38 protein-coding genes and 2 pseudogenes are annotated in these 42,858 nt (G+C 56.2%); 13 read left to right on the forward strand and 27 right to left on the reverse strand.

Going from position 1 to position 42,858, the window contains the following annotated elements; genetic code table 11:
• Nucleotides 1-140: 140 nt before the first annotated feature.
• From ACSZPU_RS03810 to gpmM, 3 genes are read right to left on the reverse strand one after another with little or no spacing between them, the layout of a single operon-like run.
• Nucleotides 141-1,073 (reverse strand): divergent polysaccharide deacetylase family protein, encoded by a 933-nt coding sequence (locus tag ACSZPU_RS03810; protein WP_498995631.1) that lies wholly within the window; start codon nucleotides 1,071-1,073, stop codon nucleotides 141-143.
• A 3-nt stretch (nucleotides 1,074-1,076) separates the two neighbouring features.
• The gene (gene envC, locus ACSZPU_RS03815) at nucleotides 1,077-2,342 is read right to left on the reverse strand and encodes a murein hydrolase activator EnvC (protein WP_498995634.1); all 1,266 of its coding nucleotides are present in this window, start codon (nucleotides 2,340-2,342) and stop codon (nucleotides 1,077-1,079) included.
• 9 nt (nucleotides 2,343-2,351) lie between these two features.
• Nucleotides 2,352-3,896, reverse strand: a complete 1,545-nt coding sequence (gpmM, locus tag ACSZPU_RS03820) for a 2,3-bisphosphoglycerate-independent phosphoglycerate mutase (protein WP_498995636.1) — start codon at nucleotides 3,894-3,896, stop codon at nucleotides 2,352-2,354.
• 246 nt (nucleotides 3,897-4,142) lie between these two features.
• On the opposite strand from gpmM, the gene ACSZPU_RS03825 reads away from it, so the two are divergent.
• The 5 genes from ACSZPU_RS03825 (at nucleotide 4,143) to cysE (ending at nucleotide 7,431) form a co-directional block, all read left to right on the forward strand.
• The gene (locus ACSZPU_RS03825; protein ID WP_498995638.1) at nucleotides 4,143-4,574 is read left to right on the forward strand and encodes a rhodanese-like domain-containing protein; all 432 of its coding nucleotides are present in this window, start codon (nucleotides 4,143-4,145) and stop codon (nucleotides 4,572-4,574) included.
• A 17-nt stretch (nucleotides 4,575-4,591) separates the two neighbouring features.
• A complete protein-coding gene (gene grxC / locus ACSZPU_RS03830) occupies nucleotides 4,592-4,843 on the forward strand; it encodes a glutaredoxin 3 (protein WP_498995641.1) in 252 nt (83 codons plus the stop codon).
• A gap of 97 nt (nucleotides 4,844-4,940) precedes the next feature.
• On the forward strand, nucleotides 4,941-5,408 hold the full coding sequence (gene secB / locus ACSZPU_RS03835) for a protein-export chaperone SecB (protein WP_498995644.1): 468 nt from the start codon (nucleotides 4,941-4,943) through the stop codon (nucleotides 5,406-5,408).
• Nucleotides 5,408-6,427: an NAD(P)H-dependent glycerol-3-phosphate dehydrogenase gene (gene gpsA / locus ACSZPU_RS03840; RefSeq protein ID WP_498995646.1), complete on the forward strand. Its 1,020-nt coding sequence runs from the start codon at nucleotides 5,408-5,410 to the stop codon at nucleotides 6,425-6,427. Before secB ends, gpsA begins: the two co-directional genes overlap by 1 nt.
• A gap of 182 nt (nucleotides 6,428-6,609) precedes the next feature.
• A complete protein-coding gene (gene cysE / locus ACSZPU_RS03845; protein WP_498995648.1) occupies nucleotides 6,610-7,431 on the forward strand; it encodes a serine O-acetyltransferase in 822 nt (273 codons plus the stop codon).
• A 104-nt stretch (nucleotides 7,432-7,535) separates the two neighbouring features.
• On the opposite strand, the gene trmL is transcribed toward cysE, so the two are convergent.
• The 4 genes from trmL to ACSZPU_RS03865 form a co-directional block, all read right to left on the reverse strand.
• On the reverse strand, nucleotides 7,536-8,009 hold the full coding sequence (gene trmL, locus ACSZPU_RS03850; protein WP_498995651.1) for a tRNA (uridine(34)/cytosine(34)/5-carboxymethylaminomethyluridine(34)-2'-O)-methyltransferase TrmL: 474 nt from the start codon (nucleotides 8,007-8,009) through the stop codon (nucleotides 7,536-7,538).
• Nucleotides 8,010-8,190: 181 nt separating this feature from the next.
• Complete coding sequence (gene lldD, locus ACSZPU_RS03855; RefSeq protein WP_498995654.1) at nucleotides 8,191-9,378, reverse strand: FMN-dependent L-lactate dehydrogenase LldD; 1,188 nt, start codon at nucleotides 9,376-9,378, stop codon at nucleotides 8,191-8,193.
• The gene (gene lldR, locus ACSZPU_RS03860; RefSeq protein ID WP_498995656.1) at nucleotides 9,375-10,151 is read right to left on the reverse strand and encodes a transcriptional regulator LldR; all 777 of its coding nucleotides are present in this window, start codon (nucleotides 10,149-10,151) and stop codon (nucleotides 9,375-9,377) included. Before lldR ends, lldD begins: the two co-directional genes overlap by 4 nt.
• A gap of 307 nt (nucleotides 10,152-10,458) precedes the next feature.
• Nucleotides 10,459-10,821 carry a YibL family ribosome-associated protein gene (locus ACSZPU_RS03865; RefSeq protein WP_498995658.1) on the reverse strand — a complete coding sequence of 121 codons (363 nt, stop codon included), beginning with the start codon at nucleotides 10,819-10,821 and terminating at the stop codon, nucleotides 10,459-10,461.
• A gap of 137 nt (nucleotides 10,822-10,958) precedes the next feature.
• On the opposite strand from ACSZPU_RS03865, the gene ACSZPU_RS03870 reads away from it, so the two are divergent.
• On the forward strand, nucleotides 10,959-11,189 hold the full coding sequence (locus ACSZPU_RS03870) for a hypothetical protein (protein ID WP_498995661.1): 231 nt from the start codon (nucleotides 10,959-10,961) through the stop codon (nucleotides 11,187-11,189).
• Nucleotides 11,190-11,200: 11 nt separating this feature from the next.
• Here ACSZPU_RS03870 and mtlR read toward each other — a convergent pair whose 3' ends face one another.
• The 3 genes and pseudogenes from mtlR to ACSZPU_RS03885 form a co-directional block, all read right to left on the reverse strand.
• The gene (gene mtlR / locus ACSZPU_RS03875; RefSeq protein WP_498995714.1) at nucleotides 11,201-11,788 is read right to left on the reverse strand and encodes a mannitol operon repressor MtlR; all 588 of its coding nucleotides are present in this window, start codon (nucleotides 11,786-11,788) and stop codon (nucleotides 11,201-11,203) included.
• On the reverse strand, nucleotides 11,788-12,936 hold the full coding sequence (gene mtlD / locus ACSZPU_RS03880) for a mannitol-1-phosphate 5-dehydrogenase (RefSeq protein WP_498995664.1): 1,149 nt from the start codon (nucleotides 12,934-12,936) through the stop codon (nucleotides 11,788-11,790). Before mtlD ends, mtlR begins: the two co-directional genes overlap by 1 nt.
• 210 nt (nucleotides 12,937-13,146) lie before the next feature.
• Nucleotides 13,147-15,057 (reverse strand): annotated as a pseudogene (locus ACSZPU_RS03885) (PTS mannitol transporter subunit IICBA).
• 533 nt (nucleotides 15,058-15,590) lie between these two features.
• On the opposite strand from ACSZPU_RS03885, the gene ACSZPU_RS03890 reads away from it, so the two are divergent.
• The 4 genes from ACSZPU_RS03890 to dbpA all read left to right on the forward strand — a co-directional run bounded on the left by ACSZPU_RS03890 (nucleotide 15,591) and on the right by dbpA (nucleotide 21,127).
• Nucleotides 15,591-16,199, forward strand: a complete 609-nt coding sequence (locus ACSZPU_RS03890; RefSeq protein ID WP_498995667.1) for a glutathione S-transferase — start codon at nucleotides 15,591-15,593, stop codon at nucleotides 16,197-16,199.
• Between the two features lie 95 nt (nucleotides 16,200-16,294).
• Nucleotides 16,295-17,683, forward strand: a complete 1,389-nt coding sequence (gene selA, locus ACSZPU_RS03895; RefSeq protein WP_498995669.1) for an L-seryl-tRNA(Sec) selenium transferase — start codon at nucleotides 16,295-16,297, stop codon at nucleotides 17,681-17,683.
• Nucleotides 17,680-19,521: a selenocysteine-specific translation elongation factor gene (selB, locus tag ACSZPU_RS03900; protein WP_498995670.1), complete on the forward strand. Its 1,842-nt coding sequence runs from the start codon at nucleotides 17,680-17,682 to the stop codon at nucleotides 19,519-19,521. The genes selA and selB overlap by 4 nt, the downstream gene beginning before the upstream one ends.
• A gap of 232 nt (nucleotides 19,522-19,753) precedes the next feature.
• Nucleotides 19,754-21,127, forward strand: coding sequence for an ATP-dependent RNA helicase DbpA (dbpA, locus tag ACSZPU_RS03905; RefSeq protein WP_498995672.1), 1,374 nt, complete (start codon nucleotides 19,754-19,756; stop codon nucleotides 21,125-21,127).
• Nucleotides 21,128-21,218: 91 nt separating this feature from the next.
• Here the strand turns inward: dbpA and ACSZPU_RS03910 are convergent, their stop codons facing one another.
• Nucleotides 21,219-23,192, reverse strand: coding sequence for a glycoside hydrolase family 127 protein (locus tag ACSZPU_RS03910; protein ID WP_498995716.1), 1,974 nt, complete (start codon nucleotides 23,190-23,192; stop codon nucleotides 21,219-21,221).
• Complete coding sequence (locus tag ACSZPU_RS03915; protein ID WP_498995675.1) at nucleotides 23,179-24,579, reverse strand: MFS transporter; 1,401 nt, start codon at nucleotides 24,577-24,579, stop codon at nucleotides 23,179-23,181. The genes ACSZPU_RS03910 and ACSZPU_RS03915 overlap by 14 nt, the downstream gene beginning before the upstream one ends.
• Before the next feature lie 263 nt (nucleotides 24,580-24,842).
• Between ACSZPU_RS03915 and ACSZPU_RS03920 the strand changes: the two genes are divergently transcribed.
• Nucleotides 24,843-25,661, forward strand: a complete 819-nt coding sequence (locus ACSZPU_RS03920; protein WP_498995678.1) for an AraC family transcriptional regulator — start codon at nucleotides 24,843-24,845, stop codon at nucleotides 25,659-25,661.
• A gap of 20 nt (nucleotides 25,662-25,681) precedes the next feature.
• On the opposite strand, the gene araD is transcribed toward ACSZPU_RS03920, so the two are convergent.
• From araD to ACSZPU_RS03980, 12 genes are all read right to left on the reverse strand, one after another.
• Nucleotides 25,682-26,377 carry an L-ribulose-5-phosphate 4-epimerase gene (gene araD, locus ACSZPU_RS03925; protein ID WP_498995681.1) on the reverse strand — a complete coding sequence of 232 codons (696 nt, stop codon included), beginning with the start codon at nucleotides 26,375-26,377 and terminating at the stop codon, nucleotides 25,682-25,684.
• Complete coding sequence (locus tag ACSZPU_RS03930) at nucleotides 26,371-27,231, reverse strand: L-ribulose-5-phosphate 3-epimerase (protein ID WP_498995684.1); 861 nt, start codon at nucleotides 27,229-27,231, stop codon at nucleotides 26,371-26,373. Before ACSZPU_RS03930 ends, araD begins: the two co-directional genes overlap by 7 nt.
• A gap of 2 nt (nucleotides 27,232-27,233) precedes the next feature.
• Entirely contained in the window at nucleotides 27,234-27,887 is a 654-nt protein-coding gene (ulaD, locus tag ACSZPU_RS03935) for a 3-keto-L-gulonate-6-phosphate decarboxylase UlaD (RefSeq protein WP_498995686.1), read from the reverse strand.
• On the reverse strand, nucleotides 27,884-29,389 hold the full coding sequence (locus tag ACSZPU_RS03940; protein WP_498995688.1) for an FGGY-family carbohydrate kinase: 1,506 nt from the start codon (nucleotides 29,387-29,389) through the stop codon (nucleotides 27,884-27,886). Before ACSZPU_RS03940 ends, ulaD begins: the two co-directional genes overlap by 4 nt.
• A 54-nt stretch (nucleotides 29,390-29,443) precedes the next feature.
• On the reverse strand, nucleotides 29,444-30,766 hold the full coding sequence (locus ACSZPU_RS03945) for an MFS transporter (protein ID WP_498995691.1): 1,323 nt from the start codon (nucleotides 30,764-30,766) through the stop codon (nucleotides 29,444-29,446).
• 53 nt (nucleotides 30,767-30,819) lie between these two features.
• A complete protein-coding gene (locus tag ACSZPU_RS03950; RefSeq protein ID WP_498995693.1) occupies nucleotides 30,820-31,755 on the reverse strand; it encodes a DUF4862 family protein in 936 nt (311 codons plus the stop codon).
• Between the two features lie 45 nt (nucleotides 31,756-31,800).
• The gene (locus tag ACSZPU_RS03955) at nucleotides 31,801-32,268 is read right to left on the reverse strand and encodes a NanQ anomerase/TabA/YiaL family protein (protein WP_498995695.1); all 468 of its coding nucleotides are present in this window, start codon (nucleotides 32,266-32,268) and stop codon (nucleotides 31,801-31,803) included.
• Nucleotides 32,269-32,279: 11 nt separating this feature from the next.
• Entirely contained in the window at nucleotides 32,280-33,278 is a 999-nt protein-coding gene (gene yiaK / locus ACSZPU_RS03960) for a 3-dehydro-L-gulonate 2-dehydrogenase (RefSeq protein WP_498995696.1), read from the reverse strand.
• 111 nt (nucleotides 33,279-33,389) lie between these two features.
• On the reverse strand, nucleotides 33,390-34,253 hold the full coding sequence (locus ACSZPU_RS03965; RefSeq protein WP_498995698.1) for an SMP-30/gluconolactonase/LRE family protein: 864 nt from the start codon (nucleotides 34,251-34,253) through the stop codon (nucleotides 33,390-33,392).
• A gap of 1 nt (nucleotide 34,254) precedes the next feature.
• Complete coding sequence (locus tag ACSZPU_RS03970) at nucleotides 34,255-35,322, reverse strand: ABC transporter substrate-binding protein (protein WP_498995718.1); 1,068 nt, start codon at nucleotides 35,320-35,322, stop codon at nucleotides 34,255-34,257.
• A gap of 63 nt (nucleotides 35,323-35,385) precedes the next feature.
• Nucleotides 35,386-36,456, reverse strand: a complete 1,071-nt coding sequence (locus ACSZPU_RS03975; RefSeq protein ID WP_498995700.1) for an ABC transporter permease — start codon at nucleotides 36,454-36,456, stop codon at nucleotides 35,386-35,388.
• 13 nt (nucleotides 36,457-36,469) lie between these two features.
• Complete coding sequence (locus tag ACSZPU_RS03980; RefSeq protein WP_498995702.1) at nucleotides 36,470-37,990, reverse strand: sugar ABC transporter ATP-binding protein; 1,521 nt, start codon at nucleotides 37,988-37,990, stop codon at nucleotides 36,470-36,472.
• A 223-nt stretch (nucleotides 37,991-38,213) separates the two neighbouring features.
• On the opposite strand from ACSZPU_RS03980, the gene yiaJ reads away from it, so the two are divergent.
• Together yiaJ and ACSZPU_RS03990 are read left to right on the forward strand one after the other, a co-directional pair.
• Nucleotides 38,214-39,029 (forward strand): IclR family transcriptional regulator YiaJ, encoded by an 816-nt coding sequence (gene yiaJ, locus ACSZPU_RS03985; RefSeq protein ID WP_498995704.1) that lies wholly within the window; start codon nucleotides 38,214-38,216, stop codon nucleotides 39,027-39,029.
• A 123-nt stretch (nucleotides 39,030-39,152) separates the two neighbouring features.
• Entirely contained in the window at nucleotides 39,153-39,626 is a 474-nt protein-coding gene (locus ACSZPU_RS03990; RefSeq protein ID WP_498995707.1) for a 4Fe-4S dicluster domain-containing protein, read from the forward strand.
• Here the strand turns inward: ACSZPU_RS03990 and ACSZPU_RS03995 are convergent.
• From ACSZPU_RS03995 to ACSZPU_RS04005, 3 genes and pseudogenes are all read right to left on the reverse strand, one after another.
• Nucleotides 39,618-41,336: pseudogene (locus ACSZPU_RS03995) on the reverse strand (ShlB/FhaC/HecB family hemolysin secretion/activation protein). The gene ACSZPU_RS03990 and the pseudogene ACSZPU_RS03995 sit on opposite strands and share 9 nt — an antisense overlap.
• Before the next feature lie 95 nt (nucleotides 41,337-41,431).
• The gene (locus ACSZPU_RS04000; protein ID WP_498995709.1) at nucleotides 41,432-41,926 is read right to left on the reverse strand and encodes a collagen-like triple helix repeat-containing protein; all 495 of its coding nucleotides are present in this window, start codon (nucleotides 41,924-41,926) and stop codon (nucleotides 41,432-41,434) included.
• Nucleotides 41,904-42,233 (reverse strand): collagen-like triple helix repeat-containing protein, encoded by a 330-nt coding sequence (locus ACSZPU_RS04005; RefSeq protein WP_498995711.1) that lies wholly within the window; start codon nucleotides 42,231-42,233, stop codon nucleotides 41,904-41,906. The genes ACSZPU_RS04000 and ACSZPU_RS04005 overlap by 23 nt, the downstream gene beginning before the upstream one ends.
• Nucleotides 42,234-42,858 lie beyond the last annotated feature (625 nt).

A 42,858-nucleotide genomic window follows, 5' to 3' on the forward strand; every position in this document is an offset into this window, starting at 1 on the left:
CAAGAGCGGGCATCGTGAAAAGTCTATGTCAAAGAAAGGGTTATGTTCTCATAATTGACGATTAAATCGCACCTTCCTTATAACGGCCACAGCGAGGAAAAAACCGTTGTGGCCGAAGAGAAGAAAAACACCCGCACGGTTTAGGGGTGTTTTTTCCCCCAGCCTTGCCACTCATTCGTGACATATTTCACCAGCGTGCTCTCACTGATGCTGTCCTTCACGACCGTAAAGAAGCGGCTGGCATAGACCGGTTCAGGTTTATGCGGCGCTTTGCACAGTTTCACGCCCCGGAACGGGTTACGCGGTGGCTGATTAGGCGGCGTCTGGCCCGGCGTTGAGGTGTCGACCTGTGGTTCATTCAACAGACTTCCCGCACGCACGAGAGTGATATCCGCAGGCAGGTTGTAGAGCATTTGTTGCAGCACGCGCACGGTTGTCGGGTGCGGGTGGCCGATGGCAATGGCAGAGCCGCTACGCCGCGCTAAATCCACGGCACGATTAAACTGATAGCGAATGTCGCTCTCGTTTTGCGTGTCATCAAGAAACACTTTGCGTTTGATGACTTTCACGCCCGTGCCGTTCGCGGCACGCATCGCCTGGCTGTTGCCGATGGTCATGCTGTCCAGAAAGTAGAGATCGTAGTGTGCCAGAACCTGCATCACCTTCTGCATACCAATCAGGCTGGAGGTCATGGCGCTGCCCATATGGTTATTTAACCCGGTGGCATACGGCACTTTGCTTACCGCTTCGCTGATGATGCGCTCAATCTCCGCGCTGCTCATATCCGGGCGTAGGGTATCTTTTTCCAGCGGCTGTTTGCTTAAGGGGGCCATAGGCAGGTGAATCAGGACTTCATGCCCGGCGTTATGGGCTTTGGTGGCCATCTCCCTTGCGTGCGGCGCGTTTGGCAGCACGGCAACGGTGACCGGCGCAGGCATGGCAATGACCTGGTTTTCGGTCTGTGGCCGATAACCGAAATCATCAATGACAATGGCGAGTTTGCCGGCAAACGCTGGCACGGAAAAAGCCAGTAGACTGGCAGCGACAATAAATACGCGACGAAATTGAAGCAAAACTTATCTTCCCAACCACGGCTGTGGATTGACCGCCTGACCCTGGCGGCGAATTTCGAAATAAAGTGAAGGTCTACCCTGACCGCCACTGCTCCCGACAAGGGCTATCGGCTGGCCGGCGCGGACTTGCGCGCCTACGCTCACCAGCGCGCTCTGGTTGTAGCCGTACAAACTCATATCGCCCTTGCCGTGCTCAACCACGACCACCAGGCCATATCCCTGCAGCCAGTCGGCGAGAATCACCCGCCCGTCGGCCACGGCTTTGACTTCGCTACCCTCAGACGCACCGATAACAATCCCTTTCCAACGTAGCTCACCCTGCAGCTGTTCGCCATAACGATGTAGCAACGGACCGCGAACAGGCCAGAAAGCCTGGCCGGATGGTGCACCCAGTCCGCCCGTTCGGGACATCAGGGAGCGTTCGCCTTCGGTAGGTTTGTAGGTGGTGCCTTTACGGGATGCATCCTGCTGTTTTTCACGCACGGCCTGGGCTTCGCGAGTTTCACGCTCGGCGCGCGCTTTGGCTGCGGCTTCGGCACGGGCCAGGCGATCGCGCAAACGAGATTCGTTCGCCCGCAGTTCACCTAACTGCTGCTGGCCTTCCTGAATGGATGACTCCAGCCCGGCGAGAGTTTTCTTACGCTCGTTGCGCGCCTGCTCAAGCTTCGCCTGCTGTGCTTTTTGTTCATACATCAGCGTTTGCTGCTGACTCTGCTTCTCTTCCAGCTCCGCCTTCTGCGTAGCGACCTCTTCGCGCGTTTGCTTAAGTTGCGCAATGGTCTCCTGCCGTGCCTGGTTCAGGTAGCCGAAATAGGCCTGCAGGCGCTGCCCGCGCTGGGTTTCTTCACCACTGAGGATCAGCTGAATACCGGTGTGTTGGCCCTGGCGGAAAGCGGCATCCAACTGGGCGGCAAGATTATGCTCTTGCGTCGCTTTCTGCTTTTCCAGTTTGGCGATGGATGCGTTCGTGGCATCGATTTGCTTATTGAGCTGGGCGAGGGTGTTCTGTGTTTCGCGTAACTGACGTGCGGCTGCGGAGATGGCGACTTCCTGCGCTTTCAGTTGCGCAAGCAGGCCGGAGCGCTGCTGTTGCTGCTGGCGTACGTCGCGTTCTTTTGCGGCGATATCCGCCTGAATGGATTTTAACTGGTCGCGGTCATCCGCGTGGGCAGAAAAGGCGCACAACAATGCTCCAGCGCTAAAAGCGCTGGCGCAAAGCAAAGGCCGGACTGCGGCCAATGTGACAGAAAAAATCGCCTTTCCCCTCATGGGGAGCGATTATTCCACGATGAACAGCGGCTTACCAGTCATCTCTTTCGGGATTTCCATGCCCATCAGGGTCAGCATGGTCGGCGCGATATCGGAAAGTTTGCCACCTTCAACGGCTTTCAGCTCCTTGTCACCAACGTAAATCAGCGGCACTGGCAGGTTGGTGTGCGCGGTGTGTGCATGGCCGGTTGCCGGGTCACGCATCTGCTCTGCGTTACCGTGGTCAGCGGTGATCAGCAACTGGCCACCAACGGATTCGACCGCTTTTGCGACCTGCTCAACGCAGTGGTCCAGCGCTTCAACCGCTTTGATTGCCGCTTCCATCACACCGGTGTGACCGACCATGTCGCCGTTCGGGTAGTTACACATGATGGTGTCGTATTTGCCGCTGGTGATAGCGCCAACCAGTTTTTCTGTCAGCTCTGCAGAGCTCATTTCCGGCTGCAGATCGTAGGTCGCCACTTTCGGGGATTTAATCAGAATGCGGTCTTCGCCCGGGAACGGTTCTTCCACGCCACCGTTGAAGAAGAACGTCACGTGCGCATATTTTTCCGTTTCGGAAATGCGCAGCTGAGTTTTGTCTTTCTTCGCCATCCACTCGCCAAAAGTGTTCGCCAGGGAAGCAGGCGGGTAAGCGCAAGGTGCTTTGATGTCTGCGGCGTATTCGGTCAGCTGGATGAAGTCGAGATTCAGCACTTTCTTACGCGCGAAACCGTCGAAATCGCTGTTGATGAAGGCACGGGTGATTTCACGCGCGCGGTCAGCACGGAAGTTCATGAAAATCAGGGCGTCCCCGTCTTCCATTGCCGCATCGGCCTGGCCTTCTGCGCGGATCACTGTGGCTTTCACGAATTCGTCGTTTTCATCACGGGCATAAGCTGCTGCCAGACCTTCAACGGCGGTGGCGAACTGGAATTCACCTTTTGCCAGCGTCATCAGGTCATAAGCCTGTTCTACGCGATCCCAACGATTGTCACGGTCCATCGCGAAGTAACGGCCAATGATAGACGCTACGCGGCCTTTGCCCAGTGCGGCAAACTTGTCTTCAAAGCGTTTCAGTGGGGATTCAGCGCTACGCGGCGGCGTATCGCGGCCATCCAGGAAAGCGTGCAGGTAGATTTTTTCTGCACCGCGTTCAGCGGCCAGTTCTACCATTGCCAGGATGTGGTCTTCGTGGCTGTGAACGCCGCCAGAAGACAGCAGACCCATAATGTGCACGGCTTTGCCTGCGGCAACGGCTTTATCCACCGCGCCCGCCAGCATCGGGTTGGTGAAGAAGGTACGCTCTTTGATTTCAACATCCAGACGGGTCAAATCCTGATACACGATGCGGCCCGCGCCCAGGTTGACGTGACCCACTTCGGAGTTGCCCATCTGACGATCCGGCAGGCCGACTTCCAGGCCGGAAGCATCAATCAGAGTATGCGGACGTTTGGCCCACAATGCGTCCATAACGGGGGTTTTTGCGCTGTAAATTGCGTTATCCTGCTGGTCTTCACGGTAGCCGTAGCCATCCAGAATCACCAGTACCATAGGTTTTTTAGAAACCGACATTGCGACAACCTCATGCTCAAAGACAAAAAAATTTGCGTAATTTTACTACAGCTGAATCGATAAAATAGCCGCAGAAGATCAAAGAATACCGCCGCACGAGGGTAGGATTTCACGGCGTTGATGAATTTTTTTCGTAACAGTCCGCAGAAAATGCATTCCATTACGCTCGCTGGCTGTATTTGCTACAGCGCACAGGTATACTCCTTTCCTGGTTTTTCATCACTGATTCGGGAGCTGTTACCCCCCATGCAAGAAATTATGCAATTTGTTAGTCGCCACCCCATACTTTGCCTCGCCTGGATTGTATTACTGGGGGCGGTGCTGTTCATGACCTTCAAAGGCTTTGCCTCGAAAGTGAAAGTGATCACTCGCGGTGAAGCGACGCGTCTTATCAACAAAGAAGATGCCGTGATCGTGGACTTGCGCCAGCGCGATGATTTCCGAAAAGGTCATATCGCAGGTTCAGTGAATTTGCTGCCAACTGAAATCAAAGCCAATAATGTAGGTGAACTTGAGAAACACAAAAGCAAACCGGTTATCGTCGTGGACGGCTCCGGAATGCAGGCTCAGGAACCTGCTAACGCACTGACCAAAGCCGGTTTTGAGCAGGTGTTCGTGCTCAAAGAAGGCATCGCGGGCTGGAGCGGCGAGAATCTTCCGCTGGTACGTGGTAAGTAATATTCAGAGGAACAGTCATGGCCAATATTGAGATCTACACCAAAGCAACCTGTCCGTTTTGCCATCGCGCAAAAGCGCTGCTGAGCAGCAAAGGCGTTTCTTTTGAAGAACTGCCGATCGATGGGGACGCGGTTAAACGTGAAGAGATGATTCAACGTAGTGGCCGCACGACGGTACCGCAGATTTTTATCGATGCACAGCACATTGGCGGCTGTGATGATTTACATGCGCTGGACGCGCGCGGTGGGCTCGATCCGCTGTTGCGTTAATGCATAGACGAAGTGATTCACGTTGCATCAAGGCCGACAAACAGAGGCAGCCTGAAGATTAAAGCGTATCAAGGACAACACTTAAGGGTTTTTAGACATGTCAGAACAAAATAACACTGAAATGACTTTCCAGATTCAACGCATCTACACTAAAGATATCTCTTTTGAAGCACCGAATGCTCCGCACGTGTTTCAGAAAGACTGGCAGCCGGAAGTGAAGCTGGATCTGGATACTGCATCCACTCAGCTGGCTGACGGCGTGTACGAAGTGGTACTGCGTGTTACCGTTACCGCTTCCCTGGGCGAAGAAACTGGCTTCCTGTGTGAAGTACAGCAAGGCGGCATCTTCTCCATCGAAGGCATTGATGGTACCCAGATGGCTCATTGCCTCGGTGCGTATTGCCCGAACATTCTGTTCCCTTACGCGCGTGAGTGCATCACCAGCCTGGTTTCCCGCGGTACTTTCCCGCAACTGAACCTTGCGCCGGTTAACTTTGATGCGCTGTTCATGAACTATCTGCAACAGCAGTCTGGCGAAGGTGCTGAACAACATCAGGATGCCTGATGAACGCACGCAATGCTGAAATGACTGTGATCGGTGCCGGCTCTTACGGCACCGCTCTTGCCATCACACTGGCAAGAAATGGCCACCAGGTCGTTCTCTGGGGCCATGACCCGAAGCACATCGCGACGCTGCAACATGTTCGTTGCAATGTGGCCTTCCTTCCCGATGTGCCTTTCCCCGATACGCTGCAGCTGGAAAGCGACCTGGCGACCGCGCTGGCGATGAGCCGCAACATTCTTGTTGTGGTCCCAAGCCATGTGTTTGGCAACGTTTTGCAGCAGATTAAACCGCTGATGCGCAGCGATGCGCGTATTGTCTGGGCCACCAAAGGTCTGGAAGCCGAGACGGGGCGCCTGTTGCAGGATGTCGCCCGTGAAGTACTGGGCGATGCGATCCCTCTGGCGGTTATCTCCGGTCCAACCTTCGCGAAGGAGCTGGCGGCAGGCTTGCCAACGGCGATTTCTCTGGCGTCGACTGACCCGGTGTTTGCCGACGATCTCCAGCAGCTTTTGCACTGTGGCAAAAGCTTCCGCGTCTACAGCAATCCGGATTTCATTGGCGTGCAGCTTGGCGGCGCGGTGAAGAACGTGATTGCGATTGGTGCAGGCATGTCTGACGGTATCGGTTTTGGTGCTAACGCCCGTACGGCGCTGATCACCCGCGGTTTGACCGAAATGTCGCGTCTGGGCGCGGCGCTGGGTGCCGATCCTGCCACCTTTATGGGCATGGCGGGTTTAGGGGATTTGGTGCTGACCTGTACTGATAACCAGTCGCGCAACCGCCGTTTCGGCATGGCGCTTGGCCAGGGAATGGACGTGCAAACGGCCCAGGACCAGATTGGTCAGGTTGTCGAAGGCTACCGCAATACCAAAGAAGTTCGCGCCCTGGCGCATCGTTTTGGCGTCGAAATGCCAATAACCGAGGAAATTTATCAGGTATTGTATTGCGGAAAAAATGCGCGCGAGGCAGCATTGACCTTATTAGGTCGCGCGCGCAAGGACGAGCGCAGCAATATTTAGCACACACTTCATCCTTCATGCTGCCTCTTTGTTGGCTTCGGCTGCTCATCCTGGTCACTTACTCATGTAAGCTCCTGGGGATTTCCAGCCTTGCCGTCGCGACGGAGCAAGAATGATTTTGTGTTTATGTCCTCAGCCAGTTAAGCCGTGACTGGCTGAACTTATTACGTCTGGAGTAAGCAATGCCGTGTGAAGAACTGGATCTGGTCTGGAATAATATTAAAGCCGAAGCCCGGGCGCTGGCGGACTGTGAGCCGATGCTGGCCAGTTTTTACCACGCAACGTTACTCAAGCATGAAAACCTGGGCAGCGCGCTGAGCTATATGCTGGCCAACAAGCTGGCGTCATCCATCATGCCTGCCATCGCGATTCGTGAAGTGGTCGAAGAGGCCTATGCGGCCGATCCGGAGATGATCGCCTCGGCAGCCTGCGATATTCAGGCGGTGCGCACGCGTGACCCGGCGGTAGATAAATATTCCACGCCCTTGCTTTACCTGAAAGGGTTCCATGCGCTCCAGTCCTATCGTATTGGCCACTGGCTGTGGAACCAGGGCCGTCGTGCGCTGGCGATTTTCCTGCAGAATCAGGTGTCGGTGACCTTTCAGGTCGATATCCACCCGGCGGCAAAAATCGGTCGCGGCATCATGCTCGACCATGCAACCGGCATCGTGGTGGGTGAAACGGCGGTAATTGAAGACGACGTATCAATTCTGCAGTCGGTGACGCTGGGCGGTACCGGCAAAACCAGCGGCGACCGCCACCCGAAAATCCGTGAAGGGGTGATGATTGGCGCAGGGGCGAAAATCCTCGGCAATATCGAAGTGGGGCGCGGCGCGAAAATTGGCGCGGGCTCCGTGGTCTTGCAGCCCGTACCACCGCATACCACCGCCGCAGGCGTTCCGGCACGTATTGTCGGCAAGCCGGAATCAGACAAACCCGCGATGGATATGGATCAGCATTTTAATGGGATTAATCACGGGTTCGAGTACGGCGACGGCATTTGATTTATTGCCCGGAGGCGATGCTACGCATCTGTCCGGGCTACAAAACCGAGCGCTGTCTGGTAGCCCGGACAGGCGCTACGCGCCGCCTCCGGGAGAAAGCTGACTTAGCTACGCAATACTGCGCCAGAATATTCCAACTGGCGCCAGGCTTCATACACCACGACCGATACCGCGTTAGACAAGTTCATGCTGCGGCTGTCCGGCATCATCGGAATGCGAATCTTTTGCTGTGGCGGCAGCGCGTCCAGAATAGTGGCAGGCAAGCCGCGCGTTTCCGGACCAAACATCAGAAAATCCCCGTCCTGATAACTCACCGCGCTGTGTGTCGGCGTGCCTTTGGTGGTGAGGGCAAACAGACGCTCCGGCTTCTCGGCTTCAACAAACGCTGCATAGTCGTGGTGGCGCTTCACGGCGGTAAATTCGTGGTAATCCAGCCCGGCACGACGCAGTCGCTTATCATCCCAGGTAAAGCCCATGGGTTCGATGATATGCAGGCTAAAGCCCGTGTTGGCGCATAGGCGAATGATGTTCCCGGTATTGGGTGGGATTTCTGGTTCGAATAAAACGATGTTTAACATGCTGCCCCCTTGATAGCGGGGGCAGGATAGCAGAATTTTTCCTGACCCTCACCCCGGCCCTCTCCCTAAAAGGGAGAGGGAGAACACCCGGCAGCTCCGGGCGGTGAAATATAGCAAACCGCACGATGCAGTCCCCTCGCCCCTCTGAGGAGAGGGTTAGGGTGAGGGGAAAGGCACTGGTTTAAGCCGCATCCCCGTGCGACAACGGTGCCAGCGCCGCCGGAAGTTTATTCAGCTCCTGTACTAGCGAGTCTTTGCTGATTTCACTGATGGATTTCGCCCCGGTCAGGGTCATCGCCACCCGCATCTCTTTTTCGATCAGATTCAGCAGGTTTGTCACCCCGGCACGGCCGTGCGTCGCCAGCGCGTAGAGATACGCACGGCCCAGCAGCACAGTGTCTGCGCCCAGCGCAATCATGCGTACCACGTCCAGCCCGTTACGAATGCCGCTATCCGCCAGAATGGCGATATCCCCTTTAACCGCATCGGCAATGGCGGGCAGCGCGCGGGCGGAAGAGAGCACACCATCAAGCTGACGGCCACCGTGGTTAGACACCACTATCCCGTCTGCGCCAAAGCGTACCGCGTCCCGCGCATCCTCCGGATCGAGGATCCCTTTGATCACCATCGGGCCATCCCAGAATTCCCGGATCCACTCAAGGTCTTTCCAGGAGATGGACGGATCGAAATTGGTCGCCAGCCAGCCGATATAATCTTCAAGCCCGGTGGGTTTACCCAGATAAGTCGAGATATTGCCTAAATCGTGCGGCCTGCCATTAAGACCCACATCCCACGCCCATTGTGGATGGGTCACCGCCTGCCAGTAGCGGCGAAGTGCGGCGTTTTGTCCACTCATGCCGGAGTGCGCGTCGCGATAACGCGCCCCTGGTGTCGGCATATCAACGGTGAAAACCAGCGTGGAGCAGCCCGCCGCTTTCGCACGCTCCAGCGCATTGCGCATAAATCCGCGATCGCGCAGGACGTACAGCTGGAACCACATTGGGTGTTTGATGGTGGGGGCCACTTCTTCAATCGGACAGACGGAAACGGTCGATAAGGTAAACGGAATCCCTTTCGCATCCGCCGCGCCTGCCGCCTGGACTTCACCGCGACGCGCGTACATGCCGCAGAGCCCCACGGGAGCCAGTGCGACGGGCATAGAGAGCTTCTCGTTAAACAGCGTGGTTTCCGTGCTCAGCGCTGACATATTCTTCAGCACCCGCTGGCGCAGGGCAACCTGGCCCAAATCTTCCACATTTCGACGCAGCGTGTACTCTGCGTAGGCACCACCGTCGATGTAGTGGAACAGAAAAGGGGGCAGAATGCGTTGGGCGGCAGCGCGGTAGTCGCTGGCGGCGGAAATGATCATGCTGGGTCTCCAAAGGGATGCGTGTGCCGTTCATTGGGCAGGCGAGTGATGCGCGCGCTGCGCGCCTGGTCTTCATCAAACTGACGAATCGTGGTGTGGACAAAACCGAGGTGCGCCATCATGGCGTCGCGCGCGTGCTGGGCATCACCCGCGAAAATGGCATCCATAATTTCCCGGTGCTGCCCGGTTAACTGGGTAAAGACGGGTGGAACCTGGTACATGCGCTGGCGGCTTTGTTTAACCGAGCTTTGCAGCAGATCGAAAAAGCCGCGCATGGTTTGTAGCAGGACGATGTTGTGCGAGGCCTCAGCAATGGCGAGGTGAAACCGCACGTCCGCCTGCGACGCTAAATCCGGGTCATCGACCAGCGTGGCTTCAAAGCAGAGGCGGATTTTTTCTTTCTCGATGGGCGTGGCGCGTAAGGCCGCATGCCAGGCGGTACTGCCTTCAATTGCATGGCGTGCTTCCAGAATATCGAAGCTGTAATCCGGGTCGTCTTCCAGCAGCGTCTTAAGCGGCTGCACAATGCTCTGTTCTGACCAGGCTTCATGCTGCCAGCGCACAAAGGTGCCACCGCCGTGTCGGCTCAGCAGAACCCCTTCGCTGATGAGTTTGGCGATCGCCTCCCGCAGGGAATTACGGGAGATGCCAAGCTGTAAAGCCAGCTGCCGCTCAGAGGGCAAACGCATGCCCGCCTCGAGCCCTTTTTCACGAATAAGCGTTCTGATTCGCCGGGCAACATCCTCAGAAAGCCGTTCAGCAATCGCGGTCATGGTCTGCTCCGTGTCAGTCAAATTCGGGGGAAAAGTGGTACTGCCAGTTACCAGCAGCACAACGCATAAGCACAAGGTTAATTGGCTGCTTTGTAATGGCAATGTTAATTTTATGTGATTTTGCGGGGTGTGAAGTGACACGCATTAATGCGTAAAGTGGTAGGGCCACTTGAAATCCATTCCATCAGGCTATCTTGCTTGCCAGTTTGAACCTGGGCAGTGCTCAAACTTCCTGCGCCGATTACGCCTGATGGGATGGATTTTTACGGAGAAAAAGGGATCCCCTTCGGTTAAGAAGGGGAGGAGATCAGAAATTGGTCTTCGAAAAACCTGTCATCTCTTTGAGGCCCATCTCGCGGCCCAGTGCGGTCATCGGGTGCACAACCACAATGCCACGCACGCTTTTCTTCAGCTTGCCGAGGTCGGCCTGCTCTTTTTTGGTGATGGCGCGCTTGAACGGCATGCTCACCAGCTTTTGCGCTTCTTTACTGAGCTTCTGGCTGTACTGGCCGCGCAGACGTTCGATTTCAGCTTCGATAGTCTCTTTTTCTTTCTCCAGCTCCGCGTACTTTTCGGCGGATTCAACCAGAGATAAAGCAGCCTGCTGGTGGCGAATGAGGTCGAGGCGGTCGCTCAGGCGTTTAATTTCGTTCTTTTCAACTTCTTTCATAGGAATGTGTTTCAGTGGATTAAAATATAAGGATACCGCATTGCGGCGAACAACCCCAGAAAAGCACGGAAACACTAAAAGTATCCCGCATGTCGGTCCATCTTATCTTTACGGTTGAGCGAAAAGGAGATGAGAAAATGGCTAAGTTAGGTGACAACACCCCGCAAATCATCGACAAAGCGATCGATTTTATGGCTTCCAGCCAGGCGTTTCGTGAGTATCTGGCACATAAACGTAAATTGGACCGCGTTCCTGACGACATCCCCGCGGAAAAAATCGAGATGTACCGGGAGCGACTGGAACATTATCGGAAACTTTATCGGCCCGCGTGTGCTGAGGAAGAAGAGGCAGAACAACCGGGAGCATAAACCCGGCGAGCTTATTTCTGGAACGCTTTTTTCAAGCTGATTCGGGAAATCAGCTCGGTCAGGGACAGCACCATGGTTGAACGAACGACCTGTTGGTAGCGTTGTTTTTGCATAGCGAACAGGTCGGGGTCGCTATTATCGAAGGGTGGCGTTGGCGGCAGCGCCGCCACGCAGTGTAATTCGCCAAACGGTCCCAGAATCTCATCATCGGTGAAGGAGTATTCTGTGCCGTCGTGGTTCAGCTCTTCACGTAACGCCATCAACAATTCCGCGTCTTCGTACTCATGCCGGCTAATAACGCCAAGCCCATAAATCAGTTTTAAGCGCACGGATAAATTGCCCAGCGGTCCATCTCCGTCAAGCAACGGCTCTACAGCGTATTTCACTGCATAGTCGTCTTTGCGGAAGACCTGAAGCACCAGAATATTCACCGCCTCGGTCAACAACTCGACGGCGGCAATCAGAAAGCTTCGTACGGTTTTGCCAGCATTCAGACGCTCGAGCACACGGTTTTCGAAAGCCTGTGTTAGTTCCATTATTGCCTGCATATCTGACAATCTTGTTAACAGGCGCGGGATGTCCCGCGCCATATTCGGCATCATGCCTTTGCGTTGTATGCGTTGACAGCTTCGGCTACCACGTCGCTTGCTGCGTCCAGATCAGAGATCTGCACCAGCGCGGCCTGTGGGCCTTTTTCTTCAATTAAGGTCGCTAATTCCTGCGCCTGCGGATCTTGTTCGCTGCGGTAATGCATGGCAGCGGCGATACCTTTGACCAGGTTCGCGTGCGGTAAACCGTATTCCAGCGTGCCGAGCAGCGGCTTGATCAGACGATCGCCTGCGCTCAGTTTACGCAGCGGCTGACGGCCTACGCGCTCAACATCATCTTTCAGGTATGGGTTTTCAAAACGACCAAGGATTTTTTCGATATACGCGGCGTGTTTGGCTGCATCGAAGCCGTAGCGCTTGATCAGAACCGCGCCACTCTCTTCCATTGCGCCTTTCACCACTGCACGGATGCTGTCATCCAGAATGGCGTCGCGAATGGTCTGATGACCGGTCTGTTGTCCAAGGTACGCGGTTATAGCATGCCCGGTGTTCAACGTGAAGAGCTTGCGCTCAACAAACGCCATCAGATTGTCGGTTAACTCCATGCCCGGGATGTTTGGCAGGTCGCCAACGAACTGAGTTTTGTCGACAATCCACTCGCTAAAGGTTTCTACGGTCACTTCCAGCGGGTCGTGGGTCGCAGATTCAGAAGGTGGAACAATGCGGTCTACTGCGGAATCCACAAAACCAACATGGGCTTCAACCCACGCTTTATCTTCTTCTGCCAGCGCGTTAAACACATGGCCTTTCAGCTGAGAGGTGCCGCGCACCATGTTCTCGCAGGCGATGATATTCAGCGGCGCTTCTACGCCCTGCGCTTTGCGTTTTGCTAGGCCTTTGGCGATGGCCGGGGCGATACGCTCCAGCACAACCGGGCCAACAGCGGTAGTTACCAGGTCCACAGAGGCAATCAGTTCAACGACGTCATCACCGATGCTGCTTACAGCGTTAACACCGGAAACGGTGTCGACCTGCTCATTTTCACCAACAACATGTACCTGATAGCTATGACGGGCATTAAGGGCGTCGAGAACCACCTGATTCACATCGGCGAATGTCAGCGTAATCCCCGCGTCAGCCAGCAGTTTGCCGATGAAGCCACGTCCGATATTACCTGCGCCAAAATGTAATGCTTTCATAGTCTTAACCTTCATCAATGTTTTTACCCGAGAGGGCTGGGGTGAGGAACCACGTAAAATTCTCCTCACCCGAACCCTCTCCCCAAAGGGAGAGGTATATCCGCTTTTTGGTTCAGGTGACAGGTGGGTTGGCTTCCTCACACATCCTGTTGGATGTGTGGTGTTGCCTGCCTTCCTGCCACCCGAATTATTCCTGGGATAATTCGAACATTATGCTTTCAGCAGAGTCAGTACTTCTTCAACGCTGCTGGTATTTGCCAGACGCTCGATAACGGTTTCATCATCCAGCGCGTTGGTCAGGCTGGTAATCACCTGAATGTGCTCGTTGTTGCGAGCGGCGATACCGATAACCAGGCGTGCGATGTCATCTTCTTCTTCACCGAAGCGAACACCTTCCGGATACTGGCAGAATACTACGCCGGTTTTCAGCACGCGATCTTTCGCTTCAACGGTGCCGTGCGGTACAGCGATGGACTCACCCAGATAGGTCGGGGTCAGTTTTTCGCGTTCCAGCATCGCGTCAACGTATTCCGGCTGAACATAACCGCCTTTTACCAGTTGCTCACCGGCAAAACGGATGGCTTCTTCTTTGTTACTTGCAGTACGACCCAGGAACACGTTTTCTGCACCCAGCTTGAACAGGTTGCTGTCGCCAGCATCAAAGCTATCCTGCAAGCTGGCCTGAACCTTTACGCTGTTGTCCGCGTGGCGCTGTGCTGCAACCAGGCGTTCAGTCAGGTTGGTATACAGGCCGCTGTCCAGGAAGTTGGTCAGTGAAATGTGCTGTGCCTGAGGCGCCTGACGCATAGCGCGCTCGGTCAGGTCACGGTGAGTAATCACCAGGTCAACGTCAGACGGCAGGCTGTTGATAGCGCTGTTGGTCACAGAGATGTTGGTCAGACCGGCATCATGGACTTTCTTACGCAGTACACCTGCACCCATTGCGCTGGAACCCATACCGGCATCACAGGCAACGATGATTTTACGTACGTGGCTCAGGTCGTTGGTCACGTCGCCAGCTGCCAGCGGAGTAGCGCCTTTAGACTGTGCCTTCATGTCCTGTACACGACGGGTAGCGGCTTCGATGTCTTCGTCTTCTTCTTTGACTTTGCTGGTTTTCAGCAGAATCGCGGAGATAACAAAGGAGACGATCAGCGCAGCGAAGATAGCCACGATGTTAGCGAAGTAAGCGCCTTTCGGCGTCATTGCCAGTACGGACAGGATGGAACCCGGGGAAGCCGGAGATATCAGACCACCGTTCAGCACGCTCAGAGTGAACACGCCAGTCATACCGCCGAGGATTACGGCCAGCAGCAGACGTGGGTTCATCAGCACGTACGGGAAGTAAATTTCGTGGATACCACCCAGGAAGTGGATGATAGCCGCGCCGCCAGCAGACTGACGAGCACTACCACGACCGAAGAACATGTACGCCAGCAGGACGCCCATACCCGGACCCGGGTTTGCTTCAATGAGGAAGAAGATAGACTTGCCGAGGTCATGAGACTGCTGAATACCCAGCGGCGAGAAGATACCGTGGTTGATGGCGTTGTTGAGGAACAGGATTTTCGCCGGTTCAACAAAGATGGACGCCAGCGGCAGCATGTCGTGCGCAACCATGAAGTTAACGCCAGCAGCCAGCACTTTGGACAGCACTTCAACCGCAGGACCGATGCCTTTGAACGCCAGCAGCGCCAGGATCATACCGATGATGCCAGCGGAGAAGTTATTCACCAGCATTTCGAAACCGGATTTGATCTTACCGTCTACAGCGGCGTCAAATTTCTTGATGCACAGGCCGCCCAGAGGACCGGCGATCATTGCACCCAGGAACATCGGCATATCAGCACCGACGATAACACCCATTGTTGTGATTGCACCAACCACACCACCGCGATCGCCACCCACCAGACGACCACCGGTAAAACCGATGAGCAGCGGCAGCAGGTAAGTAATCATTGGGCCGACGAGCTTCGCCAGCGTTTCGTTTGGTAACCATCCTGTAGGAATAAACAATGCGGTAATAATACCCCACGCGATAAACGCGCCGATATTTGGCATTACCATGTTGCTGAGGAAGCGACCAAAGCTTTACACTCTGATCTTGATATCGGATGACATAAAACACCCCTTCTTATGTTTGCTATCTCACAGGCCGGAAGCCCGAGGTTTTGTTGTTAACGTGGCGGCAGAGGTAGCCGGACCCATGATCTGTGCTGCGAAATCTCGCACCGAATCGACGAACTGTCCAGATGGCGCCATTTTATGTGATGTAGATCACGTTAATGCTGGGGGTATGCCAGTCAATGTAGTGATCTGCATCACAAAAGGAGTGTGTAAAAAAGAACAAAGGTGAAAAATTCACCGCGACATGGCTGTTAATGTGATGTTAATCACAATTGTTAGCTTCGGGTTTGTTGTTTGTTTGTGATCTTCATCACAAGATATTTTCGCCAGGAGTTTTCCGAGTGTGATCGGTCGCAAACTGTGGTTTTCGCTATCCTGACCCTCTGTAATTCCCTTTCAATTTCAGCGCCGCGCTGGACGCGATGCTCAATATAGTCAGCGGAGTTTTCACATTTATGAAACAGTCTGCGCGCGCTTTGGTCCGGGTAGTACATACTTAATGTTTTGTTGGCAAAAAGGAGAAGGCAATGAAACTCATCGGCAGCTATACCAGCCCCTTTGTGCGAAAAATATCGGTCATCCTGCTGGAGAAGGGCATCACCTTCGAATTTGTGAATGAACAGCCCTACAACGCCATCAACGGGGTGGCCCACTACAACCCGTTGGGAAAAGTGCCGGCCCTAGTCACCGATGAAGGTGACGTGTGGTACGACTCGCCGATCATTGCCGAATATATCGAACTGTTGGGCATCGCACCGGCTATGCTGCCGGCTGACCCTAAAGCCGCGCTGAAAATTCGTCAGATTGAAGCTCTGGCGGACGGCATTATGGATGCGGGGCTGGTTTCTGTACGTGAGCAGGCGCGCCCGGTTGAGCAGCAGTCGGAAACGGAACTCTTACGCCAGCGTGAGAAAATCAGTCGCGGCCTCGACACCCTGGAGAGCTATATCAACGAAGGGGCGCTACGTGTTGATGAGATGAACCTCGCTACCGTTGCTATTGCCTGTGCCATTGGTTACCTCAATTTCCGCCGTGTCTCCCCCGGCTGGTGCGTTGAGCGGCCACAGCTGGTCAAGCTGGTGGAAAATCTCTTTCAGCGTGAAAGCTTTGCGCGCACAGAACCGCCAAAGGATTGATGCCCGTTATGTCAGCCTGAACCAACTCGCTGTACAATCCCCTCATGTCGACCCCTCTCCTGGCGGGAGGGGGCAACCCTCAGCCAGGCCATTTCATGACAACGGAAAATCACTCGCTTTACAGCCAGATCCCCTCGACCGATCGCCTGTTACGTGATGAGGCGTTCACTCCTTTACTGACCGAGTTCGGTCATAGCCGCGTGGCGGAAATACTGCGCCAGTTGCAGGATGAAGCCCGTGATGACATTCGCCAGGTGCAGGCCTTGCCCGCCTGGTGTCGCGACTGGGCACAGGCCACATATCAGCGCCTGATGGATGAAAGTGCCAGCGCGCTGCGTCCGGTTATCAACCTGACAGGCACGGTGCTGCACACCAATCTCGGGCGTGCGCTACAGGCGGAAGCGGCGATTGATGCCGTCGCGCAGGCGATGCGTTCACCCGTGACGCTGGAGTATTCGCTGGATGACGCCGGACGCGGGCACCGCGACCAGGCTCTGGCCGAGCTCCTGTGCCGCCTGACGGGTGCGGAGGATGCCTGCATCGTCAATAACAATGCGGCGGCGGTGCTGTTGATGCTTGCAGCCACCGCCAGCGGCAAAGAGGTGGTGGTCTCCCGCGGTGAGCTGGTGGAAATTGGCGGCGCGTTTCGGATTCCGGATGTCATGCGCCAGGCGGGCTGCATTCTGCAGGAGGTCGGCACCACTAACCGCACCCATGCGAAAGATTATCGCGAGGCGGTGAACGACAATACCGCGCTGCTGATGAAGGTCCATACCAGCAACTATCACATTGAAGGCTTTACCAAAACGGTAGATGAAGCGGATCTGGTGACGCTGGGTAACGAGCTGAATGTGCCGGTGATTGCCGATTTGGGCAGTGGTTCGCTGGTGGATTTAAGTCGCTATGGTTTGCCAAAAGAGCCAATGCCGCAGGAGCTGATTGCCGCCGGGGTGAGCCTGGTGAGTTTTTCCGGCGACAAACTGCTTGGTGGCCCGCAGGCCGGAATTATCGTTGGGAAAAAAGCGCTGATTGAAAAGTTGCAGCGCCACCCGCTCAAGCGTGCGCTACGGGCGGACAAAATGACCCTGGCGGCGCTTGAAGCGACGCTGCGCCTGTATCTGCACCCGGAAAAACTGCGCGACACTTTACCGACCCTGCGTCTGCTGACGCGTCACCCGGAAGAGATTCGCCAGCAGGCATTGCGGCTGGCCAAAGTGCTGTCCGGGCATTACGACGAATTTGACCTGCACGTTGAGTCCTGTTTATCACAAATTGGCAGCGGTTCGTTGCCGGTGGACAGGCTGCCCAGTGCCGCGCTGACCTTTACCCCGCGTGACGGCAGCGGTCGCCGTCTGGAAGCCCTCGCAGCATCATGGCGTAATCTGCCAGAGCCGGTGCTGGGGCGTATCTATGATGGGCGCCTGTGGCTGGATTTACGTTGTCTTGAGAATGAACCCCGATTTCTGGAGATGCTGTTGAAATGATTATTGCCACCGCCGGACACGTCGACCACGGCAAAACGACATTGTTGCAGGCGATTACCGGCGTGAATGCCGACCGTTTGCCGGAAGAGAAAGCGCGCGGCATGACCATCGATCTCGGCTATGCCTATTGGCCACAGCCGGATGGCAGTGTGCCGGGCTTTATTGATGTGCCGGGTCACGAGAAATTTCTCTCCAATATGCTCGCAGGCGTGGGCGGTATCGACCACGCATTGCTGGTGGTGGCCTGCGACGATGGCGTGATGGCGCAAACCCGCGAGCATCTGGCGATTTTGCAACTGACGGGTAACCCGGCGCTGACGGTCGCGCTGACCAAAGCCGACAGAGTGGATGAGGCGCGTATTGATGCGGTGCGTCAGGACGTTCTGGCGACGCTGAGCGAATTTGGCTGGCAGGATGCGGCGTTCTTTGTCACCGCTGCGACCGAATCACGCGGCATTGACGAACTGCGCGCGCACCTACTGCAACTGTCTGCGCGTGCCCATCCACAGCATCAGCGTTTTCGTCTGGCAGTCGACCGCGCGTTTACGGTGAAAGGCGCGGGGTTGGTGGTGACAGGAACCGCGCTGTCGGGCGACGTGCGCGTGGGCGATACGCTGTGGCTCACCGGGGCGAGTAAGCCGATGCGCGTACGTAGCCTGCATGCGCAGAATCAGCCGACCGAGTGGGCGCACGCCGGGCAGCGTATTGCCCTGAATATTGCCGGTGATGCGGAAAAAGATGATTTGACCCGAGGCGACTGGCTGCTTTGCGTCACACCACCCGAACCTTCTGAGCGAGTGATAGTGGCGCTGCACACCCATACGCCGCTGACCCAGTGGCAACCGCTGCATATTCATCATGCCGCCAGCCATATTACCGGGCGCGTGTCGTTACTGGATAACAACCTGGCAGAGCTGGTGCTTGATACGCCGCTGTGGTTAGCGGATAACGACAGGCTGGTGCTGCGGGATATTTCTGCCCGTGAAACGCTGGCAGGCGCGCGTGTAGTGGCGTTGAACCCACCGCGTCGCGGCAAGCGTAAACCGGAGTATCAGCAGTGGATTGGCACACTGGCGGTAACAGAAAGCGATGCGCAGGCGCTGGCCGTACATCTGCAACGCGGGGCGGTGAACCTGCCGGCGTTTGCCTGGGCGCGGCAGTTAAATGACGCCGGGCTTGAGGCGTTGGTGAACGAACCGGGTTTTATCCGCGCAGGAGACAATCTGCTCAGTGCGCCGGTGGCCGCAGGCTGGCAGCGTAAATTACTCGCCACGCTGGCTCAGTATCACGATCAGCATGCGGATGAACCCGGGCCTGGCCGCGAGCGTTTACGCCGTATGGCGCTGCCGATGGAAGACGAAGCGCTGGTACTCACGCTAATTGAACAGATGCGCGACGGCGGGGCGATCCGCAGTCACCATGGCTGGCTGCATCTGCCTGATCACAAAGCGGGCTTTACCGACGAGCAGGCCGCCATCTGGCAGCGCGCCGAATCGCTGTTTGGTGATGAACCCTGGTGGGTGCGCGATTTAGCGCGGGAAACCGGTGCCGATGAGCAGGTGATGCGCAGCGTGTTGCGCCAGGCGGCACAGCAAGGGCTGATAACGGCGATCGTCAAAGATCGTTATTACCGCAACGATCGGATTGTCGCGTTCGCCAGTATGATCCGCGACCGCGATCCGATTCACGGCTCCACCAGCGCGGCGGATTTCCGCGACACCCTCAACGTCGGACGCAAGCTGGCGATTCAGATCCTGGAGTATTTTGACCGTATCGGCTTTACCCGCCGTCGCGGCAATGACCACGTCTTGCGCGATAAAGCATTGTTTACGAAGTAATAAGAATCCCCGGTGGCGCTACGCTTAACGGGGCTACGACCGAGCGATGAAACATACTGTGCGCTCGATCGGTTCCCTCTCTCTTGAGGGAGAGGGCTAGGGTGAGGGGGGGGAACATGCCTCGACACTTAGACAGAAACGCACAAGAAATGTCCTCGTTTACACAGGCCGCAATGACCCGTTGCCCGCAGTCTGCTAGCATAGCGGCCTGCAACTACTCAGAGATAACACCGTGACCGCCTTTTCAACTTTAAATGCTTTGCCCGCTGAACTCCTCGCCAACCTTGATGAGCTGGGTTATCACTCCATGACCCCGGTCCAGGCGACGGCATTGCCGGCGATCCTTGAAGGCAAAGACGTACGCGTACAGGCGCAGACCGGCAGCGGCAAAACCGCCGCCTTTGGCTTAGGCTTGCTGCAGCACATCGATGCCAGCCAGTTTGTGACCCAATCTCTGGTGTTATGCCCGACGCGTGAGCTGGCCGATCAGGTCGCTAAAGAACTCCGCCGTCTGGCCCGTTACCTGCCGAATATTAAAATTCTGACCCTGTGTGGCGGCGTGCCGTTTGGCGCACAGCGTGATTCGCTCCAGCATGCGCCGCATATCATCGTCGCCACGCCGGGCCGCCTGCTGGATCATCTGGAAAAAGCTACCGTCAGCCTGGACGCCCTGAAAACGCTGGTGCTGGACGAAGCCGATCGCATGCTCGATATGGGCTTTAGCGACGCCATCGACGCGATTTTGCGCCACGCGCCAGAACGCCGCCAGACGCTGCTCTTTTCCGCCACGTGGCCTGCGGCGATTGCGGCCATCAGCACCCGCTTCCAGCGCGACCCGCAGACCATCGAAATCGACTCGGTCGACGCCTTACCAGCGGTAGAACAGCATTTCTACGAAGTCTCGCGCCGGGAAAAAATTCCGCTGCTGCTGAGCCTGTTAAGCAAGCATCAGCCGGCCTCCTGCGTGGTGTTCTGTAACACCAAAAAAGATTGCCAGGAAGTGTGCGATGCCCTGAATGAGCGTAACCAGAGCGCGCTGGCGCTGCACGGCGACATGGAACAACGTGACCGCGACCAGACGCTGGTGCGCTTTGCCAACGGCAGCAGCCGAGTGCTGGTGGCCACCGACGTCGCCGCGCGCGGGTTGGACATCAAAGCGCTGGAAATGGTGATCAACTACGAGCTGTCCTGGGACCCGGAAGTGCACGTACACCGCATTGGCCGTACCGCCCGTGCCGGGCAGAGCGGCATGGTGCTTAGCCTGTGTGCGCCGGAAGAAGCCCAGCGTGCGGCGATTCTCGGCGAGATGCTGGCTATTTCGCTCGACTGGCAATCCCCGGTTATCAGCAACAACATCAAGCCGCTGGAAGCAGAAATGGCGACGCTGTGCATTGATGGCGGCAAGAAAGCCAAAATGCGCCCGGGCTATATTCTGGGCGCACTGACCGGTGATATTGGGCTGGATGGAGCAGATATCGGCAAGATCGATATGCACCCGATGCATGCCTATGTTGCCGTGCGCCAGTCCGTGGCAAACCAGGCCTGGAAGCAGCTCCAGCAGGGCAAAATCAAAGGCAAAGCCTGCCGGGTTCGTCTGCTTAAATAAAACCCGGCATCCCCGGTAGCGGGGCGACAACATGGCGGTAGCCCGGATAAGCGCAGCGCATCCGGGACATCCCAATCCCTGTCGTTTCGCCTTACCTTTCCTCGTTAACCCAAATCCGCATCTCTCCTTCGCCACGGTTCGCCCAGGAGAACCACGGAATAAAGGTCAGCGTCTGCGCCTGGCGTTGTGCGGGCGTGTTGTCGTAACTCCACAGCGCCTGTTGACCCGCATCCGCCGCCGTTTGCTTATAGCCGGGCGCCTGAATCAGCATTTTGTGGGCGAAAATCCCCTTGCCCTCAAAGACGGTGAAGGTCGCCTGCGGTGAGAGCCACAGGTTATGCAACTCTTCCCCGTTATCCGCCTGCTCCAGGCAATAGACCAGCGGACCACGTTGAATGGCCACTTTGCCTGCAACGTGGCGCAGCAGCGGGTTGCCGTAGACCCGGCGTACTGGCATGGGCAGCGTCAGCGTGAGGATATCGCCCTCCTGCCAGCGGTGCGGAATGTGCAAATAACCTTTGCGGATGTCTTTCACGACGTCCACACCGTTCAGTGAAACCTGCGGATTATCGCACCAGTCCGGCAGACGCAGCGCCAGCGTGTGGTCTAGCGGTTGCGGCGAATCGATGGAAATGGTGACCTGCTCCTGCCACGGATAGTTGCCGCTTATCCGCAGGCGCAGCGCCTGGTCACCCACCGGGATTTCCACGCTATTGCCGACATACAGGTTGATATACAGCGCATCCTCGCGCGGCGTGTAGAGGTAATGGCCGAGTGAGGTCAGCACGCGGGCGATATTGGGCGGGCAGCAGGCGCAGCCAAACCAGCGCTGACGAACGGGCTTCACGTGGTCGTAGATATGATTGAATTTCAGTGACTTCGGATGCACTTCCAGCGGGTTAACATAGAAGAAGTGTTTCCCGTCCAGCGCCATCCCGCCGAGCACCGTGTTGTACAACGCGCGCTCCATGACGTCGGCGTACTGGCTGTCGGCTTCCATCTCCAGCATCCGGCGGGCAAACATCATCAGGCCAATCGAGGCACAGCTCTCGGCATAGACGGTATCGTTCGGCAGATCGTAATCGCTGCTGAACGCCTCGCCGCTGCTCTGCGAGCCGATGCCGCCGGTAATGTACAACTGGCGCTGGGCCATGTTGTGCCACAGTCGCAGGCAGTCCTGGCGCTTGCCTTCGTCCTGACTTAAGCGCGCAAGATGGGCCACACCGGTCATCAGGTAGACGAAGCGTACCGCGTGGCCGATGGCGGTCTGCTGTTCGGCCAACGGCTGATGCGCCTGGCTGTAGGCTTTGTCTTTGACCATCCACGCCGGGCCATAGGTGTTCCAGTGCGATGTTCTGCCGCGTTTTTCGTACTCTTCATCGTAGAAATGCGGCTGCGTCCCGCGTTGTTCGACAAAATAGTTCACCAGCGCCATATAGCGCGGCTCCTGCGTCACTTCGTACAGGCGCATCAAAGCCAGTTCGATTTCCGGGTGGCCGGGGTAGCCGTGCAGCTGATTAACGCCTGGGCCAAATACGCTATCGATATGGTCCGCCAGGCGGCAGACGGCATCGAGCAGGCGGCGCTTGCCGGTACCCTGGAAGTACGCCACGCCCGCTTCAATCATATGCCCGGCGCAATACAACTCATGGCATTCGGCCAGGTTGGTCCAGCGCTCCTGCGGCGCTTTCACCGTGAAGTAGGTATTGAGATAACCGTCTTCGCACTGGGCGGCGGCAACCAGTTCAATCACCTCATCGGCGGTTTTTTCCAGCTCGGCGTCCGGCTTTTGACACAGCGACCAGGCTACGGCTTCCAGCCACTTGGCGACATCGCTATCCTGAAAGACCATGCCGTAAAACGCCCCTTCCTGCAGCCCGGCGGCGATACGAAAGTTTTCAATCGCATGGCTGGGGTCGGCCTCGGCAATCCGGTCATTCAGCGCATCCCACTGGTAGGGGATAACTACATCGCGCACCAGCTGTTGGTACTGGCCGAGGAACGAATCGCTGACTTTCAGTTTGTGCAGATCGACTTCCATTACAGACTCCTTAAGACTGAACATGACGCTGACGCAGATCGGTGGCAATGCGCGCCATCATTGGATTATTGAGCTTGCAGGCGCGGATGGAGAACGCCAGCAGCAGATGGAACAGGGCGGGCAGCAGCGTCTCCATTGTCGTGATGCCTTGTAACGATGCGGGCGTTTGGTTTCCCGCGCCCGGCTGATAGGCGACGAAAACAAACACCAGGCTGATGATGACGGCGCTGGACGCCCATGCGAGCTTGATACAGAAGAGGTTGAAGGCGAAGTTCATGCCGGACGAACGCACGCCGGTTTTCCACTCGCCGTAGTCATCGGCGAAGGCCATCAGCGAGAAGTGCAGCGGCAGGGTAAAGCCGAGGATCACGCCGTTGCCCAGAATCACCGCCAGCCACAGGGTCTGATACGCTGGGCCGGTCGGCAGAAACCACATCATCACCGACAGAGCTGCCAGCACCAGGTTGGTGTAGTAATAGAATTTCACCGTATCGAGCCGTTTCGACAGCGGGTTAACCAGCACCGAACCGAGAATCGAGGCAAAGGTCACCATGGTGAAAAACAGCGAGGTATAGCCGGTGCTGCCTTCCAGCACATAGGTGATGAAGTACATGTAGCCGCCGCCGCGAATGTTGAACATATTGATCAGCAGGAAGGACATCAGCAGCATCAGTAACAGCTGGTCGTTTTTGCGCAGCCCCGCCATATGCTCACGCAGGGTGAATTTCCCCATGGCTGCCAGCGGCACCCGTTCACGTACCCAGAAGAAACAGCACAGGAACATCACCACGGCGATGGCGCACAGTACGCCTACGCCGAGCTGATAGCCGTGCGCGGCATTGCCTTTACCCAGCGACGAGACCAGCCACGGCAGGCCGACCGACACCAAAAAGCCCGCCACGCCGCACAGTACAAAGCGCCAGGACTGGCAGGAGATCACTTCGCTATGACGTGTGGTCATCGTATTGATCAGCGCGCAGTAGGGCACGTTGATGGCGGTGTAACCGACCGAAAGCAAAAGGTAAGTCCCAAATGCCCAGGCGATTTTCACGTTCATGCTGGCATCGGGGACGGTAAAGGTCAGCACGCCGATAATGCCGATAGGCAGGGCAATCCACAGCTGCCACGGACGAAAACGGCCCCAGCGACTTTGGGTGCGGTCGGCGATGATCCCCATCACCGGATCGGATATGGCATCGAAAACGCGTAATGCCATAAACAGCGTACCGACCAGCGCCGGGGTTAAGCCAAAAATATCGGTATAAAAAAAGGTCAGGAAATTCATGATCAGACAGGTAATTACCGTTCCGCCTGCATCGCCCAGCCCATAGCCGATTTTTTCACGTACGGATAATTTATCGTCCAGCGCCTTTTGCGCCGAATCGGTATTGGAAATTAATGTTGAAGTCATGGAAAACGCCTCACGTATATTCGGAGTTTCTATATCCAGAGCTAACCCGCTTATTGCGAGTTTTGTTGTGTAGTTTGCAAAGTACGTTATTTATTTTGCATCGAATTCAGCACACAACAAGGGAAGGGAAAAGCACAAAAAGGTGACAATTCCGACCTGATGCGCAAAGTGTGATTTCGATCCGGCATGTGACTTATATTTCGTTAATAATCATAAGCAAGGTGCGGTGTTATTGTTCTCTTGTAGCGAGAATTGACATATTTATGCTCGAATTATCCATGACATTTCCGATCCGGGTACAAAATGGCGGCTTATTTATCTCGCGCGGCGTGGGCAGCCATCCGTCACGTACCCTGCATTCCTGGGAAGTTATTTTCGTCGAAAAAGGGACATTAGCGATTCGTGAAGAAGAGACACTCTTTACGGTCAATGCGGGGGAAAGTCTTTTACTCTGGCCGCAACGACGTCATGTTGGTGTGGGGGAATTTCCGGCGGATCTTAAATTCTACTGGCTGCATTTTGAATTAACGGCTACGTCAGAAAAAACAGGGCAAAACACAGTATTAATGTTGCCACAACATACGGTATTAAACGATCCGCAATATATGACCGGTCTGTTTAGACAATTCTTAAATGAACAGGAAAATGTGCATCGTAGCGTGGCGCTGGAATGTATTTTACTGCTGATTCTGCAACAAATATCGGCATCGGCCTTGAGTGAGCGGGCGGCGGATAACCCCGGGATTGCGCTGGCGTGGAAAGCCCGCCAGATGATTGGCACCCACTTTCACCTGCCCATTTCAGCCTCGACGCTGGCGAAAGAACTGTACTGCAACGTGGACTATTTAGGGCGCGTTTACCGCCGGGCATTTCGCCTGACGCTGACCGAAGCCATTCACCGCCAGCGGGTGCGGGGGGCAGAAAAGCTGCTGATTAGCGATTCGCTGTCGCTAAAAGAGGTGGCGGAGCAATGCGGGTTTCAGGATGTGGGCTATTTTCGGCGGATTTTCCGCAAACACACCGGCATTACGCCCGCCGCGTGGAAGCGGCGGTATTGTAAGGAGCATATTAATTCGGGGTGAGGGCATCAGACCGCAGAGGACTACTGCCCGTAATAGGCATTCGCCCCGTGTTTACGCAGATAGTGTTTATCCAACAGTTCAGACTGCATATCCGGCAGCTGTGGCGACAGTTGGCGGGAGAACAGGCCCATATAGGCGCACTCTTCCAGTACCACCGCATTGTGCACCGCGTCATGCGCGTTTTTACCCCAGGCAAACGGGCCGTGGGAGTGCACCAGCACCGCCGGAACCTGCATCGGGTTGAGATCGCGTTCTTCAAAGGTCTTGATGATCACTTCACCGGTTTCGTACTCGTACTCGCCGTTGATCTCCTCAGCGGTCATCAGGCGTGTGCACGGGATGGTACCGTAGAAGTAATCCGCATGCGTCGTCCCCCAGGCGGGCAGATCCAACCCGGCCTGTGACCAGATGGTGGCGTGACGGGAGTGGGTGTGGACAATGCCACCGATTTCCGGGAAGCGACGATACAGCGCCAGGTGCGTCGGCGTATCGGAAGAGGGCTTTTTGTTGCCGTCGACCACTTTGCCCGTGGCGATATCCACCACTACCATATCCTCGGCTTTCATCACGTCGTACTCCACGCCGGACGGTTTAATCACCATCAGTTTGCGGGTCTCATCGACCGCGCTGACGTTACCCCAGGTGAAGGTCACCAGTCCGTGAGCAGGCAGCGCCAGGTTTGCCGCCAGTACCTCGGCTTTCAGTTGTTCTAACATGCGAATCCTCCTTCCTGCATACGGGCTTCAATCCAGCGACGGGCCTGGATGATTTCCAGCACCGGCTCTTTGGCTTTTTCGGTCCACATCTCAATGAGAAATGCGCCGTGATAATTCAGATCTTGTAACGTCCTGAACACATTGACGAAATCGACACACCCTTCACCAAACGGCACGTCACGGAACTGGCCTGGGCTGGTTTCGGTCACGGGCTGGGTATCTTTCAGATGGATGGCGGCGATACGGTCGATGCCGAGTGCCAGCTCCGCCGGGACGTCGTTGCCCCAGGCGCTGAGGTTGCCCACGTCCGGGTAGACGGTGAACCACGGCGAGGCGAGCATCTCGTCCCACTTCTTCCACTTGGTGATGGAGTTCATAAACGCGGTGTCCATGATCTCCACCGCCAGCATTACTTGCGCCCCTGCTGCCTGCTCAACGGCCCACGCCAGTCCTTCGGCGAAGCGCTGCTGGGTGCCTGCGTCATGCTCTTCGTAATACACGTCGTAACCGGCGAGCTGAATGGTGCGAATACCCAAATCGCGCGCCAGCTTAATGGCTTTGGTCATGATGTCGCGGGCGCGCTCACGCACCGCTTCATCGCGGCTGCCGAACGGGAAGCGGCGATGGGCGGAAAGGCACATCGACGGAATCGACAAATTGGTTTCCAGCATCGCTTCCACTAGCGAGGCGCGCTGGGCAGTGGTCCATTCGAGTCGCGAGAGGCGTTCGTCGGTTTCGTCGACGGACATTTCCACGAAGTCGAATCCGCAGCTTTTAGCCAGAACCAGACGCTCCGGCCAGGATAAGTCTTTCGGTAACGCTTTTTCATAAATACCTAACGGATGGTTGCGCATGGTTACGCTCCCCAGATGTCGTGGATGCGGGCGTGGAATTCTTCGGCGACCTGCTGCGGGTTGGTGGCACCGGAAAGGGCGCGTCCGGCAATAAAGGCCTTCACGTTAATGTCTTTAAACAGCGGCAAATCGGCTGGTGTGATACCGCCGGTAATGGAGAGCTCCAGGCCGATGTCGGACAGCGCTTTCATGCGCGCCATGTCCACTTCGCCCCACTGCTGGCCGCTCGCCTGGGCGTCACGACCACGGTGATAAATCGCCTGACGCACGCCGGTGTTGTACCAGTCGCGTGCATCGTCGAAGGTCCAGTTACCAAACAGCTCAATCTGAATTTCACCCCCGCGCGCGGCGGCAACGGCATGGCCTTTTTCGATAGTCGCGAGCGGTGCGGCACAGATAATGGTCATCCAGTTCGCACCCGCTTCCAGCGCCTGCTGGGCCAGAGTTTCGCCTGCGTCAGCCACTTTCCAGTCGGCAACGATGATTTTCTCCGGGCACTGGGCGCGCAGAGCGCGAACGGCGTTAAGACCTTCGCTCAGGCACAGAATGGTGCCTGCTTCCACGATGTCGACGTGGTCCTGTAATAACGCAACGTCGCGTTGGGCGGCGGCAAGGCTGGTGTGGTCGAGTGCCAGCTGCAGTAATGGTCGGCTCATAAAGAGTGCTCCTTAATACGGGCGTGGAAGCCCTGAAGTGCTTCAATTAAAATTTGGTAACGGTGATATTTGCGCTGGTACGCCGCATGGGCGTTCATGTCCGGCGTCAGGGTGTGCATCTCGTAGCTGAGCGTCTGCTGGGCGTCGCTAAAGTTCTGGTAGACACCGGTGCCAACCAGCGCGGCAATGGCTGCGCCAAAACAGCCGGTCTCTTCCACCTGCGGCAGCTCAACGGGCAGTCCGCTGACATCTGCCAGCATCTGCATCCACACGCGTGAATGGGCTGGGCCACCGGTCACACGCAGAGCGCGGACGTCGGTAAAGCGTTCGCGCATCCGGTTGAGGTGGGTCATATGGCTGAACACCACCCCTTCGTAGACCGCCTGCAACAGATGTGCGCGGGTATGCAGCGCCTGCATGCCGTAGAAACCGCTGGTCATCTCCAGCCCGGCGTTGCTGCCGTACAGGAAAGGCAGGAAGAAGACGTCGCTGGTGGCTTTCGGCAGGCTTTCAACGAGCTGGTTAATGTCGTCAAAGCTGATGTCGCCCCACTGGGTGGTCAGCCATTCCAGGTTGCCGGAAGAGGTCGGGCTGGCTTCGTGCACGATGTACTCGCCATCATTGACGTAGCGGCCATACACGTACGGGTGCGCTTCGTTGTCGCGCAGCCCTTTGGCGATACCGCTGGTCACTGCCCAGGTACCCATTACGGCATTGAGCGTGTATTCGTCTTCCAGACCGGCGCAAATCGCGGTGGAAACCACATCAAACAGACCGCCCACAACGGGAGTTCCCGCTGCGAGACCGGTAATGGCGGCTGCCTGAGCGGTGATTTCCCCGCTGATCTCGGCTGAACCCACAATTGGCGGCAATGCGGCGTCTATCTCGCTAATGCCCAGCCATTGCGTCAGGCAGGGGTCATACTGCCCGGTGGTCATATGGTAGAAATTCGATTCGGAAATATTGCTCTCTTCACACCCCTTCACACCGGTGAGACACCAGCGCAGGTAGTCGTGGCCCATCATCACGCAGCCAATTTGCGTGTAACGCTGAGGCTCGTTCTCTTTCACCCAGCGCAGCAGCGAGGCCGGGTGTCCGGTCCACAGGGTCTGGCGCGTTAACGGGTAGAGTTTTTGCGGAATGCCATCCTGCTGCCAGCGCTTAACGATCTCCATCGCGCGGCGATCGGAGGAGAGCATGGCTGTGCCCAGCGGATTGTCGTTTTTATCCAGTAAAAACAGTCCCTTGCCCTGAGCGGAAATGCCGATACCTTTGATTTGCGTCCCCAAAACCTGGGTACGCTGCAGCAGGCGGGAGATGGTCGCCGCACAGTGCTGCCACAGTTCTGCCATGTCGCGCTCTGCCCAGCCGGGATGCGGGCTGAGAGTGCGTACGGACTGGCGTTCAATGGCAAATTCTTTACCCTGGCTGTTGTACAGTCCTGCTTTCAGATAAGTACCGCCACAATCGATACCCAGCCAGAAGGTCTCTTTTTCACTCATCTTTTTTTCCTGATATACACCCTCTCCCTGTGGGAGAGGGTTGGGGTGAGGGCATCAGACCGCTCGTTTGGCACCGCTAACTGCACCAACAGACGACGCTTTGGCATCACACTTCGCAGGCAGCAGCAGCGCCATCAGCGCGGCAATCGCCAGCGAAATCGCCAGGCAGTAAACGCCCGCATCTTTGCTGTACAGGGTGATCAGCACGCCCACCGCATACGGGCCACAGAAGCCGCCCAGGTTGCCCAGGGCGTTAATCACACCGCGTGCACCACCGGCCATTTCCGCACTGAACAAACGTGCCGGAATGGTCCAGAACACGCCTGCTGCGGATTGCAGGAAGAACCCGCAGCCGACCAGCGCGGTATAGGAGAGCCAGACATTCTCTTTGAGCACCACGGAGAGGAACATGCAGGTGGCAAAGCCAATCAACGGCAGGGAGACGAACAGTTTGCGTTTGCCGGTACGGTCAGACAGAGAAGAGAACAGGAACATCCCGGCAATCGCGCCGACGTACGGCAGAATGGCGAGCATCCCGACCTGGCCCATGCTGGTGTGGGTCAACTCTTTGAGGATGGTTGGCAGCCACAGGGTGTAACCGTAAATCCCGGTCTGATAGAAGAAGTTCAGGGCGATCAACTGCCACATGGTGCGGTCAGACAGTACCGCGCCCAGGGAAGCATTGACCACGGTTTTTTTACCGGCGATGGCGCGCTGTTCGGCGGCCAGGGTCTCCACCAGATATTTCTTCTCCGCCTCTGAAATCCAGCGGGCTTCCTGAGGACGGTCATAAACAGTCAGCGACCACAGCACCAGAACGACCAGTGACAGCAGACCTTCGATGATGAACAGCCAGCGCCAGTCGAGGGCGGTGATGATCCAGCCGGAGAGCGGGGCGGTGATGATCCCGGCAATCGGCACGAACATGATGACAATGGCGTTGGCACGACCACGTTCAGCATCCGGGAACCAGTTACTGATCATGGTGAGCACCACCGGCAGCATGCCGCCTTCCGCCACACCGAGCAGGAAGCGCAGGGCCAGCAGTTGGTAGTGGTTGGTGACAAGCCCGGTGAGCACGGAAATCACCGCCCATGCCACCAAAGACCAGCCGATGAATTTCTTACCGCTGCCGTGCACGGCAATTTTGCCGCCTGGCACCTGCAAGAAGAGGTAGCCGAGGAAGAAAATACCGCCGGCCAAACCGGCCATAGTGGCGGTAATGCCTAATTCCTGATCCATACCGCCAGGCATGGCAAAGGCGATATTCACGCGGTCCATATAAGAAATAATACACGCGATAAGAATAGGGGGAATAATTCTTAACCAGCGTTGGCGCGGAATATCCGCAGGTGTAGCGTAAGAGGAAGTGTTCATATTAATCTCTCGTTAAAAGTAACTGGCCTTGCGATTAAATTGACGCTTTATATTTATTGTCTGGCTATGTTTAACGCGTTAATGCCATCGCGTAATATGGCTATGCGATGATTCGCATCAGCATTAGCATCAATTTCCAGTAACTTAATACCGGCAAACTGTAATTTTGCTGTGTTAGCCACACTAAATAGTTCTTTCGCTCTTTCCGCCGTGAGCAGGCTTTCCGGGCAGAACGGGGCGAATGGCGTGTGCAGGTCGGTCCATTCACCGTAGGGACCTGAGGTGGCGGTGCCGGAGAACATCAGCGCCCCCAGTTTCCCTGCGGCGTTGACCGCCAGGGTGTGTGCCAGCGGCAGGGTGGTGTTACGCCCTTCAATCGCTGAACGCGCCCAGTTAATGCACACGTCGATATCGTAACCGGCGAGGGTTTCCAGCACGTTTTCCAGCGGCAGGAAGCCTTTGCGCGGGGCGGGTTGGTTCATGGCATCGCAGTGTTCCAGTACGAGCGAGCATGACCAGTCCCAACTGGCGATTTCTTTGATGGAACGGGCAAATGCATCGGTTGCCTGTGCCACATCAGCGTTACCGCCCAGTGGTGCAGCCTGCAGCTCCAGAGAAATCACCTTGTTGGTGAAACGCTGGTTTACTGCATTGATTTTATTCAGCAAATGACGATGGAATTCGACGCATGCCCGACGTTGCTCTTCATCGCTGGAAGCCAGACCGAACGCCACATTGCCGCTACTGCGACGACGCATGGTCTCCGGGATCGCGGTGACCACAATCTGCCATTCGCCCGGCGTGTGCTGGAACAGCCACTCATCGCCATAAGCATGCAGGTTCTCGTGGCACGGCTGCTCCAGGCCGCGAATGTGCGGCGTATCCGCGAGTAAACGCCAGAATTCCTTTTCTTCCTGTTCGCTTTTCTGGTGAAAGGAAGGCGCACAGGGGTACGCGCCGACAATATAACCGGCGTCATTTGTTTTCATGTTTCGCTCCTCTTATTTATCGGATGCCGATAAATAAACAACGGATTAATTCAATGCGGAAACCGCAACTTTAACCACTATTTTCCTGATCGCTGTTTCCCGGTGTTTATTACAGGCAGGACGGTGAACATCCTGCGGGAAAAATATGGCGTAATTACCCGGCACCATTTCAATCAGCGATTCGTTTTCACTGTCGTGATAGAAAATAATATCGCGCTGCTCGAGTAATTCTTCGCTCACCACGTTATTACCGGTATCGATGGCGACACCGATTTGTTCTTCGCCGGAATATAAAAATTGAATATCCAGATAACGGCGATGTACTTCCGGGCGCAGCTCATCGTGAGGGCGAGTGGTCAGATCGAGGATCTGCGCGTAAATGGTGCGCCCCTCAATTACCACCACGCCCGGCTCCAGCTTGCTGAAATCCGTGGTGCGCAGGAATTCCAGTGCCTTTTCAATCGCTGCCGGATACCGGCAGGCGTTGGGTTGAGAAATATGTCCATAAATCATGATGATAATCCTTACAGCGCCTTAATTTTCGCCCATACGCTGTCGTCAACGGTGATCCCGTTACGGCGGTTTTCTTCCAGCAGACGCGTGAATTCATGGCCCGGCAGACGGACAGGGGCATTTTTATCCGCGCGTTCGGCGGTGGTGATGTAGTCCATGATGCGTTGCAGCTTGGCGTCACGGGTGGCACCGTCGATCAGTTTGTCCACTTCGATGGCGATAAAGACCTGCGAAATGTTGAACTCGTCGCTGTTGTCTTCGGTCACGGCGGCAACGGAAGAGCCATCGGACAGCAGGGTGGCGATCATATCCAGCACGATGGAGAGGCCAGACCCTTTCCAGTAGCCCATCGGCAGAATGCGGCGGTTTTTCTCAATCGGTGCCGGGTCTTTGGTCAGGTTGCCTTCGTCATCGAAGCCACCGTCAACCGGTAACTGACGACCCGCCAGGCGGTTCACTTCCAGCATGCCGTAGGAGAACATCGACATGGACATATCCACCATGGTGATCGGCGTGGACGGAATGGCCACGATCAGCGGGTTGGTCCCGATACGGCACTCTTTCGCACCCCACGGCGGCATCACGGCGATGGAGTTGGTCCAGCAAATACCGATGTAGCCTTTCTCCGCTGCCTGCCAGCCGTAGCTACCGCCGCGCATCCAGTGGTTCGCGTTACGCACCGCCACCAGGCCGATACCGTGGTCGGAAGCCAGCTCAATCGCGCGGTCCATCATCTTTTTGGCGGTCAGGTTGCCGATAGAACGCTGAGCATCCCACTGTTCAATCGCGCCCAGCGAGGTGATGCGTTTTGGCAGCGCTTCCGGGATGATGTCGCCATTTTCCAGTTGCTGGATAAAGCGCGGGAAACGGTTTACGCCGTGTGAATAGACCCCTGACTCGGTGGTGCGGGCAAACATTTCCGCACAGGCATCGGCGGTTTCTGCCGCCACACCGCGCGCCAGCAGGACACGGTTAAACTCGGTTTTAAGGTCAGAAAAACTCAATAACATACGCTTTCTCCATTACATCTTCGTTTTACATAGTGGAATCTCGTTCCACAAAATTATGTTGGGTTGTGAAAACGCGCCGGCAGGGCCGGTGCGCTTTCGGTTTTATTCCTGTTATCCCTGAATACGGGATGGGGCGATGGTGACCCGGTAAAGCGACGTGGTCGCGGTAATAAACAGCGTATTCCCGTCGGGACCGCCAAATGTGCAATTAGAAACCCGCTCAGGGACCGGAATAGTTTCCAGCAGCGTCCCCTGCGGTGAGAAAATCAAAATCCCGATCTCACAGCTGCAGAAAATATTACCCGCATCGTCAACGCAGAATCCGTCCGGAATACCCGGCGCAACCTGGGTGACCACGTGGGAAAATACCGCGCTATCGCCGTCGAGACGGTAGGCGCGAATTTCCCGGCGACCCTGGCCCGGAAAATCGATAATCGACATATCCGCCACGTACAGCCATTTATCATCCGGCGAGAAGGCCAGCCCGTTGGGGCGCTGGGTATCGCTGATGGCGATGGTGGCCCGATTACCGGCTTCATCGAAACGGTAGACGTAGCAGCCGATCACCTGGCTTGCCGCGCGATAGCCCTCTTCGTCACCGACGATGCCGTAGGGCGGATCGGTGAACCAAATCGACCCGTCCTGACGTACCGCAATATCATTCGGTGAGTTGAAGCGCAGCCCGTCGACTTTATCCACCAGCAAGGTGTGATTGCCTTGCTTATCCGTCCGGCTGATACCGCGTCGACCATGTTCGCAGGTCAACAAACGCCCTTCATTATCCAGCGCGTTGCCGTTGGCAAAGTGGGACTCGGCGCGAAACACGCTCACCCCGCTCTGCGCATTCCAGCGGTACATTTTGTTGCCCTTCACATCGCTGAAAATCACGCTTTGCTGTTCTGCTAGCCAGACCGGGCCTTCCGCCCAGATGGCCGGAGAACACAGGCGTTCGAAACTTCCCGCGGCGGCTAACATCTCACTTCACTCCCCAGATGGCTTTGTAGTGATCGCGATACTGGTTGCCCGGGTCGAATTCGTTGTTTTGGCCACCGTCGGCGCTGATGTTCTCTTTGGTCACCAGATGTGCCGGGGTGACGTAGCCAGAAGGTTGTTTACCGGCGAAGGCGCGGTTGAACTCATCGAGCAACTGCCAGCCGTGCAGTTTCAGCGGTTCCGGAACGGTAGCAACCTGCGCTTTGCCGTCGCGTACGCGCTGGTAGGCGGTTACTGAGCCGTCGCCTGCGGAGATATTGTACGGCGGTTTGTCGCCGCTGCCTTTGCCCGCGGTTTGCAGGGCTGGAGCCATAAAGTCGAAGTACAGGTCATTAATCGCCAGCGAGTATTCGAATTTGTCGCCATATTTCTGCATCAGGCTGTAGGTCATGCCCGGCATGCGGTTGGAGGTATCAGCCAGCGGCGTGTCGATAAATTCCACCACCTGGCAGCCGCTGCACTGCTCAATCACTTTCTTCATCGCATTGGCTTTATCCAGCGCAATTTGATAGAGCGAGTCGGTGAAAATCAGCACCTTAGCGGTGCCGTTGGATTTCGCCACGGCGTACAGCGCGGCCATGCGGGACACTTCGTTAGAGTCCGAGGTCACGTTGTAGAAAATGTTGTAAGCCGGAACCGGACCTGGTGCCGGAACGGCGTGCCATGCGGTCAGCACGATGCCCTCTTTCACCGCTTTTTTCAGCGGGATTTTGGCGACGTTCGGGTTCCAGCCGCCAATCACGATGCCGTCCGGTTTACGGGCAATCGCCTGGTTCAGTGCCGCCAGTTGGTCTTTCACCGAGCCTGCACCGTCCAGCACGTCGAGCTGCCAGCCCGCGGTTTTCGCCGCTTCTTCCAGCCCTTCTTTCACTCCCAGCACGCCGCCGTTTTTCATGTCTGACGCGATGAAGATGATCTTTTTATTCGGCTGCAACGCCGGGCCCTGCGTTGGGCCGTCCCACACGGTGACCGGCGCGGTCGCTTTGGCAATCGCTGCCTGCGCCTGCTGAACAAAGGTATCGTCGGCCAGGGCGAAACCGCTTGCCATCATCAACCCGGCAGCCAGACAGCATTGAACTATTTTGTTATACATTTTCAGTTCCTTACGCGAGAGTCATTGGGTAACAGAGGAGCCCGGTGCTGGCGTTTGTGCCCGTTGCACCAGTTTTTTATTTAATGCCCGGCGGCGCTGTGCATAACCGGCCAGGGTAATCGACAACAGCAGCGTCGCACCGTTAAACAGCGGTTCGACCCAGAACGCGCCGCCGAACTGCTGAATCCCGGCGATACCGATCGCCAGAACCGCAATCCCGACCACGGTGCCCCAGACATTCACACGCCCTGGACGGATAGTGGTGCTGCCAAGGAACGCGCCCACCAGCGCGGGTAGCAAATAATCCATCCCGACGCTGGCCTGTCCAACCCCTTGTTCCGCCGCGATAATCACCCCGGTAAAGCCGGTTAAGGTGCTGGATGCGATAAACGCGCCGATGGTGTAGCGGTTAACGGCAATTCCGTTGAGCGCGGCGGCAACCGGGTTGCCCCCCACCGCGTACATGCAGCGGCCAATCGGGGTATGTTCGGTGATAATCCACAGCACGACGGCGGCAAACAGCACATAGAAGGCCACCACCGGAATGCCGAACAGATCGGAGTGGTGCAGGGCGATAAAGGCATCCGGTAAGTCACCAACGATTTGCCGCCCGCCCGAGTGCCAGAGTGCGATGGCGTACAGCACGGTGCCGGAGCCGAGGGTGGCGACGAAGCTGTCGATATCCGCCAGCGCCACCAGAATGCCGTTCAGCAGGCCGTAAAGTGCGGAGAGCACCAGCACAATCGCCACGGCGACGGGCCATGAAAACCCATATTCCACCTGTAACGTAATGGCGAGGATGTGCCAGAGCACGATACCGAAACCGACGTTCAGGTCGATTTTGCCGACGATCATTGGGATGGTAGCCGCCAGCGCCAGCAGGGCGATTTTCGATTTACTGTCGAGAATGGCCTGTAGGGTGAGTAGCGACGCAAATGAGGGCGTTGTCAGCGAGAAAACAATTACCAGTACCACGCAGATTACAGGCAGGCCGTAACGGGTGGTCAATTGTCCAAGCCAGGCGGCGGCACCGTGTTCATGAAGCGATACGCGTGATTCGAGGGCCGTCGATTTCATTGATGTTTTAGCCATAACGCACTCCGACTTAATGTATTGTGCCGCTGCCGGACGCCAGCTCGAGCAACCTGGCGAACGTGACATCCTGGTTGAGAAGCTCGCCGACAATCTGCCCACGGTTAAACACCAGTGCCCGGTTGCAGATGTGCGCCACCTCTTCCAGGTCATTGGATATCACCAGAATGGCGACGCCGTTTTGCAGCGCCTGATTGAGCAGGTCGTAGATCTCCGCGCGTGCGCCGACATCCACCCCGGCGGAGGGATCTTCCAGAATAAGCAGTGGAGCATTCAGTGAAAGCCAGCGTGCCATTACGACTTTTTGTTGGTTGCCGCCTGACAACGCGCTGATTTCAATGTTGATTTGCGCTGGCCGGACATCGAACTGGTGGATTTTCTGCCAGCTCAACGGCGCTTCGCTTTTTTCGTTGTAACGGGACAGCGGGGCGTGACCGTGTTTACACGGGTTCATAAACAGGTTTTCACGCACCATCATGCCCGGAATCAGACTTTCATGAAGACGGTCGCCTGCGACAAAAGAGACGCCCGCAGACATCGCCTCCCCTGGTGTTGTCGCGGTAAACGGCACGCCATTTAAGGTTATTTGCCCGCTCTCCTGCGTCCGGCAGGCAAACAGCAAACGTCCAATCTCTTCCTGACCGGCACCGCGCAGGCCTGCCAGTGCCACCATCTCACCGGCATGCAGTTCGAAGGAGACCGGGCCGGTATCGCCCACTTTGACGCTGTCCATCTTTAACAGCACCGGCGCATCGGCAGTGGGTAAGGCCTGGCGCTGGTCGTCGCGCAGGCTTTCGCCCACGATCAACTCCACCAGACCACGCAAGTTGTAATGACCAATATCGCCACCGCCCGCGTAGCAACCATCGCGCATGGCGCAGACGGAATCGGCCATCTCCATCACCTCGTCCAGACGGTGGGTGATGTAAATCATGCCGACTTGTTTTTCCCGCAGGATATTCATCACCCTAAACAGATGACGCACGTCGTCAGCGGGCAGCGAGGCGGTGGGTTCATCCAGCACCAGTACCGAGGCATCGACCGCCACCGCGCGGGCAATCGCCAGCAGCGATTTTTCAGTGCGAGAGAGATCAAACACGCGATCGTCCGGGTCGAGCTGAATGCCGATGTCTTCCAGCGCTTTTTGCGCCTGACGGCGGGTCGCCGCCCAGTCAATCAGCCCAAGGCGACGGGGGAAACCCATCACCAGCGCCATGTTCTCGGCTACGGTCATCCACTCCACCAGGCCTAAATCCTGATGAATAAAGGCGATAGGTTGCTCGTTGCCCTGGCGCAGCGCCGCAGCGGATTCAACAGGTTTGCCGCGAAACAGGATTTCGCCGCCGTCGCGGGAATAGACGCCAGCCAGCACCTTAATCAGCGTTGATTTGCCCGCACCGTTCTCCCCCAGCAGCGCCACAACTTTACCCGGATAGATATCCAGGCTGACGTTGTTGACCGCCACATTTCCCCCAAAGCGCTTCACGATATGGCGCATGGATAACAACGGAGATAACACTGCTGCTTCTGCCATTTAAGATGACCTCCCGCCGAGGGAAAGAGAACGTTGTGCGACCTGTAAATTTCACTATGCGAAATCTGATTTCAAATATAACGATCATGTTTTAACAAATCAATTGCTGCATATATTTTTGAAATTTAATAAAATCAATAAATTACAAAATTTCTGTTCAGATCGTGAAGTGAAACACACTTTGCGCTACCATCAGGTCGCCACAAAATGGAGAGCGGAAGCGATGAACACGAAAGAGAGTGAAAACACGCAGGAGAAAGAGAGGCCGGCAGGAAGCCAGAGCTTGTTTCGCGGCTTGATGTTGATTGAGATATTGAGTAATTACCCGAACGGTTGTCCGCTGGCGCATTTGTCAGAACTGGCGGGGTTGAACAAGAGTACCGTGCACCGATTACTGCAGGGGCTGCAATCCTGTGGCTACGTTACCCCCGCGCCTGCCGCCGGGAGCTACCGCTTAACCACAAAATTCATCGCCGTCGGCCAAAAAGCCCTGACGTCGCTGAACATTATTCACGTTGCCGCGCCGCATCTGGAAGCGTTGAACCTGGCGACCGGGGAAACCATCAACTTCTCCAGCCGCGAAGATGACCACGCCATTTTGATTTATAAGCTGGAACCGACGACCGGCATGCTGCGTACGCGTGCCTACATTGGTCAGCATATGCCGCTGTACTGCTCGGCGATGGGCAAAATCTACATGGCCTTTGGTCAGCAGGAGTATGTGAAAGAGTACTGGGATACGCATCACGAGCAGATTCAGCCGCTGACGCGTAACACCATTACCGGCCTGCCCGCGATGTATGACGAACTGGCGCAAATTCGTGAAAGCAGCATGGCGATGGACAGAGAAGAGAATGAGCTGGGCGTCTCCTGTATCGCCGTACCGGTGTTTGATATTCATCACCGGGTGCCTTACGCCATCTCGATTTCGCTCTCAACGTCGCGCTTAAAACAGATTGGCGAAAAAAACCTGCTCAAACCGCTGCGCGATACGGCGGAAGCGATCTCTAACGAGCTGGGCTTTACGTTGCGGCTGTAGGCATTACGCCAGATGTGCTTAGGCAGATGAACGATCTGTCCGCTTTCCCTGTTGGGATCAAAGCGAAGACGGTTCATTCTCTGGCACTCTGAACGGACTTTTTCTGTATCAGGGGTGTGGAGAATGAACCGTTTTATTCTTGCGGATTCGACCAAATGTATTGGCTGTCGTACCTGTGAAGTCGCCTGTGTGGTCTCGCACCAGCAGGATCAGGACTGCTCGTCAATCTCCCCGAAAGCCTTCACCGCGCGTATTCGCGTGGTAAAAACCGGCTCTTTTTCCACGGCGGTCACCTGCCGTCACTGCGAAGACGCCCCTTGTTCCAATGTCTGCCCGGTAGGCGCCATCAGCCGGGTTAATGGCGCGGTGTATGTGGAACAGGCCCTGTGCATCGGCTGTAAGAGCTGCATGCTGGCTTGTCCGTTTGGCGCTATGCAGGTAACGATGGAAAACGACCGGGTGCAGGCGCAAAAATGCGATCTGTGCCTGCACCGGGAAACCGGCCCTGCCTGCGTGGAAGCCTGCCCGACCAACGCCTTAAACTGCATTGACCCGATCACGCTGCGGCAAAACCGTCTCAACAGTCATTTAGCGTAAGCTGTTGAAGTTCCAGGTTACCGTCATGCTGTAACGCCAGTCGCGCGAGTGCGTATCCGCCGGGATATCGCCCGTGGGGCGCGCGGCTTCCAGCGTCAGGCTGTAGTGGCGATTGTCGCCGAACATCACCCCCGCCGCGACGGAACTTAAACGCTGGTGGCGATATCCCGGCTGGTTAAACCAGGTGCGTGCGGTGTCGGCCAGAACGTAAGGCTGGATGGTTGCCAGCCACTGGCCATCTTTGCGGGCGTGCAGGTAGCGCAGTTCCACCTGGCCGCCATAGCCATAATCCCCCTGCGCTTCGCCATCCTGATAGCCGCGACCAAAACGCTGGGCACCAAAACTCACACGCTCTGCCTCGGGGAAATCGTTATCTGACCAGTCGCCTTCAAGCGAGCTGGAGAGCCGCCATTTTTCCGTTATCATCCACGCCCCATCGAGGGTGCTTTTCCAGCGGGTGAAATCAATATCGGTTCCCTGGGCGGGCGAGGCGTTTGCGCCTAACGCATCCAGCCCTTTACGCATAGAAACGCTGCCGCTCAGGCTCGTTTTATCAAATTCCCGATAGCCGTTGATGCCGAACTCCAGCGCCGGATAGCGCGTGCGTTGGTGTTGCTCCGGCAGGGCCAGAGTTTGGCCAAAGCCGCGCGCCTGCAGGCTGTAGTCGTTACGCCTGTCGGTATAGTCGATGCCGCTATACAGGTTGATCTGTTTCTTGCGTGTCAGCAGCAGCGGATAGCTCAGCGTCGCCCCGCCGTTGTATTGAGTGGTTTTTTGCCGGGCATCAACTGCAATGCCGTTGGGCAGGAACAGCAGCGGGTCATAGCTTTTCGGATCGTCGCGATAAAAGCTGCCCTTAAGCTGCAGATTCAGCCCTTCATCGTTCAGAAATTGTTGATAGTTCAGGCCGAAATAGTCCTTCTCCTTCCCATCGCCGAGAGGGATAAAGGTCGCCACCCCGAGCTGATCGCCATAGCTGGTCAGGTTGCTCAGGGAGGCGCTGACCAGTGCCAGATCCTGTCCCCGGCGCGTATCGAGCGTAGACTAGATATCCCATATGTGAGGCTGTACGGCGTTGACGTCCATTACCGCCGCACCGTAGATATTCTTCGGCAGCTGTGCGTTCACATCCACTTTGGTACCGGGTGTGCGCGTCATCAGCTGGCTATAGCGGTCAAAGATATCCTGCGCCAGCGGCTTCGCGGCCATGATTTTTTCCGCCAGACGTTTCAGGCGTGCGGCGATATTGGCGTTGTTGCTGTTGATTTCGCTGCGGGCCACATAGCCTTCCACGAGGATGATTTTTATCGTGCCGTCATGAAAGTTGTCGTCCGGCAGCCAGGCGTAAGAGAGCGGGTAGCCGTCAGCGCGATAGCGGGCTGTGATGTCATTGGTCAGGCCGATAATGGTTTTCAGCGGTACCGTTTTGTCTGCATAGGGGCGAAAAGGGATCAGTAGCGATTTCAAAGGGTAAACTGTCCCACCCACAAACTGGATATGTTTGACCAGCACGGGGGTATCGGGGGTGAGTTTGCTATCGGGTTTGCTGACCGTCACTTTGGGTTCAGGCGCGGGGCGGGTATCGGGTTCCTGAATCGTGCGTGAGGCTTTCGACGGGTTCGCAGGGTCCACTATCGACGGAAGCGTATCCGCCCGGGCAAGTGTCAGTACGCTGGTGCAAAACAGCGCAAAACATAGCGGCAGTTTCATTGCTCAGTCCCTTTTATGTTTATCTCACCCTACAGAGAAGGGGGGTAACGCATGCTGTGAAGAGGTGCCCCCGTGAGGGGGCACAAAAGGAACGCTTAATTTTTTTTCAGTATGTTGCCAACGGCGCCGGTCAATCCCCCGAGCGGGTTGGTCGTGGTTCCACTGGTGTTAGATGCGGTATTGGTGACGGAGGCGTTAACGTCTGCGGTCAGGGTGTTCACCGTCGCTCCGACGTTGGCGAGTAACCCGGATTTATTGGCATCTACCGTTGCCCCAGCGGAAATCCCGCCGTTGCTGGCGGTGGTGCCGCTACCCGTTGAGGTGGACACCGGTTTCACCAGACCGCCCACATCGGTCACCGTCTGGCCTACGGTTTGTACTACCTGGCCTACGCCGACCAGGTTCGGGTTCGAGGCGCTGACATTGCTGCCTACACCACTTACGCCGTTACCCACGGTGGTCAGCAGGTTGTTGACCGGTGTGCCCAGTCCGGTTGTTGTGCCCACGCCCTGGGTCAATTTGCTCACGCCACCGGTGGTGTTGTTCACCAACGTCGTGGCCCGGTGGTCAACCCGGTGACACCACCGCATTGGTTAACGAACTCCCCGTGCTGCTCACCACTTGTCCCGTTCTGTCAACGATAGTCCCGGCAAGGTTAGTTACCGGAGCCAGACCGCTGGTGGAGGTTGAGCTTGCCAGGTTAGTCCCGACGCTTGACACGGTGTTGCCTAAGGCCGTGACCGACGAGGTTACGCCCTGAACCGTGGTGCCGACACCATTAGGATTGCTCGAATCCCCGATGCCAGTGCTCACACCTGTCCCTGCGGTATTGAGTACCGTGCCCAGGCCACTGACGGTGGTGGCAACGGTAGAGGTGACGGGATTGCTGCTCGGCAACTGGCTGCCCAGACTGTCTAGGGTGTTTCCGGCGCTGGATACGGTACTGCCAACATCGCTAACGACGCTGTTAACCGCGGCGTTAGAGGCCGTGGAGCCGCTGCCTGTTCCTTCTGTTCCACTGGTACCGCCATTATCTGTACCCGAGCCGCTACCAGAACCGCTGCCTGAGCCATCGCTTCCATTACCCGCTGTTTGTCCATCTGAGCCTGTGTTTGCTGATCTTTCGCTTTGGAAAGCGATCCACCACTACTTCCGCTACAAGCCGATAAGGAGAATGCAAGAATTACTGCCACCGCGATTGTGCTGAGGTGGCTAACGTTAATTTTAGCCATGGTAAGACCCTCTGAAATAAAACGCCGCTCGGCGTAATAATCAGTGTATGTGGCTTTTTAATACTCGTTTCTGAATGGTGGTAATTATTTACAAATAAGCGCGAAAATATGATTATTCCTAATTTGAGATTTTTGGTTATTTATTTTTGTTATTTAAATCAGTTTGTTATATTTAAATTTAACATGTTAGTCGTGCTTAATGGTTAATGAGGTAGGCGGATTCAACTCCGAAGTGCAACGCTAAGCCGCCAATCTTAGCTCTGCAAACACCACAGACGGTTGCCTGAATC

The organism is Phytobacter sp. V69 (assembly GCF_965644215.1).
Taxonomy (GTDB): Bacteria; Pseudomonadota; Gammaproteobacteria; order Enterobacterales; family Enterobacteriaceae; genus Phytobacter.

Bases quoted from the DNA above. Each gene is read 5' to 3' on its own strand.
- envC (WP_498995634.1), bottom strand. From the start codon at position 2,342: ATGAGGGGAAAGGCGATTTTTTCTGTCACATTGGCCGCAGTCCGGCCT.
- gpmM (WP_498995636.1), bottom strand. From the start codon at position 3,896: ATGTCGGTTTCTAAAAAACCTATGGTACTGGTGATTCTGGATGGCTAC.
- ACSZPU_RS03825 (WP_498995638.1), top strand. From the start codon at position 4,143: ATGCAAGAAATTATGCAATTTGTTAGTCGCCACCCCATACTTTGCCTC.
- grxC (WP_498995641.1), top strand. From the start codon at position 4,592: ATGGCCAATATTGAGATCTACACCAAAGCAACCTGTCCGTTTTGCCAT.
- secB (WP_498995644.1), top strand. From the start codon at position 4,941: ATGTCAGAACAAAATAACACTGAAATGACTTTCCAGATTCAACGCATC.
- gpsA (WP_498995646.1), top strand. From the start codon at position 5,408: ATGAACGCACGCAATGCTGAAATGACTGTGATCGGTGCCGGCTCTTAC.
- cysE (WP_498995648.1), top strand. From the start codon at position 6,610: ATGCCGTGTGAAGAACTGGATCTGGTCTGGAATAATATTAAAGCCGAA.
- trmL (WP_498995651.1), bottom strand. From the start codon at position 8,009: ATGTTAAACATCGTTTTATTCGAACCAGAAATCCCACCCAATACCGGG.
- lldD (WP_498995654.1), bottom strand. From the start codon at position 9,378: ATGATCATTTCCGCCGCCAGCGACTACCGCGCTGCCGCCCAACGCATT.
- lldR (WP_498995656.1), bottom strand. From the start codon at position 10,151: ATGACCGCGATTGCTGAACGGCTTTCTGAGGATGTTGCCCGGCGAATC.
- ACSZPU_RS03865 (WP_498995658.1), bottom strand. From the start codon at position 10,821: ATGAAAGAAGTTGAAAAGAACGAAATTAAACGCCTGAGCGACCGCCTC.
- ACSZPU_RS03870 (WP_498995661.1), top strand. From the start codon at position 10,959: ATGGCTAAGTTAGGTGACAACACCCCGCAAATCATCGACAAAGCGATC.
- mtlR (WP_498995714.1), bottom strand. From the start codon at position 11,788: ATGCCGAATATGGCGCGGGACATCCCGCGCCTGTTAACAAGATTGTCA.
- mtlD (WP_498995664.1), bottom strand. From the start codon at position 12,936: ATGAAAGCATTACATTTTGGCGCAGGTAATATCGGACGTGGCTTCATC.
- ACSZPU_RS03890 (WP_498995667.1), top strand. From the start codon at position 15,591: ATGAAACTCATCGGCAGCTATACCAGCCCCTTTGTGCGAAAAATATCG.
- selA (WP_498995669.1), top strand. From the start codon at position 16,295: ATGACAACGGAAAATCACTCGCTTTACAGCCAGATCCCCTCGACCGAT.
- selB (WP_498995670.1), top strand. From the start codon at position 17,680: ATGATTATTGCCACCGCCGGACACGTCGACCACGGCAAAACGACATTG.
- ACSZPU_RS03910 (WP_498995716.1), bottom strand. From the start codon at position 23,192: ATGTTCAGTCTTAAGGAGTCTGTAATGGAAGTCGATCTGCACAAACTG.
- ACSZPU_RS03915 (WP_498995675.1), bottom strand. From the start codon at position 24,579: ATGACTTCAACATTAATTTCCAATACCGATTCGGCGCAAAAGGCGCTG.
- ACSZPU_RS03920 (WP_498995678.1), top strand. From the start codon at position 24,843: ATGCTCGAATTATCCATGACATTTCCGATCCGGGTACAAAATGGCGGC.
- araD (WP_498995681.1), bottom strand. From the start codon at position 26,377: ATGTTAGAACAACTGAAAGCCGAGGTACTGGCGGCAAACCTGGCGCTG.
- ACSZPU_RS03930 (WP_498995684.1), bottom strand. From the start codon at position 27,231: ATGCGCAACCATCCGTTAGGTATTTATGAAAAAGCGTTACCGAAAGAC.
- ulaD (WP_498995686.1), bottom strand. From the start codon at position 27,887: ATGAGCCGACCATTACTGCAGCTGGCACTCGACCACACCAGCCTTGCC.
- ACSZPU_RS03940 (WP_498995688.1), bottom strand. From the start codon at position 29,389: ATGAGTGAAAAAGAGACCTTCTGGCTGGGTATCGATTGTGGCGGTACT.
- ACSZPU_RS03945 (WP_498995691.1), bottom strand. From the start codon at position 30,766: ATGAACACTTCCTCTTACGCTACACCTGCGGATATTCCGCGCCAACGC.
- ACSZPU_RS03950 (WP_498995693.1), bottom strand. From the start codon at position 31,755: ATGAAAACAAATGACGCCGGTTATATTGTCGGCGCGTACCCCTGTGCG.
- ACSZPU_RS03955 (WP_498995695.1), bottom strand. From the start codon at position 32,268: ATGATTTATGGACATATTTCTCAACCCAACGCCTGCCGGTATCCGGCA.
- yiaK (WP_498995696.1), bottom strand. From the start codon at position 33,278: ATGTTATTGAGTTTTTCTGACCTTAAAACCGAGTTTAACCGTGTCCTG.
- ACSZPU_RS03965 (WP_498995698.1), bottom strand. From the start codon at position 34,253: ATGTTAGCCGCCGCGGGAAGTTTCGAACGCCTGTGTTCTCCGGCCATC.
- ACSZPU_RS03970 (WP_498995718.1), bottom strand. From the start codon at position 35,322: ATGATGGCAAGCGGTTTCGCCCTGGCCGACGATACCTTTGTTCAGCAG.
- ACSZPU_RS03975 (WP_498995700.1), bottom strand. From the start codon at position 36,456: ATGGCTAAAACATCAATGAAATCGACGGCCCTCGAATCACGCGTATCG.
- ACSZPU_RS03980 (WP_498995702.1), bottom strand. From the start codon at position 37,990: ATGGCAGAAGCAGCAGTGTTATCTCCGTTGTTATCCATGCGCCATATC.
- yiaJ (WP_498995704.1), top strand. From the start codon at position 38,214: ATGAACACGAAAGAGAGTGAAAACACGCAGGAGAAAGAGAGGCCGGCA.
- ACSZPU_RS03990 (WP_498995707.1), top strand. From the start codon at position 39,153: ATGAACCGTTTTATTCTTGCGGATTCGACCAAATGTATTGGCTGTCGT.
- ACSZPU_RS04000 (WP_498995709.1), bottom strand. From the start codon at position 41,926: ATGCGGTGGTGTCACCGGGTTGACCACCGGGCCACGACGTTGGTGAAC.